Origin of the sequence: Vibrio sp. D420a (assembly GCF_030248625.1) — a bacterium.
GTDB classification, from domain to species: domain Bacteria; phylum Pseudomonadota; class Gammaproteobacteria; order Enterobacterales; family Vibrionaceae; genus Vibrio; species Vibrio fortis_A.
The window spans coordinates 1-57,026 of record NZ_JAHGAN010000011.1 but is presented as its reverse complement, the minus strand read 5'-3'; the positions used below and the strand labels follow the sequence as shown (position 1 = coordinate 57,026).

Genomic DNA, 57,026 nt, shown 5'->3' with positions numbered 1-57,026 from the left:
AAGTTTGTGCATCAGGCTAAAGGCTTTATGCAATGCGTTGGGGTGGCGTACCAGAGCCATGAACTTTTCACGCGCTTCAGGGATCGTATGCAGAAAGCGGTTAAGCCTGCGACGTGCTGTACGTAGCTGCCTTAACGTTGGCGGACTCACGCCTTCGATAGAGGAGTCATTAGCGATATGGATAAACATATCGAGTATGGTTTCTGGACGCGCCTGGAATAGAGCTGGCTTACGAGCCTCAATCAGAGAGCCGCGTCTTTGAAAGTCTTCATCGAGAATTTGTGCGTCTTGGGTTTCTCCGCCATTAATGATCGCTTGATCAAACAGTTTAAGCAGCATTTTATTGAGTTCAGCGACTCGACGCAGGGTTCGATAGAACTCCTTCATCATCATCTCTACGCCGCGATTACCTTCACCAGAGTAGCCAAGATGTTCGGCAACCTGAGCTTGGTGGGCAAAGGTGAGGCGGTTGTCGTAGCGGCGCAGTTCAATATGTAGCGCAAAACGTACGCGCCATAAGAAATCCTGACATTCGACTAATTCGCGGTACTCGGCGTCGGTAAGGAAGCCATATTTGCTCATCTCAAGCAGAGACGTTGCGCCAAAGTGACGGCGAGCAACCCAACTTAGCGTATGGATGTCGCGCAGGCCGCCCGGCGTCGATTTGATGTCTGGCTCTAAGTTGTAGGTTGTGTCGTGATAGCGCGCATGGCGCTCTTTCTGTTCTTGAATCTTGGCTTTGTAGAAGGTTTCGCTTGGCCAAAATGAGTCAGAATGGATCTTCATTTTAAGTTGCTGAAAGGTATCTTCACTGCCACACAATAAACGAGATTCTTGCAGGTTCGTTGCTACTGTAAGATCGGCACTGCCAATGTCTAAACATTCAGCGACGGTTCTAACTGCGTGACCGACTTCTAATCTCAGATCCCAAAGGAGCGTGATGAACTCGCTGACCTTATCGCCTAACGCTTTGGGTAGTGTTTTCTGGGAAACGACAAGAATATCAATGTCGGAAAGCGGGTGAAGTTCGCCGCGGCCATAGCCGCCCACAGCAACTAGGCTGATGTGGGGTAATTCACTAAATCCAAAGTGCTGCCACAGTCGACTCAAAATACGATCCATATATTCGGAGCGTGAGAGGACTAGGTCGGTAACGGGGTGATGATTGAGAAACTCGTTTTTCTGATGCTCGGTGAACTGTTCGAGTTTTTGTTTGAGTTCACTGATTTCTATCTGTTCTTCTTTGAACGTAAGAGGACATTGGTATGGCATAGTTTGCTATCCGTGCAAGCAAAAATAGGAATAACAGACAATTTACCAGAGGTTGCGCGGAAACCGAAATGGTTGTGCAAACGGTTTATCGAAGAGAAGTGAGAAGATCTGTAGATAAAAAAATATCCTCGACAAGGCGAGGATATTTTCATTCGTTCGAGCTGTTTAATTCAATGAATTAAGCATTTTTCATGATACGAGGAATAGTATCATCGCTACGCAGCGTTAGAACTTCACAACCAGTGTCTGTTACAACAAGTGTGTGCTCCCATTGTGCAGAGTTCTTGCTATCTGCTGTGTACACTGTCCAGCTATCTTCGTCATCAAGACGGCAGCCAAACTTACCTGCGTTGATCATCGGCTCGATAGTGAAACACATACCCGCTTTCAGTACTGTGCGGTCATTGTTTTTGTAGTGTACGACTTGTGGATCTTCATGGAACTCAGAACCGATGCCGTGGCCACAGTAATCTTTTACGATAGAGAACTTAGCACGAGGGTTGTTCTTGTTGTTGGTCTTGATGTACTTCTCAATCGCAGTACCGATTTGACCCAGTTGAACACCTGGCTTAACTTGACGCATGCCTTCGTATAGGGCTTCTTGTGCAACCATACATAGACGTTTGTTTGCTGGTGATACGTCACCAACTAGGAACATTTTAGAAGTGTCACCGTGGTAGCCTTGAGGACGTACGCTTAAGTCTGCGTCTTTGTCATCAGGGATGATAACCGTGATGTCTACGTTTAGGATGTCACCATCTTTAAGTACAGCTGGCTTGTGCTGACCAGTGCTGCCCACTTCGTCTTGCTCTGCTGGAATACCGTGACAAACGATGTGGTTGATAGAAGTACAAATTGACTTAGGGAAACCATGGTAATCAAGGGGAGCTGAATATGCGCCTTTCTCTAGAGCGTACTCGTGGCAAAGCTTGTTCAGCTCTTCCGTTGTCGTACCCACTTGAATATGAGGTTCGATCATCTCTAGGATTTCTGCAGCCAGTTTACCGGCGACGCGCATTTTTTCGATTTCTTCAGCAGTTTTAATTTTTACAGCCATTGCATATCTCTTAATTAGGTCGCACCTAAGTGTGCGTATGGGGCTATTCTAGCAGTGCAGCAGTTTAGCGCAACACTGCCATACCCATACTAAAGAGATGGTTACTCTTGGTGCTGGTGGAAAGACGACAAATGATTCCATCACAGCAACGTAAAAAAGCACTTTATCAGTAGCTGTTGTTGAGCCTTAAAACAGAATTTTTTCTAGCCAAAGATAGACAAAATATGGTATAAAGCGCGCCGGACATCAGGACTGTTTTCTCCCTCTTGGCGAAACAGCCTTTGTGTTCACTTACTATATCTTTAAATCACACACATTCCGACACATGTTCCGGGGTGCTTCAACAACATAAATAACCGCTGCTTTAAGCCGTTAGTTGTTAGGGGTCGGATTCATGGGGGATGTGGAGGCCTAACCCCATAGAGGATTTTAAAATGGCAACTGTATCAATGCGCGATATGCTAAAAGCTGGTGTTCACTTCGGTCACCAAACTCGTTACTGGAACCCAAAAATGAAGCCATTCATCTTTGGTGCTCGTAACAAGGTTCATATCATCAACCTAGAAAAAACTGTACCAATGTTCAACGACGCTCTAGCTGAACTAGCTAAAGTTGGCGAGAAAAAAGGTAAAGTTCTTTTTGTTGGTACTAAGCGCGCTGCATCTGAAGCTGTTAAAGAAGCTGCTGTAAACAGCAACCAGTTCTACGTTAACAACCGCTGGTTAGGCGGTATGCTAACGAACTACAAAACTGTTCGTCAGTCTATCAAGCGTCTAAAAGACCTAGAAGCTCAAGCTCAAGACGGTACTTTCGACAAGCTAACTAAGAAAGAAGCTCTAATGCGCACTCGTGAAATGGAGAAGCTAGAGAAGTCTCTTGGTGGTATCAAGAACATGGGCGGCCTACCAGACGCTCTATTCGTAATCGATGCTGATCACGAACACATCGCAGTTAAAGAAGCAAACAACCTAGGTATCCCAGTTTACGCTGTAGTTGATACTAACTCTAACCCAGACGGCGTTGACTTCGTTATCCCAGGTAACGACGATGCAATCCGTGCAGTACAGCTTTACCTAAACGCTGCTGCAGACGCGGTTAAAGAAGGTCGTAACAAAGACGTTGCTGCTGTAGCTGCTGAAAAAGATGGTTTTGTAGAAGCTGAATAATAGCGGCTCTGAATCACGCTTGGCTTACTAATCTAGATTTTGAAATCTTTATTAAATGTAAGCTAAGTTATAGTTAGATCGGGGGCCTCATTTTGGCCCCTGATTTTTACCTTATTTTCGAATCAACCGAGGAATAGAGAATGGCAACTGTAACTGCTGCTCTAGTTAAAGAACTTCGCGAGCGCACTGGCGCTGGCATGATGGAATGTAAGAAAGCGCTTGTAGAAGCAAACGCTGACATCGAACTAGCAATTGAAAACATGCGTAAATCTGGCGCAGCGAAAGCAGCTAAGAAAGCTGGTAACGTTGCTGCTGAAGGCGCAATCATCATCAAAGAAGAGAACGGCGTAGCTGCTCTTCTTGAAGTTAACTGTCAAACTGACTTCGTAGCAAAAGATGCTAGCTTCACTGCATTCGCAGAAGAAGTAGCAACTGACGCAGTAGCTACTCAAGCTTCTGTAGAAGAGCTACAAGCTAAGTTCGAAGAAACTCGCGTTGCTCTAGTTGCAAAAATCGGCGAAAACATCAACATCCGTCGCGTAGCATACGTACAAGGTGCTGCACTAGCTTCTTACCGTCACGGTGAGAAAATCGGTGTTGTTGTAGCTGGTGAAGGCGAAGCTGAAACTCTTAAGCACGTTGCAATGCACGTTGCTGCATCTCGTCCTGAGTTCGTTAACCCAGAAGACGTACCTGCAGACGTAGTAGCTAAAGAGAAAGCTGTTCAAGTTGAAATCGCTATGAACGAAGGCAAGCCTCAAGAGATCGCTGAGAAAATGGTTATCGGCCGTATGAAGAAATTCACGGGCGAAATCTCTCTAACAGGTCAAGCTTTCATCATGGAACCTAAGAAAACTGTTGGCGAAATCCTTAAAGAGAAAGGCGCTGCAGTATCTAACTTCGTACGTCTAGAAGTTGGTGAAGGTATCGAGAAAGCTGCTGAAATGAGCTTCGCTGACGAAGTTGCAGCGGTACAAAAAGGTTAATCCTTAGCGTATTGTTCGAAAAAAGACCGTGGCCCATGCTACGGTCTTTTTATGAATAGCGCATGGAAAATTAACCGTGATGAATGGATAAGAATCTCGACACATTTTTGTCTATTCATGACTGTTAATCATCAACTCTTTGGAAGGTAAACTCCATGACTACGAACCCTAAACCAGCGTATCAACGTATTCTGTTAAAACTTAGCGGTGAAGCGCTACAAGGCGAAGAAGGTTTTGGTATTGATCCAACGATCCTTGATCGTATGGCTCAAGAAGTAAAAGAATTGGTTGAACTAGGCGTTCAAGTAGGTGTTGTAATTGGTGGCGGTAACCTTTTCCGTGGCGCAGGTCTTGCTGAAGCAGGTATGAACCGCGTTGTGGGTGACCACATGGGTATGTTAGCAACAGTAATGAACGGCCTTGCTATGCGTGACGCTCTACACCGTGCTTACGTAAACGCACGTGTAATGTCTGCAATCCCTCTTAAAGGTGTATGTGACGACTACAACTGGGCTGATGCGATTTCTCAACTTCGTCAGGGTCGTGTTGTGATCTTCTCTGCGGGTACAGGTAACCCATTCTTCACTACAGATTCTGCTGCATGTCTACGTGGTATCGAGATTGAAGCTGATGTTGTGCTAAAAGCAACTAAAGTAGATGGTGTATTTACGGCAGACCCAGTAGCAAACCCAGACGCAGAGCTGTATGATACTTTGTCTTACAACACAGTTCTTGAGAAAGAGCTAAAAGTAATGGACTTGGCTGCATTTACGCTAGCACGTGATCACAAGATGCCAATCCGCGTATTTAACATGAACAAGCCAGGCGCACTACGCCGCGTGGTGATGGGTGAGACTGAAGGTACATTAATCAGCGAAACTGAATAATGACCCTCTCGCCAAGGTACTGCCTTGGCGAGTTTATTTTCATCACTCCTAAAAAGCTTTCTTGAAGAAAGAACATAATCAAGGTGAAATTGTGATTAACGAAATCAAAAAAGACGCTCAAGAGCGCATGGAAAAAAGTGTTGAAGCACTAAGAAATAGCCTTCAAAAAATCCGTACAGGTCGTGCGCATCCAAGCCTACTGTCTGGTATTTCTGTAGAGTACTACGGTGCACCAACACCTCTGACTCAAGTTGCTAACGTTATCGCTGAAGATGCTCGTACTCTAGCAATCACAGTGTTTGATAAAACACTAACGCCACTAGTTGAAAAAGCGATCATGACTTCTGACCTAGGTCTAAACCCTATGTCTGCGGGTACGGTTATCCGTGTTCCACTTCCACCGCTAACGGAAGAGCGTCGTAAAGACCTAGTTAAAATCGTTCGTGGCGAAGCTGAAGGTGGCCGTGTTGCTATCCGTAACATCCGTCGTGACGCAAACAGCGACCTAAAAGCACTTCTTAAAGATAAAGAAATCTCTGAAGACGAAGATCGCAAAGCACAAGACGAAATTCAAAAGCTAACTGACGCTGCGGTTAAGAACGTAGATGAAGTACTAGCAACTAAAGAAAAAGAGTTGATGGAAGTTTAATTTTCCACATTCTTCTCTGTTGGAAAAACGCTGTTCTCACCGTTCAGCGTTTTTTTATGCTACTCTGTCCGACTATTAGAATTTGATTCACTCTTTTATGCATAATTCTCAAGCGTTCACAGACTCTCTCCCAAAGCACATTGCTATCATCATGGATGGTAATGGCCGCTGGGCTAAGGCTCAGGGTAAACCTCGCGTATTTGGCCATAAAAATGGCGTTCAAGCGGTTCGTAAAACCATCTCATCTTCTGCAAGACTCGGCATTAAAGCCGTAACCTTGTTTGCGTTCAGCAGTGAAAACTGGCGTCGCCCAGAGGAAGAAGTGGGTGTCCTTATGGAGCTTTTTATTACCGTTCTCGCTAGCGAGGTTAAAAAGCTGCATAAGAACAATCTACAGTTACGTGTTATTGGTGACAAAAGTCGTTTCAATGAGCGACTACAAAAGAAAATTGAAGAAGCGGAAGCTTTAACCAGTAATAACACCGGTATGGTTGTTAACATTGCTGCCAACTATGGCGGCAAGTGGGATATTCAACAGGCAGTTAAGTCAATTGCAACCCAAGTGAAAGAGGGCGAACTCAATATTGATGAGATCGATGAGCCATTGATCACTTCGCACCTTACTATGTCTGATATTCCAGAAGTCGATCTGCTTATTCGCACTAGCGGTGAATGTCGAATCAGCAACTTCATGTTGTGGCAACTTGCTTATGCAGAAATGTATTTCACAGAACAGTACTGGCCTGACTTTAACGAAGATAGCTTGGTTGAAGCGGTAACATGGTTTGTAAATCGAGAGCGTCGATTTGGTTGTACTGGTGAACAAATCAAAGCAATGATGGACAGCTAATAAGGATTTTTTAGTTTGAAACAACGAATTATAACTGCGCTGATCTTAGCTCCTCTGGTTATTCTTGGCATTTTCGAGTTATCACTGGCAACCTTCATTTTATCACTATTCGTGATTACCCTTTTAGGTTACTGGGAATGGACTCAGTTCGTAGAGAGCAAGTCACGTTACTTGGCTCTTGTGCCAACGGTGGCGATCAGTGTTGCAAGCTTCGCGTTAATTCCATTTGATGCGTTTAGCTTAAACCACCTCTCAAGCGCGCACTTTGTGGTGTTAGCGATCGGTTCTGTATGGTGGGTTATCGCAAGTGGTTTGGCCGTTACTTATCCTAAGTCTACGTCAGCGTGGCAGGGTTCTAGTTTACTGAGACATTGTTTCGGTATTTTGACACTACTCCCGTTCTTTTGGAGCGTAGTGATTCTAAGAGCAAATGGTATCGATCAAGATCCATACCATGGTGCTAAGCTGGTTATGTTTGTTTGCTTGCTTGTATGGGCAGCGGATAGCGGTGCTTACTTTGCTGGAAAGAGCTTTGGTAAACGAAAAATGGCGCCAGCAGTGAGCCCAAATAAAACCATTGAAGGTTTGATTGGCGGTATCATTACTGCGTTGATTGTTGCATGGATTTTCGCGAGTCTATTTGATATTCAGTTTACTAGCCCGATCCAAATGATTGCGATCACTTTAATTACCGTAGTGATCTCTGTATTGGGTGACCTCGTTGAAAGTATGTTTAAGCGAGTTTCTGGTATTAAGGACAGCAGCAATTTAATTCCTGGTCACGGTGGAATACTGGACCGAATTGACAGCTTAACCGCTGCCTTCCCAGTCTTTGCTCTGCTTTACTTAGCATTCTAAATTTTAAGGGCAGAGCAATCTGCCCTTTGTTTTATTCCTACGGTCTTACTGAGATGCGAAATCTAACTATCCTTGGCGCAACAGGCTCAATTGGTGCGAGCACCCTAAGAGTCGTTGAACAGAATCCTACTCAATACAATATTGTGGCACTAGCTGCGGGTTCTAATGTAGAAAAAATGCGAGCGCTAGTGGCTAAGTGGCAGCCGGAATACGTTGCTATGGCGTGTCCTCAAGCGGCTGAAGAACTAGAGCGTCAGCTGCAACAAGACGCTGTTTCAACAATAGTGTTAAGTGGCAATGATGGCATGTGTCAGGTTGCGGCTTTAGACCATGTCGATACAGTGATGGCAGCTATCGTTGGTGCCGCTGGTTTGTTACCGACGATGTCTGCGGTAAAGGCTGGTAAGCGTATTTTGCTTGCAAACAAAGAAGCTTTGGTTATGTCGGGTCAGTTGTTTATCGATGCCGTTGAAAAGTACGGTGCTGAATTGCTCCCTGTCGACAGTGAACATAATGCGATTTTCCAATGCTTGCCTGAGCGAGTTCAAACGCAACTTGGGCGCTGCGACCTTGCCGAAAACGGCATCAACCATATCCTTTTAACGGGGTCTGGCGGTCCATTCCGCTACACAGAAGTATCTGAGCTGGAGTCGGTGACTCCGCAAAAAGCGATAGCGCACCCTAACTGGTCTATGGGGCCTAAGATCTCAGTCGACTCTGCGACTATGATGAATAAAGGCCTTGAGTACATTGAAGCGAAATGGCTTTTTAATGCATCTCAAGAGCAGCTGAAAGTGATTATTCATCCGCAGTCAGTGATTCACTCTATGGTGCAATACAAAGACGGTTCAGTATTGGCACAAATGGGCGAGCCTGATATGGCAACGCCAATCGCATTGACGATGTCTTACCCAGACCGTATCGATGCTGGTGTGAAGCCTCTCGATTTTACCAAAGTAGGTGAGTTGACTTTCTTAGAGCCAGATTTCGCACGTTACCCATGCTTAAAATTGGCCATCGAAGCTTGCTACCTTGGACAGCATGCTACAACAGCAATTAATGCTGCTAATGAAGTGGCGGTTGATGCATTCTTAAATGAAAAAGTGAAATTTACCGACATTGCTGTGATTAACGAACACGTTATGAACAAAGTCTGTGAACAGCACACGTCTGAAAGTCTAGATAGCTTGGAAAGCTTGCTAGAGCTAGATACTATGTCACGAAACCTTGCCGTTCAGTTTATTGAAGAGCAGTTGTTATGAGTGGAATTTTATGGAACTTCGTATCCTTCATTGTTGCGTTAGGGATACTGGTCGCAGTTCATGAGTTTGGCCATTTTTGGGTCGCTCGTCGCTGTGGCGTAAAAGTTGAAAAGTTTTCGATTGGTTTTGGTAAATCAATCTGGAGCAAAGTCGGAAAAGATGGCACAGAGTACAGCCTGTCGATTATTCCTCTTGGTGGCTACGTTAAAATGCTCGACGGTCGAGTCGATGACGTCACCGAAGAGCAGCAACAATACGCTTTTGATAAGAAGCCTTTGTGGAAACGAACGGCGATTGTGGGTGCTGGCCCAGCGTTTAACTTTTTGTTCGCCATTTTTGCCTATTGGTTAGTCTTTTTGATAGGTGTGCCTGCAGTTAAGCCCGTAATTGGTGAGGTGGCTCCGCAATCTATCGCTGCTCAAGCAGGAATTGAATCTGGAATGGAACTTAAATCTATTTCAGGAATCAAAACCGCTGATTGGGAATCTGTGAACATTGGTCTGATCTCACATATTGGTGATGACAGCATGACAGTGACCGTAGCTTCTCAAGACAATATTGGTCTAGAACAGAAGTTGACTCTCGATCTGACTCAATGGTCTTTTGACCCTGAAACAGAATCGGCAATGTCTACTTTAGGCTTCAAACCATTTTCTCCTGAAATCTCAACAACGCTTGCTCAGGTAATGGAAGATGGTGCTGCGTATTCAGCAGGCTTTGAAGTAGGTGACCAGATTGTCAGCATTGATGGCGTAGAGGTGAATGATTGGCCGATGGTGGTCGAAGCCATTCGCTCTAATCCTGAACAAGCATTGAATATCGCTGTCGACCGCAATGGCTATCAAACTGAGCTGACGTTAACACCGAAATCTCGTGAACTGTCTGATGGTAGTTCAATCGGTTATGCTGGTATTGCTCCAGAAGTCGCAGAATGGCCGGAAGACTATCGCTTTGAGCTGCAATTTGGTGTATTTGAAGCAGTAGGTAAGGCGATTGATAAAACGGGTCAAATCATTGACCTAACACTGACGATGCTTAAGAAGCTTATCGTGGGTGATGTAGGGTTAAATAACCTAAGTGGGCCAATCTCAATTGCTAAAGGTGCGGGCACCACAGCAGATTATGGCTTGGTTTATTTCTTAGGTTTCTTAGCTCTGATTAGTGTTAACTTAGGCATTATTAATTTAGTACCGCTGCCTATGTTAGATGGCGGTCATTTGCTCTTTTTCGCTATTGAGGCAATTACTCGTAAACCTGTACCAGAAAAGGTACAAGAGATGGGATACCGAGTGGGCAGTGCGATTATCTTCTCACTGATGGCCCTAGCAATATTTAACGACTTTACTCGTCTGTGAATGGTTCCTCACAGGCTTTGGTAGTAGCAAGGAATAATTAGAATAAGTATGGCGATTAAGCAAATTCTGTTCGCAAGTCTATTGGCCACAAGCGTGGCTGCGAATGGAGCAGAAAACTTCGTAGTTCAAGATATTAAGATTGAAGGTCTACAACGCGTAGCATTAGGTGCTGCTCTCTTGAAAATGCCAGTGCGTATTGGCGACCAAGTAGACGAAAGCGATGTATCTGAGATCATTCGTGCGCTTTATGCATCAGGCAACTTTGAGGACGTAAAAGTATTACGTGATGAAGGTGTGTTGATTGTTCAAGTTAAAGAGCGTCCAACAATCGCTAGTATCTCTTTTTCTGGCAACAAAGCGATTAAGGAAGAGCAACTTCAGCAGAACCTAGACGCATCAGGTGTGCGTGAAGGTGAAGCGTTAGATCGTACGACTCTGAGCAACATAGAAAAAGGGTTAGAAGATTTTTACTACAGCGTGGGTAAATACAACGCGACTGTAAAAGCGGTGGTAACACCTCTTCCTCGTAACCGTTCAGACCTAAAGTTTGTGTTCACTGAAGGTGTATCTGCGAAGATCCAACAGATCAACTTCATTGGTAATGAAGTATACAGTGATGAAGAGTTGCTGAGTCGCTTCAATCTAAATGTAGATGTTGCTTGGTGGAACTTCTTAGCTGACGAAAAGTATCAGAAGCAAGTGCTTGCCGGTGACATAGAAGCGTTGAAATCATACTACCTGGACCGTGGTTACTTAAAATTCCAAGTTGATTCTACGCAAGTCTCTATTTCACCTGACAAGAAGGGCGTGTACATTACGCTAGGCTTAGATGAAGGTAAGCCTTATAAGGTGAAAGACGTTAAGTTCCGTGGTGAGCTTATTGGTCGAGAAGCGGACTTCGAAGCGCTGGTACCGTTTGAAGAGGGTGATACCTATAACGGCTCCGCAGTGACCTCTCTAGAAGAGAACGTTAAGCGTATCCTAGGTGAGTCAGGTTATGCCTACCCACAAGTACGTACTATTCCTGAATTCGACGATGAGACCCAAGAGGTTTCTTTGGTTATTAACGTAGAAGCGGGTAGCCGTATCTACGTGCGTGATATCCGTTTCACGGGTAACAACTCAACTAAAGATGAAGTACTACGTCGTGAAATGCGTCAAATGGAAGGCAGCTGGCTTAACTCGAAGTCTATTGATACGGGTAAAAGCCGCTTGAATCGTTTGGGCTTCTTCGAAACCGTTGATGTTCAGACGGTACGTGTTCCGGGTACCGAAGACCAAGTTGATTTGGTTTACAACGTGAAAGAAGCAAACTCGGGTAGCATCAACTTTGGTGTCGGCTACGGTACTGAATCAGGCATCAGTTTCCAAGTTGGTCTTCAGCAAGATAACTTTGCGGGCTCTGGTAATCGTGTTGGTGTCAGTGCCATGATGAACGATTATCAAAAGAATGTGAGCTTGGACTATCGCGACCCATACTGGAACCTTGATGGTGTGAGTTTGGGTGGTAAGATCTTCTACAACGAGTTTGAAGCATCGGAAGCGGGTATTGTTGACTATACCAACCAAAGTTATGGTACCAGCCTGACTTGGGGTTTCCCTATGGATGAACTGAACCGTCTTGAGTTTGGTGTCGGTTACACCCACAACAAGATCGGTAATGTTCCTACCTATATTCAAGTTGAACAGTTTGCTCGAAGTATCAACCAATACGGTGATGAAAACATCCTTACCGATGATTTCGATATCAACATCTCTTGGACGCGTAACAACCTGAACCGTGGCTTCTTCCCTACCGAGGGTAACCACCAACGTGCTTTCGCTAAAATGACAGTACCAGGCTCTGACGTTAAGTACTTCAAGATGCAGTACGATGTAAAACATTACATCCCGCTGACTAAAAAGCATGAGTTTACGCTACTGATGCGTGGTCGTTTAGGCTATGGTAATGGTTATGGCCAGACAGATGGTAATGATAACCTGTTCCCATTCTACGAGAACTACTACGCTGGTGGCTTCACAACGTTGCGTGGCTTCGGCTCTAACTCTGCTGGTCCAAAGGCTGTTTACTCAAACAGCACGGGTAACAACCCGACTTACGATACAGCAACTGATGACTCAATTGGTGGTAACGCAATCGCACTTGCAAGCTTAGAGTTAATTGTACCTACGCCATTTGCTTCAGATGAGGCTCGCAGCCAGATCCGAACCAGTGTGTTCTTTGATATGGCAAGTGTATGGGATACAGAGTTTGTTGACCGTGAAGCGCCGAGTAACGGCTCTCAGTACTACTACGATTACTCTGACCCAACACATTATCGTTCTTCATACGGTGCAGCCCTACAGTGGATGTCGCCAATGGGACCACTGGTTTTCTCTCTAGCTAAACCAATTAAAATTTACGAAGGTGATGATGAAGAGTTCTTCACATTCACCATTGGTAGAACTTTCTAATACTTAAAGGACAATATTTTGAAAAATATGATGAAAGCAGCAGGTCTAGGCCTAATCGTTCTTAGCTCCTCTTTCTTTGCAACAGCTGCAGAAGCGGCACAGAAAATTGGCTACGTGAACACTGCACAAGTATTCCAAGCTCTACCTCAGCGTGAAGTTGTTCTTCAAAAAATGCAGGAAGAGTTCAAAGACAAAGCGGCTGAACTGCAAAGCATTCAAGCAGAAGCTCAAACCAAGATTGAAAAGCTAAAGCGTGATGGCGAGCTGCTTGGTCCAGAAGAAGTTGAAAAACTACGTATTGAAGTTGGTCAACTAGACAGCAAGTACAAGATTAAAGCGCAAGCGCTTGAGAAAGCGAGTCAACGTCGTGAAGCTCAAGAGAAGCAGAAGCTATTTAAAGTGATTCAAGAAGCAGTAGAAAAAGTAGCTGAGAAAGAGGGCTACGACATGATCGTAGACATCTCTACACTTCAATACGCGAAACCTGAATACAATATCTCTGAGAAAGTAATCAAATCACTGAAATAAGCTCTATGAAGAATCTGACTTTAGCCGAATTGGCAGAAATTACCGGAGGTGAGCTACATGGTGAAGGCAGCGTGGTTGTCTCTGCAGTAGCTCCAATGGATAAGGCACAAGAAGGGGATGTGACATTCCTTTCAAATGCAAAGTACAGCAAGCACTTAGCAGAATGCAAAGCCTCTGCTGTGATGGTAAAAGAGAGCGAACGCGAACTGTGCACAACTCACGTAATTGTGGTTGATGACCCATATGTTGCGTTTGCGAAAGTGGCACAAGCTCTTGATACTACTCCTGAACCGGCTTCGGCTATCGCAGATTCTGCAGTGATTGCTGAGTCAGCGGTTTTAGGTGCTAACGTATCTATCGGTGCGAATGCGGTGATTGAATCTGGTGTTGAACTGGGTGATAACGTCGTAATTGGTGCTGGCTGTTTCATCGGCAAAAATGCGAAAATTGGCTCAGGCACTAAGCTGTGGGCTAATGTGAGCATCTACCATGAAGTGGTGTTAGGTGAAGCGTGTTTGGTTCAATCAAGTACAGTGATTGGTTCTGATGGCTTTGGTTATGCGAATGAGAAAGGCGAGTGGATTAAGATTCCTCAAGTCGGCACTGTTCGCATTGGTAACCGTGTTGAAATTGGCGCATGTACGACGATTGACCGCGGTGCGCTAGATGATACTGTTATTGAAGATAACGTAATCCTTGATAACCAGATGCAAATTGCTCATAACGTTCACATCGGATATGGTTCAGCGTTAGCGGGTGGTACTATCATAGCTGGCAGCACAACGATAGGTAAGTACTGTATCATTGGTGGTGGTAGCGTTATCAATGGTCATATTGAGATCGCTGATGGCGTAACGATTACCGGTATGGGTATGGTTATGCGTAGCATCACTGAGAAAGGTATGTACTCTTCAGGTATTCCTTTACAGCCAAATAAAGAGTGGCGTAAAACGGCAACGCGCGTTCATCGTATTGATGACATGAACAAGCGTCTGAAAACTGTTGAAAAACTTATCGAGAAGGGCTCGGAATCATAATTCCAGCATTTCTAATTAAAAGGCTCGCGTCATGCGGGTCTTTTTCGTTTATAATCCCTTTAATTGACTAAAGAATACAAATAGGAATACGACTTTGACTACTGAACAGAAAACGATGAACATTACTGAAATTCAGGAACTACTACCTCATCGCTACCCATTCCTAATGATCGACCGTGTTACTCACTTTGAAGAAGAGAAGACACTGACAGCGATTAAGAATGTCTCTGTGAACGAGCCTCAGTTTACTGGCCACTTCCCACAACTTCCTGTATTCCCAGGTGTGTTGATTCTTGAAGCTATGGCTCAAGCAACAGGTCTGCTTGCATTTAAATCTTTTGGTGCACCATCAGAGAATGAGTTGTACTACTTTGCGAGTGTTGATAAAGCTAAGTTCCGCAAGCCAGTAGTCCCTGGTGACCAGCTTGTTATTGAAGTGGAATTCCTTAAAGAACGCCGTGGCATCGCATCATTCAATGGTGTAGCAAAAGTGGACGGTGAAGTAGTATGTTCAGCTGAACTAAAATGTGCTCGTAGAGAGTTTTAATATGATCCATGAAACAGCAAACATTCACCCAGCAGCGGTAATAGAAGGTGAGGTGACCATTGGTGCAAACGTATCTGTGGGGCCATTCACTTACATTTCTGGCAACGTAACTATTGGTGAAGGCACTGAAGTTATGTCGCATGTTGTGATTAAAGGTCACACGACAATCGGTAAAGACAACCGAATCTTCCCGCATGCTGTGATTGGTGAAGAGAACCAAGATAAAAAGTACGGTGGTGAAGATACAACGGTAGTTATCGGTGATCGCAACGTGATTCGTGAAGCGGTTCAAATCCACCGTGGTACGGTTCAAGATAAAGCGACCACAGTGATTGGTGATGACAACCTGCTTTGTGTCAACGCTCACGTAGCGCATGACGTTATTGTTGGTAACCACACTCACATTGGCAACAATGCTATCTTGGGTGGCCACGTAACGGTTGGTGATTACGCCGGTGTTATGGCGTTATCTGCTATCCACCCATTCTGCTCTATCGGTGCTTATGCTTACATTGGCGGCTGTTCTGCAGTTGTACAAGATGTACTTCCATATGTTCTTGCTCAAGGTAACCATGCGGCGCCATTTGGCTTGAACCTTGTTGGTCTGAAGCGTAATGGTTTCGAGAAGCCTGAGATTCGTGCGCTACAAAAAGCGTATAAAGAAATCTATCGTTCAGGTAAAACGCTAGATGAAGCAAAAGAGACATTGGTAGAGATGGCGAATGAATTCCCATCGATCAACCCAATGCTTGAGATGCTTGAAAGCTCAGAGCGCGGAATTATCCGATAGTAAAATGACAGGGTAAATGGCGTTTATGTGTGTATTCACAGTTTCATTTACCCATTAACAAAAAGATCGCTCTCACATAAGCGATCTTTTTTGTTTTAAGCCGTAAGGAATCAGGAAAGGTTTATGTCAGTAGAAACGATGCAATCAAACCACAATCAAGCGCCTTCTGAACGCCCATTAAGAGTGGGTGTTGTTGTTGGTGAACTCTCTGGTGATACCCTAGGTGAAGGCTTCATGAAAGCGATTCAAGAGCAGTATCCTAATGCGGAGTTTGTTGGTATTGGTGGTCCAAAAATGAAAGCCTTGGGCTGCGAGTCTCTGTTCGAAATGGAAGAGCTTGCTGTAATGGGTTTGGTGGAAGTGCTTGGAAGACTGCCACGATTGCTGAAAGTTAAGGCAGAGTTGGTGAAGTACTTTACAAGTAACCCACCAGACGTTTTTATTGGTATTGATGCGCCAGATTTCAATTTACGCCTTGAGTTAGACCTAAAAAATGCAGGCATTAAAACGGTTCACTATGTAAGTCCATCTGTGTGGGCATGGCGTCCTAAACGCATTTTTAAAATCGATAAAGCGACCGACTTGGTATTGGCATTCCTTCCATTCGAAAAGACGTTTTACGACAAATATAACGTTGCTTGTGAGTTCGTTGGGCATACGTTAGCTGATGCGATTCCTCTAGAACCAAATCAGGCACAAGCACGTGAATTGCTCGGTTTAGAGCAAGACAAGAAATGGTTAGCCGTGCTTCCTGGTAGCCGTGGCGGTGAAATGAAGCTGATTGCTCAACCATTTATCGAAACTTGCCAACGCATTCATGAAAAGTACCCGGATATCGGCTTTGTTGTCGCAGCCGTGAATGAGACCCGCAAACAGCAGTTTACCGAGATCTGGAAAGCAACAGCACCAGAGCTGGATTTTGTTATTGTGCAAGATACTGCGCGCAATGTAATTACCGCTGCCGATTCAGTCCTACTCGCTTCTGGCACCGTTGCGCTTGAATGTATGCTACTGAAACGCCCTATGGTGGTAGGTTATAAGGTAAATAAACTGACTGGCTACATTGTTAAGAAGCTAGCGATTACCGAGTTTGTTTCGTTGCCTAACATTCTTGCTGGCGAAGAGATCGTTAAAGAGCACATCCTTGAAGAGTGCCACCCTGATTTCTTATTCCCGTCGGTAGATGCCATGCTTTCTCGTGATAATACCGCTTTAATCGAGCGCTTTACTGAGATGCACCACTGGATTCGTAAAGATGCTGATAAACAAGCCGCGAACCAAGTGTTGAAGCTTATTGGCTGGTCAACGCAAGATTAAATAACAGATTACTAAATGCCCAAGAGAACACTATGGCAGTAAAAGATAAAAAAGAACTTCCTCCTTTCGAGTACCCTGCAGGCTACCAGTTGTTTGCTGGCGTTGATGAAGTTGGTCGTGGGCCTTTGGTCGGTGATGTGGTAACCGCAGCGGTAATTCTTGACCCAAATAATCCGATTGAAGGGCTTAACGACTCGAAGAAGCTATCAGAAAAGAAACGCCTAGCCCTATTACCTGAGATCAAAGAGAAAGCGCTAGCGTGGTCTGTAGGACGCTGCTCGCCTCAAGAGATCGATGAGTTAAATATCCTGCAAGCGACCATGGTTGCGATGCAGCGCGCAATCGCTGGTTTAAGTGTACAACCTGATATGGCATTGATTGATGGTAACCGAGTGCCTGATTTACCAATGGCAGGTCAAGCCGTTGTCAAAGGCGACCTTCGAGTTGCAGAAATCAGTGCAGCTTCCATCATTGCCAAGGTGGTGAGAGACCAAGAGATGGAAGAGTTGGACAAGCTACATCCAGAATTTGGTTTTGCGAAACATAAAGGCTATCCAACCAAAGCACACTTTGAAGCTATTGAAAAACATGGTGTGACTGAGCATTATCGTAAGAGCTTTAAGCCTGTAAAACGCATTTTAGGGCTTGATTAGCAGTCGCGTTGGCCAACAGAAACTCATAGAATTAACAAAACGTTGTTACCCCCTAGGCTTAGTCTAGAAATCAGGAAGAAGAATGTCAGATCCTAAATTCGTCCACCTTCGTGTTCATAGTGACTTTTCAATGGTCGATGGACTCTCCAAAGTCCCACCCTTGGTGAAAAAAGTGGCTGAAATGGGCATGCCCGCAATGGCGCTCACCGACTTTACCAACTTATGTGGTCTGGTGAAGTTTTATGGCACAGCTCATGGCTGTGGTGTAAAGCCTATCATTGGTGCAGACTTCCTGATGCAGTCTCCAGAGTTTGGTGAAGAACTTACGCGTTTAACCGTTCTAGCGACGGACAACAAGGGTTACAACAACCTAACTCTGTTGATATCGAAGGCCTATCTTCGTGGGCATGTTCAACACCACCCTGTTATTGATAAGGAGTGGCTGATTGAGAATGCGGAAGGCTTAATCATTCTATCTGGTGCGAAAGACGGCGAGATTGGTAAAGCACTATTGAAGGGCAATCAAGCTCTTGTTGATAGCTGTGTTGCCTTTTACAAAGAACACTTTTCCGATCGCTTTTATCTTGAATTGATTCGTACTGGTCGTCCTGATGAAGAATCTTATCTGCACTTCGCTCTGGATCTTGCAGAACGAGTAGAACTGCCAGTGGTTGCGACCAACGAAGTGGTCTTCATCTCAGAAGACTTGTTTGAAGCGCATGAGATTCGAGTCGCGATTCATGATGGTTACACTTTAGAAGACCCTCGACGCCCTAAAAACTACAGTGAGCAGCAATATCTTCGTAGTGAAGAAGAGATGTGCGAGCTCTTTGCTGACATTCCAGAAGCACTAGAAAACAGCGTTGAGATTGCCAAGCGTTGTAACGTTACGGTTCGTTTAGGTGAGTACTTCCTACCAAACTTCCCAACAGAAGGTCTGGCGATTGAAGACTTCTTGATTAAGAAGTCTGAAGAGGGCTTAGAGCGCCGTCTTGCGTTTCTTTTCCCTGATGAACAAGTACGTGCCGAGCGCAGACCAGAGTATGACGATCGTTTGAAAGTCGAACTTGAAGTAATTAATAACATGGGTTTCCCTGGTTACTTCTTGATCGTAATGGAGTTCATCCAGTGGTCTAAAGATAACGATGTACCTGTAGGTCCTGGTCGTGGTTCGGGTGCGGGCTCACTGGTAGCCTACGCGTTGGATATCACAGATCTTGATCCACTTGAATACGATCTCCTCTTCGAACGTTTCTTGAACCCAGAACGTGTCTCAATGCCCGATTTCGATATCGACTTCTGTATGGATAAGCGTGACCAGGTTATTGACCACGTAGCAGAAATGTATGGTCGTGATGCGGTATCTCAGATCATCACGTTCGGTACCATGGCGGCAAAAGCGGTAATTCGCGACGTGGGGCGTGTACTTGGTCACCCGTTTGGCTTCGTTGATCGAATCTCCAAACTCGTCCCGCCTGATCCGGGAATGACTCTCGACAAAGCCTTTAAAGCTGAGCCAGCATTGCCAGAGCTGTATGATGGTGATGAAGAGGTGCGTGAGCTGATCGACAAATGTCGTATCCTTGAAGGTTGTACTCGTAACGCCGGTAAGCACGCGGGTGGTGTTGTAATTTCACCAACCACCATCACGGACTTTGCACCTATCTATGCTGATGCCGAGGGTAACTTCCCGGTAACTCAGTTTGATAAGAACGACGTAGAAACTGCAGGTCTGGTTAAGTTTGACTTCTTGGGTCTGCGTACTCTGACGATCATTGACTGGGCGTTAGGGTTAGTAAACCCAAGACTTGAGCGCGAAGGCAAAGATCCAGTTCGTATCGAATCGATTCCGTTAGATGACCAAGCGTCGTTCAACCTGTTACAAAATTCAGAAACTACTGCGGTATTCCAGCTGGAATCTCGTGGTATGAAAGATCTAATCAAACGTCTTCAACCTGACTGTTTCGAAGATATTATCGCATTGGTAGCGCTGTTTCGTCCGGGGCCACTGCAATCGGGCATGGTAGATAACTTTATCGACCGTAAGCACGGCCGAGAAGCTATTTCATACCCAGATGAAACATGGCAACACGAATCGTTAAAAGAGACGCTTGAGCCAACCTACGGCATTATCTTGTATCAAGAGCAGGTAATGCAGATTGCCCAAATCCTCGCGGGTTATACGCTAGGTGGCGCAGATATGTTGCGTCGTGCGATGGGTAAGAAAAAGCCAGAAGAGATGGCGAAGCAGCGCGGTACCTTTAAAGAAGGTGCAGAAGCCAACGGAGTAGATGGCGAACTGGCCATGAAAATCTTCGACTTGGTAGAGAAGTTTGCAGGCTACGGTTTTAACAAATCTCACTCTGCTGCCTATGCTCTGGTTTCTTATCAAACTCTATGGCTGAAAACGCACTATCCTGCTGAATTTATGGCTGCGGTAATGACAGCGGATATGGATAACACTGAGAAGGTCATCGGCCTTGTGGATGAGTGTTTCCGTATGAAGTTGAAGCTGCTGCCGCCAGATATCAACTCCGGCTTATACCGCTTCAATGTAGATGAAGACGGGGCGATTGTTTACGGCATTGGCGCGATTAAAGGGGTAGGTGAAGGCCCGATTGAAGCGATCATCGAAGCCAGAAACAAGGGCGGGTATTTTAAAGACCTGTTTGATTTCTGTGCTCGTATCGACCTCAAGAAAGTCAATAAGCGTGTTATTGAAAAGCTCATTATGTCGGGTGCACTCGATCGTTTAGGTCCACACCGAGCGGCAATGATGGCTTCGCTTAACGATGCGGTGAAAGCGGCGAGCCAACATCACCACGCTGAATCGTTCGGTCAATCTGATATGTTTGGTGTGTTGACTGATGCGCCAGAAGAGGTCGAACAGAAATATACTCAGGTACCTAAATGGCCAGAGAAGGTATGGTTAGAAGGGGAAAGAGAAACTCTAGGCCTATACCTAACAGGTCACCCGGTTAATGCGTATATTAAAGAGCTTGCCAAATACACTAGTTGCCGCCTAAAAGATGCGACACCGACTCGTCGCGATCAGTCACTGACGATTGCCGGCTTAGTGATTGCGGCTCGAGTGATGACCACTAAACGTGGCACACGAATCGGCTTGATGACGATCGACGATCGATCTGGTCGAATGGAAGTGATGTTGTTCTCAGATGCGCTCGAACGCTACGCAGAATTGCTCGAAAAAGACAAAATTGTGGTCGTTTCCGGACAGGTCAGCTTTGATGACTTCAATGGTGGGCTTAAAATGTCCGCGCGCGAGGTCATGGACTTAGGAAGCGCCCGAGAAAAATATGCTCGCGGATTATCGATTTCTATCGATCAATCACAAATTAATGGTCAATTTTTTGAGCGTTTTAGCCAAATCTTAGAACCATATAGAGCCGGAACGGTCCCAGTCAATGTATACTACCAGCGTGCCGACGCTAGAGCGCGGTTAACATTGGGCACAGAATGGCGCGTAACGCCAAGTGATACATTGATAGATGAATTAAAACAGCTACTTGGAAATAGCCAAGTAGAACTCGAATTTAACTAAAATTCAGCTCTTGCTAATGGGAGCTGAGTCAACAAGGATTCATAGATGAGCCTGAACTTTCTAGAATTTGAAAAGCCTATCGCTGAACTTGAAGCAAAAATTGAAGCGCTACGTGACGTTTCTCGTCACGGTGGTGATGCTGCGGTAGATCTAGACAAAGAAATTGAACAACTAGAGAAAAAAAGCTTAGAGCTTAAACAGAAAATCTTTAGTGACTTAGGTGCATGGCAAGTGGCTCAACTTGCTCGTCACCCACAGCGTCCTTACACGCTAGATTACCTAGAGAACGTATTCACTGAATTTGAAGAGCTAGCGGGTGACCGTGCTTACGCTGACGACAAAGCGATCGTTGGTGGTATGGCTCGTCTAAACGGTCGTCCAGTTATGGTTATTGGTCACCAAAAAGGTCGTGAGACTAAAGAAAAAGTAATCCGTAACTTTGGTATGCCAAAACCAGAAGGTTACCGTAAGGCGCTTCGCCTAATGGAAACGGCTGAGCGTTTCAACATGCCAATCATTACTTTCATCGATACTGCAGGTGCATACCCAGGTGTTGGCGCAGAAGAGCGTGGTCAATCTGAAGCGATCGCGAAGAACCTAAAAGTAATGGCAGGTCTAACGGTTCCTGTTATCTGTAACGTTGTTGGTGAAGGTGGTTCAGGCGGTGCTTTAGCTATCGGTGTTGGCGACTACGTGAACATGCTTCAGTACTCAACATACTCAGTAATCTCTCCAGAAGGTTGTGCATCAATTCTATGGCGTGACTCAGACAAAGCACCACAAGCAGCAGAAGCAATGGGCCTAATTGCTCCTCGTCTAAAAGAGCTTGAGCTTATCGATGAGATCATCCCAGAGCCGTTAGGTGGCGCACATCGTGATCCTATCCAAATGGCTGAGAACATGAAAGAGACGCTAGTTAAGCAGCTTGAAGAGCTAGAGCAATTTGATAACGATACGCTACTAGAGCGTCGTTACCAGCGTCTAATGAGCTACGGTTACTGCTAATTGTGTATTGCCTGTAATAAAGCAGGCTCTAAACGTTTGAATGAAAGGGTTGGACTCAGTGCCAACCCTTTTTTATTATTATTGCATTACTCTCAACCGCCAAACTCTAATGTCTCAGCTATATCAAGCGTTCTCATCTGCACTCGAAATTCATTCATCTTCTATCAATCGAATTGTTATCGCATTCAGTGGCGGTGTTGATTCACGAGTGTTGTTAGAGTTGACTGCTCGTTATGGTAAAGAGCAAGGCATTGAGTGCATTGCCGTTCATGTTCATCATGGCTTGAGCACCAACGCCGATGTTTGGGTAGAACAATGCCAGCAATGGTGTTTAGAGTCAGCTGTTAAGCTTTATGTCGAGCGAGTCTCTCTAGATACTTCAAGCAGTGAAAGCCTAGAAAAGCTTGCTCGAGATGCTCGTTATGGGGTGCTAAAAGCACACTTGAGTAAGGGCGACATTTTGCTTACCGGGCAGCATCAAGATGATCAGCTAGAGACGTTTTTGCTTGCGTTAAAGCGAGGCAGTGGACCTAAAGGTCTGTCTTCAATGGCAAAAGTGATGCCGATGGGTGAAGCATTTTTGGTTCGCCCCTTGCTTGGTGTTTCTCGTCAAGAGATAGAAGCGTTTGCCAGTCAAAGTGGGCTTGAATGGGTCGAAGATGAAAGTAATCAAGATCAGCGCTTCGACCGCAATTTCATTCGTCATGAGGTGACGCCTAAGCTGGTGGCGCGCTGGCCCTCTTTCCCTGACTCGGTTACTCGCAGTGCGCAATTATGTGCTGAGCAAGAATTACTGCTCGATGAATTGCTGGTTCCCAAATTGAACCAAGCACTTGGCCATTATCATAGTTTGAAAATTGAAAGCTTGTCAGAGTGTTCAAGCTTGATGCGCGCACGGCTATTAAGAATGTGGCTCGCTGAAAATGGTCTAGTTATGCCAAGTCAGAAGCAATTAGAACTGTTGTGGAGTGAGGTCGCTTGTGCACAGCAAGATGCAAATCCAGTTTTGGTGTTAGGTCATGCCGAAGTGCGACGCTTTGACAACAAGCTGTTTATTATCGAATCTCGATCTTCATTAGAATCTTGGCAAGCTGAGTTACAAGTGGGGCTGTCTCTGAAATTACCCGATAGTCTAGGTTCCCTATCATTAAGCGTCATCGGAAACGAGTATTCGAAAGAGACAAAAGGCGCGCTCAATTTCTCATTGTCCAATGCTTCTGGCCCATTAAAAGTGATATTTAATCCTGAAGGTTTAGTGGCTCACCCTGTGGGGCGAGGGCATAGCCGAAAAATGAAAAAGCTGTTCCAAGAATATAAGGTACCGAGTTGGCTACGCAGAAGAACACCGATACTCATGGATGGAGAGCATGTAGTAGCGGTGATGGGACTTTTTGTTGATAAGCGCTACCAAGGCCAAGATTGTGAAGCTGTCTGGAGCAAGTAAAAGAACTTTGTGGCACAATTTAAAGGCACTTATATCAATAATAATCAATGGAATAAGCAATGAAGAAGATAGCAGTAGGATTTGTCCTTGGACTGGGACTATTAAGTGGCAATGCTCTAGCAGGTGATGTTGCAGCAGGTCAGGCAAAAGCAGCAGTGTGTGCAGCTTGTCACGGTGCTGACGGTATTGCAGTGATCCCAGGTTACCCAAACCTGAAAGGTCAAAACGAGCAGTACCTTGTTACATCAATTAATGCTTACAAAAACAAGCAACGTAATGGCGGCCTTGCTGCTGTGATGCAGGCTCAGGCTGCAATGTTAAGCGATGCAGATATCGCGAACCTTGCGGCTTACTATGCAAGCCTAAAATAGTTTTACATGTGAATGTGATTTCTAAGCCAGTGCTTGTTAGCGCTGGCTTTTTTCATTGAATGTTTATGATAGCTATTCGATAATGGGCTATTCGTAGAGTTTAAGGGATGAACATGAAAAAGATTGAAGCCATTATCAAGCCATTCAAACTTGATGATGTACGTGAAGCACTGGCTGAAGTGGGTATTACGGGCATGACGGTATCTGAAGTAAAAGGCTTTGGACGTCAAAAAGGCCACACTGAGCTTTACCGTGGTGCAGAGTACATGGTTGATTTTCTTCCAAAAGTAAAACTAGAAATCGTAGTGACTGACGAAGTGGCGGATCAATGTGTTGATACCATCATCGAGACAGCACAGACCGGTAAAATCGGCGACGGTAAGATATTCATTACCGACGTTGAGCGTGTGGTTCGTATCCGCACTGGCGAAGAAGACGAAGACGCCGTTTAAAAAAACATTTACCCTAAAAGGAGCGATTATCGCTCCTTTTTCATTTTTTAGGGCGTGGTGTATGTTGAAGAAAATATTGCTTGGCTTTGTTGTTGGCTCTGCGCTTGTGTTTGCGAGCTTTAAATTGATTTTCAAGATTCCTACTCAACCCAATCTTGTTACTGATTCTCCTACCATCAGCAATGACGTTTATAGCTGCTATCAAAACTCAGCACCACAAGCGCTAGATGTCACCAATGGGTTGAACGTGACGGTATGGAATATCTACAAACAGAATCGTGATAACTGGCGCACTGCCCTTAACGCATTGACCAATGAGAGCCAGTTGGTACTGCTTCAAGAGGCGAGTATGAGCGAAGAGATGCAATCTTGGATCACCAGTGGCTTATGGGGTAGCAATCGCGTTAACGCCTTTGAGGCATTTAATAAAAGCGCTGGGGTGCTAAATCTTGCCTCACATCTCCCTATTGAGGCTTGCGCTTACACTCATGAAGAGCCTTGGTTACAGTTACCGAAATCGGCACTATGGTCGCGTTATCAATTGAGTAATGGGGAGCAGCTTGCGGTAGTGAACATTCACGCGGTCAACTTTACTCTGGGCACCGAAGACTATGTACAACAGCTATCGGCACTGACATCAATATTGCGAGAGTACCGTGGTCCAATTATCTTTGCTGGAGACTTTAACAGTTGGAGTGAAGCCCGCTTTGAGGCTTTACAGAAAGCTTTGAGTGAGGTTGGTTTAGCTGAGGTTACTTTTACACCAGATCATCGAACTCAGTTCGTGACTGGGTTAGTGCTGGACCATATCTTCTATCGCGGACTGACCGTAAGAAACGCAAAAGCGCCCGAATCGGACGCTTCTGATCATAACCCTATGCAGGTTACGTTTGATGTTCAGTAATCAGACTGAATTAAGACACTAGAATATACAGCGCCCAGATCAGGTAGTAGCCGACCCAAGGCAGTGCCGAGATTACCAGTGCTTGACCACGTTCAAACTCAGTCCAAGTGAGTACCGCTGCGTAACCGAGTACGATGTACCAAGGCAGCAACAGTGGGAATGAGCTTGCAAACTGTGACCAATCATTGGTTAGTGGCAGCTTAATCAGACCATTAATGCTGTTCAGGTCAGCAGCGTAGTTCATTACCTGACCATGCTTAAGCAGCAGGCTTGCGTAGCTAGCAATATCGCCGATCACGGCTGGGAAGGTGATCACTGCAGAGGCAGCAAACCATTTCCAGTAGCCGTGTTGATGCTGGCTTGGTTTGGTTGCTAGGTTGAACCAGAAAGCCAACATTGCAATAGTCAGCGTACGACCAAAGACATCACTGATGATTTCACTGGCAAGCAGTGTATTGCTATCAAGTAACTCCAATTGATCCGGGTTAGTTTGTGCAAGTTGGCGAGTCAACTCTGCACTTAACCAGGTGAAATCTACGTTAGAAAAATAGGCACCCCAAAATAGAAATGGGCTGAGCATTAAGACAACGTAGGGTTGCCACCCCCAGGCTCCTCGCTGATACAGCGCTAGGAAACACGCGGTTGGAGAACGGAAAATATCCAACAGCATTACGAGTGGGTTACTTGACGGGTTCATACACTTACCTTAGTTACATCAACATACAGCTTGAGCTTTTGGCCTGGCTGCAAGTACTTCTTGTTTTGCAAAGTGTTCCATTTTACAACATCCGAAGTTTTTACTTTGAACTTTGATGCAATACCGCTGACTGTGTCACCAGATTTTACGCTGTAGTAGACAGTTCGTATGATCGCGCCATCAGAACTGTTCTTCCAAATGACTAGATTTTGACCAATGCGTAGTGTGTCTCGTGGCCCCATGCCGTTCCATTTAGCAAGAGATTGATGAGAGACTTTGTTGGCACGTGCAATCGTCCATAGGCTATCGCCACTTTTTACAGTGTGGGTCAGTTTGTATTGGCCACGGCTTTTCGACTGTGTACTGGCCAAGCGGTTAGAGGCGCTCAGGGCATAGACTTTGTCATCTTTGGTTGATGATGGGATCATTAGGTGCTGACCGACGCGGATGTTGTTGTTGGACATGCCATTGGCACTGCGAATGACTTTGCTGGTGGTGTTGTAACGCTGAGCAAGTACGCTGATGCTATCGCCGGATTTCACCTTATAGCGGACCAGTTTCATGCCTTTACCCTTGTTCGCAGCCACTTCTTTGTTGAACTGTTCAACCGAATTGATTGGAAGAAGGAGTTGTTGGTGTTTCTCCGGCGCAGTTGCCCATTGGTTGTAAGCAGGGTTGTAACTTTGTAGTTCTTTTACTGGGATGCCCGCGTAGTTGGCCGCAATCGCCAGATCAAGCTGCTCTTGAGGGTTTACTAGCTTAAGAACGGGTTTGTTGGCAATAGGTGGAATATCGATGCCGTACTTTTCTTGGTTGGCAATCACATCTGCTAGAGCCAGCAGTTTTGGCACATAGCCACTGGTCTCTTTCGGAAGGTCGAGAGAGAAGAAATCTGTCGGCTTACCCAACTTCTTGTTCTTGCGGATCGCGCTATTTACGCGACCACCGCCGCTATTGTAAGCAGCAATAGCGTGGCTCCAATCACCATCAAAGCGCTTATTTAGTGATTCTAAGTACTCAAGAGCTGCATCAGTTGACGCTGCAACATCTCGGCGGCCGTCGTACCAGAAGTTTTGCTCCAGACCATAGTATTTACCGGTACCTGGGATGAATTGCCACAAACCGGCAGCACTACCATGAGAGTAGGCAAACGCGTCAAATGAGCTCTCTACGACCGGGAGTAGAGCAAGCTCAAGCGGTAGGCCTTTCTCTTCAATCTTTTCTGTGATCAAGTAGAGGAAAGGTTCAGCTCGTTTCGATACGGTTTTTAGGTGGTTAGGGTGCTTCAAATACCAAGTGCGGTAATAGTCGACTTTTTTGTGGTTAGGTACATCCATTTCAAGTTGCATCGCAATGCGTTTCCAAACATCTTGTTGTGTTTGTGGAGTAACGACAGGTGCTTCAACTTTCGGTTGTTCTTTTTCTGCTTTGGATACGGAAACTTCTGATTGAGAAATCTCTTTTGCAGGGGAGGTGTTGGTTTGCTCGGAAGCTTGGTCTTGATTATCTGGCTGAGTTAATTGGCAACCAGAAAGTAGTAATACCAAAGCCCAGCTGTACTTAACTCGCATGTTACAGCCTTTTTTTTAAACGGCTGCTGATAATACTTGTCACTCCCTATGAGTGACAAGTCTCTAATTGTTAAAATTCGTTCTTCCACGCACGTAGCGCTGTAAATACTGAAAGTGCATCCGTTTGCTCAGTTCGATTAGACACTGATTTAATTACACTTGGTTCGCTGTAGCGAAGGAATGGGTTGATCCACTTCTCTAAACGCAAATTTGTCGGAATGGTCGACTTATTTTGTGCGCGTAAACGGTTCACGTCGTCGCGGTACTGCTGAAGTTGCATATTGTCAGGTTCAACCGCAAGGGCAAACGCGATGTTAGCTGCTGTGTACTCATGGGCGCAGTAGACCTCAGTCTCTTGAGGCAGTGCAGTGATCTTATTTAAGGCGTCAAACATCTGCTTTGGCGTACCTTCCATGATACGACCACAACCAGCAGAGAAGAGTACATCACCACAGAATAACTTACCGTCGCCCACATAACCGATGTGGCCTGCAGTATGGCCACTTAAGCCAAGTACTAAGAACACTTCGCCGAACAGTTCTAACTGATCACCATCGTCGACTGGATGAGTTAGGGTTGGGATAGGCTCGTTTTTAGGGCCAACAACATCAATGGTTGGGAATTGTCTTACTAGCTCTGGAACGCCACCGATGTGATCGTTGTGGTGGTGCGTAATTAAGATTGCATCTAAAGTTAGCTCATGGCGCTCTAAGTATTCAAGCACTGGAGCCGCATCACCAGGATCGACAACAGCACAACGACGATCGCTATTTTCAATCAGCCAGATGTAATTGTCATTGAATGCAGGTATGCTTTTGATATGTAACATTATTGGTTCTCCAGTCACTTTTAGTGCGACAGAATAGTGAGACAGATTATTGATGAAGCCAGCACGCAGCCGTAAGAAATTTGAGCGACCTTATACTTGGGAACAATTACACAATGGCCCTTGGCTCCGCGAGTCTATTCAAACTCGTCTGGATGAATGGTGCCCTAAGCTGTTTGGCTATCATATGCTCAAGCTCGGCGGTCTCAGTTGCGAGATATCCAGCTGCACGTGCAATATTCAACATCAAGTAAATCTAGATATCCAGAACCCTTTACATAATGTGATTGCAGATGACTATAATTTGCCCTTTTTAGAGAAGAGCTTTGATGTTGTCGTCCTCAGTCATCAATTAGATTATAGCAATGACCCTCACCGGGTGTTGCGGGAAGTCGATAGAGTGATGATGGATGATGGTTATCTGATTGTCACTGGGTTCAATCCATTCAGCTTTACAGGGCTCGCAAGCTTATTGCCGTGGCGCAAGAACAGTCTACCTTGGAGCGGCAGAATGTACACGCCAAACCGAGTTAAAGATTGGTTAGGCGTCCTTAATTATCAAGTCATTCATTGCGATACCTATGCGTTATTCCCAATGAGCCGCTATCGCGCGTTTTGGACATGGCTTGAGAACAGCCTCGGCAGCTGTGCTTCGGTAGCGGGTAGCCAGTACTTTATTGTGGCGCGTAAACGCACATACCCAATTAAGCCGATTAAACCTCACTGGCACCTTAAGAGACGCTTTTCTCCTGTTGGTGCAAGCTTCAGAGCCGGAGTTCGCAGCACGTCTCTTGAGCCTTCTTCATTATCCAACGGCAATAAAAAAGCCGACTGATGGTCGGCTTTATTACGTTTACGTTTTGTTAGATCTTCGTGCGGTCAGCTAATGTTATTGGAATGAACGACTAATCGAGTTAACGAGCTTGTTCAAGAAGCTTAGCTCGCTTGGTAACCCGTATCTTCTTCAGTCGGGTTTTCTGCAGCTGTGCGCGCTAGCTCATCACACATCTCATTCTCACGATGACCCGCATGGCCTTTAACCCAGCGCCAGTCTACTTGATGACGTGCAGTCTCTTTATCGAGGAGCTGCCAGAGGTCGGCATTTTTTACCGGCTTTTTATCAGCAGTTTTCCAGTCGCGCTTCTTCCAATTGTGGATCCATTGGGTGATACCTTGACGAACGTATTGGCTGTCGGTAGTCAGGATAACAGCACAAGGCTCTTTTAAGGTTTGCAGAGCGACAACCGCAGCCATCATCTCCATGCGGTTATTCGTCGTTAACGAATAGCCCTTTGCGAGAGTTTTTTCAGTCTGCTTATAACGGAGTACAATCCCATAGCCGCCAGGGCCCGGATTTCCGAGACACGAACCATCAGTGAAAATTTCAACTTGTTTCGTCATGATTTGATACTATTACCTCAAGCACATTATCGGCATAGTCTGACACAGTTATCCTTATGAATACCAGTAACAATTCTGAACACCACTCAAACGCTGAAAATAAGCGTATTGTTGTACTCGATACCGAAACCACGGGTATGAACACCGAGGGTGGACCGCATTACCTAGGGCACCGCATTGTCGAGATCGGTGCAGTAGAGATCATTAACCGTAAACTGACTGGGCGTCATTTCCACGTCTATATCAAGCCCGATCGTGCGATTCAAGAAGAGGCGATTGGCGTTCATGGTATTACCGATGAGTTCTTGGTTGATAAACCTGAATACCAAGATGTTCATAAAGAGTTTCTCGAATTCATCAAAGACGCGGAACTAGTCGCGCACAACGCGCCCTTCGATACCGGCTTTATGGACTACGAGTTTGAGAGACTCGACCCAAGTATAGGCAAGACCGACGATTACTGTAAGGTCACCGATACCCTTGCTATGGCGAAGAAGATCTTCCCAGGTAAGCGGAATAATCTCGATATTCTCTGTGAACGATACGGTATTGATAACTCTCACCGAACGCTCCACGGGGCTTTGCTCGATGCGGAGATCCTAGCCGACGTTTACTTGTTAATGACAGGTGGGCAAACCTCACTGCAATTCAATGCGGGTCAGCAAGAAGGTGTAGCTGAAGGGATCCGTCGTGTCGAAAGTGGACGAAAATCGCTAAAGGTTTTGCGTGCAACGGCCGATGAATTAGAAGCGCATAAAAATCGTTTAGATCTCGTCGAGGAGAGTGGAAGCTGCCTCTGGCGTCAGTAGGGAGAGAGTATGTTTAAGGCATTGGCTTGGAGTTGCTTGTTACTTATTAGTATCGGTGTACAGGCGGCAACAGAGTCCTCAATTCGACTCTTGGATAACCGCTTTAGAGTAGATCCAAGTATTGAACAGATTACATTTGTTATCTATCGAGCCGACAATTCTCAACCTGTAGTATTGGTGCGTCCGGATGGTAAAAAATACTATTCGTGGCGCAACGCAGACAATGTTCGTTGGTACCAAGAGTCATCAATGGACATTGTCTCGATTGATCACCCTATGCCGGGGCCTTGGCAGGCTGTAGGGAAAGTCTCCCCAAAGAACAACATTAAGTTGCTTTCTCATCTGGTGCTTGATGCCAAGCAGTTCCCAGACAAACTTTATCAAACCGAGGTTCTGAAGTTCACGGCTCGTCTGACTTCCGATGGCAAGCCTCTAGTACTTCGTGATTTTTTGGATAGAGTCAATCTCAAGGTGACCTTTACTAAATATATCGAAAACGAAGATGCTTTGGTTCGAGAAGCTCGCCCTGTGCCTGTTGTCATGGGGGAATTTGCCGATAACGGTGAAGATCTTGATGAGGAAGCGGGCGATGGCGTATTCACTGTTGCGTTACCGATTGATATTGAACCGGGTAAGTATCGTGCTCGAATTACATCTGGAAACGGGGTATTCCTTCGAGCTCAAGAGCAGCAAGTTCTTGTTTATCCGTCACCGATCTCAACCACATTTATCCAGTCTCGCAAAGAGGGCTCACCGCACACGATTATTGTATCCGGCGAGCAGGGCATGATTGCACCAAGCTCGTTGGCCACTCATGTCGAGCACACTGCGCCAGACGAGTATGTCTCTTATCAGCAAGGACAAGCAGCGACTGACGGTATGAAAGTCTCGATGGAGGTTCCTTACGTTGGTGAACTGGGAATTTACTCTTGGTCTGGACGTGTATTTGCAACGGACGCTTCAAGCCAACGTCCGCTGATGTTCCCAATTAAACAACAAACCTACAGTGTCGTTGAAGATATTGATTTGGCGGAGTCTCGTCGCCTACAGGAAGAGGCTTTAGCTGAGCAAAAACGTATTGCGGCTGAGCAGCTGTTGTTGAAGCAGCGTGAAGAAGAGCGACAACGCAGCATGATCATTATCGGTGTTGGTAATGTTGTGGCTATTCTACTTGGCCTGCTGATTTGGTTTGTTGTTCGTAAAATTAGAGCCAAGAAGCAAGCACAGCCAGAGATGCAGTTATCGGTACCTAAGTCTTAGTCGTTACAAGCTTAAAGCTGTCTTTGATGTTATTACTGCAAGATAGCGTAGTGATCTTTTGATTGCCGCTATTGGGTGTTACTGTTTGTTAGCGCTCAAACCAGTTGAGCTGGTGGGGGATTCAACGCAGATTATTACCTCCTCTGATAGCTCTTCAATTTGCCAAAATTAAGTATAAAAAAACGGGACTCAATGAGTCCCGTTTTGCTTCTAATATCAACTGTTATAACTAGGCAACATTAACCCTACGCGACGTTATCAATCGATGTCTCTGGGTATTGAGGCTTTGCTGCTAGTTCCTCAGGAGCGAAGTCGTCAACGTTAATGGTGTACAGACGATGTTCTTCAGCACTCTTCAGTAGAGCAGCCTCTTCGTTAGTTAAGATACCTTTATCTAAACCAATCTCAGCCACTAGGTCTAAGCGTAGGAATGGACGTCGCTGACTCGTTTCTTTACACACTTTATCAAATAATGGCTCAGCCTCTAGAATCACTTCTAGCGCACGCTCAATCTTACCGACCGCGTTGTGTTCAGTTGGTGCAAGGAACTGTCCGCGACCAAGGCGAGAGCGAGTTGCGCTTGGAGTTTGGATGATTTGAGCCACTTGGCTATCTAGCTTGTCACTTGGAGCACGGCGAATACGGCCAAATGGCAACAAGATAACGCGCAGTAGACGACCGACAACTGGGTTAGGGAAGTTCGCTAGGAACTCATCAATAGCAACTTCTGTTTGACGAAGGCTGTCTTGCATACCCCAGTGAACCAAAGCCAGATCTTCTTTATTGCTTCCTTCACTTTCAAAGCGTTTTAGAGTCGCTGAGCCAAGGTATAGCTGACTCAAAATGTCACCTAGACGAGCAGATAAACGCTCTCTACGTTTCAGTGAACCACCCAGTACCGCCATCGAGATGTCAGACAGTAGTGCTAAGTTGGCACTGTAGCGATTCAGTTGCTGGTAGTAACGCTTAGTATCTTTATCTGCTGGTGTGCTTGAACCGCGACCATCAGTTAAACCAAACCATAGGCTGCGGACTAGGTTACTCATGGTGAAGCTAACGTGTCCTGCGAGTGCGCTATCGAACTTATCTAGTGCATCACTGCTTTCAGAGTAGGCAGCATTCATCTCTTCCAGTACATAAGGATGACAACGGATAGCACCTTGACCATAGATGATCATAGAGCGAGTTAGGATGTTGGCACCTTCTACGGTGATCGCAATTGGCGAACCTTGATAGCCACGTGCTAAGAAGTTCGATGGGCCTAAGCAGATACCTTTACCACCTACGATGTCCATTGCATCAATGATGCTGCGTTGGCCACGGTGAGTACAGTGGTACTTAACGATAGCTGAGATAACCGAAGGCTTTTCACCTAGGTCGATACCTGCAACGGTTAGATTGCTTGCCGCATCCATGACGTAGGCGTTACCCGCCAAGCGTGCCAACGGCTCTTCGACACCTTCCATACGACCGATAGGCTGTTTGAATTGGCGACGGATACGTGCATAAGCACCGGTTGCGAGAGCTGCCGTTTTCAGGCCACCTGTTGAGTTTGACGGTAGTGTGATACCACGTCCCACCGAAAGACACTCAACCAGCATACGCCAGCCTTGGCCTGCCATTTTCTGTCCACCGATGATGAAATCCATTGGCACGAATAGATCTTGAGCTTGAGTAGGGCCATTCTGGAACGGAACGTTCAACGGGAAATGACGGTTACCAATCTCAACACCCGGAAGGTCGGTTGGGATAAGTGCACAAGTAATGCCAAGGTCTTGTGTGTCACCGAGCAAGCCGTCAGGGTCACGCAGTTTGAATGCTAAGCCAAGAACCGTCGCCACAGGTGCTAGAGTGATGTAGCGCTTGTTCCATGTTAGGCGCATACCCAGTACTTCTTCACCTTGCCACTCTCCCTTACATACGATGCCGTAATCAGGAATTGAGCCAGCGTCTGAACCTGCCTCTGGGCTTGTCAGAGCGAAACAAGGGATCTCTTTACCTTCCGCTAGGCGAGGTAAGTAGTGATTCTTTTGCTCTTCAGTACCATAGTGCTGTAGCAATTCCCCCGGACCTAAAGAGTTAGGCACGCCTACGGTTGATGATAGAACGCTAGAAACACCAGTCAGCTTTTGTAGTACCAGTGATTGTGCGTAAGCTGAGAACTCTAAGCCACCGTATTTCTTCTTGATGATCATCGCGAAGAATTTTTCGTCTTTCAGATATTGCCAAACTTCTGGTGGCAGATCTGCAAGCTCATGAGTGACTTGGTAATCACTCACCATCTCGCACACAGTATTTACTGGGCCGTCTAAGAAAGCTTGTTCTTCTGCGGATAGTTTAGGGTCTGCGATATTCTGTAGCTTCTTCCAATCAGGCTTGCCTTTAAACAGCTCTGCTTCCCACCAAACTGTACCCGCTTCCAGTGCCTCTTTTTCTGTTTGAGACATCGCTGGTAGCACTTTCTTAAAAACGGTCAGTGCTTTTTGGCTAATGAGTGTTTGTCTAATTGCTGGAATAGCAAAAATAGCGACAGCAAGTAGGTAGCTCAGCCAACCCGTCATGCCGACATCCGCGGCGAAGGTCAGAGCAAACATAGTGGCAGTTAATGCCACGAGTGCACGAGTGATGGTGACTCGATGGTACAGGCAGACACCTAGTACGATGGTCATGCACAGTAGAGAGAGCAGTATGTTCATGATCGATTTCCTTTTCAGAGATCACTTATTGTTTTGGTTTAGGTAAGAGGTCTAACCAGTTAAGTGTAAACAAAGTATTAAATATTTGTAAAACTCTAATTTGAGCAAAAAGTGATCTCTGTAGAGTTAAAGTTCTAATTGTGAGAGGTGTGTGGTGAATAAATGTGCGAATTGAAACCAGAACAACAATAAAGGTGGCAATCTTGTGGCTTAACTGTCGACACTCTTAAATGTTTGTGGGTAAACTCAAGTAAAAGGGGGAAACAACCTCCATTCTCATTTCGCGTATGCTTAAGTGACGCACAAACATATAAGAGATAAGCCTTATGTACCAAGACCTAATCAAAAGTGAATTAAACGAAGCTGCTGAGGTTCTGAACAAGTTTTTAAGTGATGATCACAACATCGCGCAAATTGAAGCAGCCGCTAAGATGATTGCTGATTCTTTCAAACAAGAGGGTAAAGTACTTTCTTGTGGTAACGGTGGTTCACACTGTGACGCTATGCACTTTGCGGAAGAGCTAACAGGTCGCTACCGTGAAAACCGTCCAGGTTATGCAGGCATCGCTATTTCTGACCCAAGCCACCTTTCTTGCGTAAGCAACGACTTTGGTTATGATTTCGTTTTCTCTCGCTACGTTGAAGCGGTTGGCCGTAAGGGTGACGTGTTATTCGGTCTATCAACATCTGGTAACTCAGGAAACATCCTGAAAGCAATTGAAGCAGCGCAAGCGAAAGGCATGAAGACAATTGCTTTAACGGGTAAAGATGGCGGTAAAATGGCAGGCTGCGCGGATATTGAAATCCGAGTTCCGCACTTTGGCTACGCTGACCGTATCCAGGAAATTCATATCAAGATTATTCACATCATCATTCAACTTGTTGAAAAAGAGATGGAATAAAAAGTAACAATAGATTGGAGCTCTTTAAGTTGAGCTCCATGTTTGGTTGAAGAGGGAGTAGGTTTAACCATGTGTGAATTGCTCGGCATGAGCGCTAATGTGCCAACGGATATTTGTTTTAGTTTTACTGGCTTGATGCAACGTGGCGGTAAAACTGGCCCACACCGAGACGGCTGGGGCATTACCTTCTATGAAGGAAAAGGCTTTCGTACTTTTAAGGATCCGAATCCAAGCTGCGAGTCAAAGATCGCAGAGCTGGTTCAAAACTATCCAATTAAAAGCTGTGCTGTTGTCAGTCATATCCGTCAAGCAAATCGTGGTGGTGTTAACCTAGAAAATACTCATCCTTTTACTCGCGAGTTATGGGGTAAGTACTGGACCTTTGCTCACAATGGTCAGTTAACCGACTATGATGACCTTGAAAGCGGCCGTTTTCGCCCGGTTGGTCAGACAGACAGTGAGCTATCATTTTGTTGGCTACTAAAGCAGTTAGAAGACCGTTTTCCTGAGCCTCCTCAAGATATGATGGGGATGTTCCGCTTTGTTGCTGAGTGCTGTGACAAGCTGCGTGAAAAGGGCGTATTCAATATGCTGCTGAGTGATGGCGAGTATGTGATGACGTACTGTACCAATCACCTTTACTGGATCACACGGCGCGCCCCGTTTGGTAAAGCGAGCCTGATTGATGAAGATGTAGAGATCAATTTTCAGGAAGAGACCACGCCGAATGATGTGGTGAGTGTCGTCGCTACACAGCCATTAACGGATAATGAAGAGTGGGCGCGAATGAAACCTGGCGAGTTTGCACTGTTTCATTTCGGTGAGTTGATTGAGTCTAACCATCAAGCTTTGGTTGATGTGGCTTACGCTCCTAAAAAGGTGGCAAGCCAAGCTCCGACCGAACCCTTAGAGTAATCATTACACCAAGCTCCAAATAACAAAGGCCGCAATGCGGCCTTTTTAGTATTCGAATTAGCATGTTTTATTAGCTATGAGCACGTTTCTAGTCTTGTGCGTAGCCATGCTTGCCAAGCGTGTTTCCATCGAGTTCAGCACAACCCTCTTTCATTACCAGTCTATCATCACAGAACCACTGACACACCAATGGGTAGATTTGGTGCTCTTGTGTCAGTACTCTGCTTGCCAATTCGTCTGCATCATCCTCTGCAAAAACAGGCACCTTAGCTTGTAAGATCACAGGTCCACCGTCTAGCTCTTCCGTGACAAAGTGGACACTGGTTCCGTGCTCTTTATCTTTGGCATCAATGGCTCTTTGGTGTGTGTGTAGCCCTGGATACTTCGGCAGCAGTGAAGGGTGAATGTTGATCATTTTCCCTAAATAATGACGAACAAAATCAGCACTCAGAATACGCATATAGCCAGCGAGAACAATTAAGTCAGGTTGATAGGCATCGATCTGTTGCATTAGTTCGCGATCGAAAGCTTCTCTTGATTCGAATGATTTTGGATCAAGAGAGTGTGCTGGGACTTCTGAAGTACGTGCACGCTCTAAGCCATATGCCTCTGCTTTATTTGAGAAAACTGCTTTGATAGAAGCATTAATGTGCTGGTTCTGACAAGCATCAAGGATGGCTTGGAGGTTGCTTCCGCTTCCGGAGATCAAAACGACGATGTTTTTCTGAGGGGCATTATTTTTCATAGAGGTATCAAACGCGATGAGTGAGAGTAAATAACAATTTACCTACATATTCTAAGGTTTTCTGGGGCGTAAATAGCAGAATGAGGACCTAAAGTCCTCATTCTTAATCGTGCGAGCTAGCAATCAAGCTTAGTTGATTTCAACTTGCTCTTCACCTTCAGCGGCTTGTGCAATTTCACCAATCACCCAAGCGTTCTCGCCTTCAGCTTTTAGCAGCTCAACAGCCGCTTCAGCTTGCTCTTTTGGAAGAGCAACGACTAGGCCAACACCACAGTTGAAAGTGCGGTACATTTCAAATGTCTCCACGTTACCTTTCTCTTGTAGCCAGTTGAAGATAGCTGGCCATTCCCAGCTGTTGCCGTCGATGACTGCTTTTGTACCTTCTGGAAGTACGCGTGGGATATTTTCCCAGAAACCACCACCTGTGATGTGCGAGATAGCATGAATATCATGCTCTGCAATCATCTTAAGTGCTGACTTGATGTAAATCTTAGTTGGTTCTAGTAGGTGTTCACCAATGGTGCGACCTTCTAGCTCTTCGTTCTTATCTGCACCAGATACTTCTAGTACTTTACGAATCAGAGAGTAACCATTTGAATGTGGGCCGCTTGAGCCTACAGCGATAAGCGCATCGCCCGCCGCAACTTTAGTGCCGTCGATGATGTCTGCTTTTTCAACAACACCAACACAGAAACCAGCTACGTCGTAGTCTTCGCCTTCGTACATGCCAGGCATTTCAGCAGTTTCACCACCGATAAGCGCACAGCCTGATTGCACACAACCTTCAGCGATACCAGAAACTACGTCTGCTGCGGTATCAACGTCTAGCTTGCCTGTTGCGTAGTAGTCTAGGAAGAATAGAGGTTCTGCACCTTGAACGATTAGGTCGTTCACACACATTGCCACTAGGTCGATACCTATGGTGTCGTGTTTTTTCATATCCAAAGCAAGGCGAAGTTTAGTACCTACACCATCTGTACCAGAAACCAGTACGGGCTCTTTGTATTTAGTTGGTAGTTCACATAGGGCGCCAAAGCCACCAATGCCACCCATTACTTCTGGGCGACGAGTGCGTTTTACAGCACCTTTAATACGATCTACTAGTGCGTTACCTGCATCGATATCAACACCAGCGTCTTTGTAGCTTAGAGAAGAATTATTACCGCTCACGGGATAGTCCTCGGTCTTAAGTTGGATGTGAAAACGGCGCTATTCTAACAGGGCTTGCCAAATAAGAGCAAACGTTTGCGTAAATTTTTTGCCAAATAAACATACTGAAAATGTGATAAAAACGATGTATAATCTGTGGGTTTATTTAAATATTGCCGGAGTTGGAAATGAAAGTTGTTGAAGTAAAACACCCGCTAGTTAAGCACAAGATTGGCCTGATGCGTGAAGGCGAAATCAGCACGAAGCGTTTTCGTGAACTAGCAACAGAGGTGGGTAGCCTTCTAACATATGAAGCGACAGCAGATTTCGAAACTGAGCGTGTAGAGATCAACGGCTGGAATGGTCCAGTAGAAGTTGACCAAATTAAAGGTAAGAAAGTAACAGTTGTGCCAATCCTACGTGCTGGTCTTGGTATGATGGATGGTGTACTCGAGCATATCCCAAGCGCACGTATCAGTGTAGTTGGTATCTACCGTGATGAAGAAACACTTGAGCCTGTGCCATACTTCAACAAGCTAGCGTCTAACATCGAGGAGCGTATTGCTCTTGTTGTTGACCCAATGCTAGCAACGGGTGGCTCAATGATCGCAACTATCGATCTTATGAAAGAGAAGGGTTGTAAGCACTTTAAGATTCTTGTTCTTGTTGCTGCGCCAGAAGGTATTGCAGCTCTTGAGAAAGCACACCCAGATGTAGAGCTTTACACTGCGGCAATCGATGAGAAGCTAAACGACAAGGGCTACATTGTTCCTGGTCTAGGTGATGCTGGCGATAAGATCTTCGGTACTAAGTAATTCGATTGGTTGTAGCGATATTTGCTATGACCAATAATGAAAAAAGGGAGCGTATCATCAGATACGCTCCCTTTTTGTTTGTTCTCGATTTATTCGATTACTTGATTTGCGCAGTGTCTACAGAGTGGTTCTCACCTAGCTCTTCCGGCAATACAAGGTTTAGTAGGATTGCTACGATACCACACAAACTCACGCCTTGAAGGCTGAAATCGCCAATACCAAAAGCCATGCCGCCGATACCAAATACCAGTGTTACACCAACGATCACTAGGTTACGTGATTTGTGTAGGTCAACTTGGTTTTTGATGAGCGTATTTAGGCCAACTGTTGCAATAGAACCAAACAGTAGAATCATAATACCGCCCATAACTGGAACTGGGATAGTTTGCAGCAAGGCACCTAGCTTACCAACTAATGCAAGCACGATAGCGGTGACCGCAGCCCAAGTCATGATTACTGGGTTGAAGGCTTTTGTTAGCATCACTGCACCCGTTACTTCACTGTAAGTTGTGTTCGGCGGAGCGCCCAGCATTGAAGCAGCAATCGTTGCCACGCCGTCACCGGTGATGGTGCGGTGTAGACCTGGTTTTTTAAGGTAATCTTTACCTGTTACGTTCGAAATAGCCAGCATGTCGCCAACGTGCTCAACAGCAGGTGCGATAGCAACGAACACCATGAAGAAGATCGCATTGATGTTGAACTCTGGTGCCACAAAGTTAGGCATAGCCAACCAAGAGGCTTGAGCTACCGGAGTAAAGTCGACCGCGCCGTAGACTAGGCTTGTGATGTAACCAGCTACGATACCACCAAAGATTGGCAGCAGTTTTAAAAAGCCTTTAGCGAATACGCTAATAATGATGGTAACAATCAATGAAATCGCTGAGATCCAAAGAGCCGCATCGGCATCCACCAGCTGTACTGCGCCGTCTCCAGTTTTACCTAGTGCCATGTTAACGGCTACCGGTGCTAAACCAAGACCGATAACCATGATCACTGGGCCAACTACCACTGGTGGTAATAGCTTATGGATAAAACCAACACCGCGAACTTTAATTAGGCCACCCATCAGCACATAGACCACACCTGCTGCCATTAGGCCACCCATTGTGGCACCTATGCCCCAAGTTTGTACGCCAAACATGATCGGTGCGATAAACGCGAAAGAAGAGGCTAAGAAAATTGGAACCGAACGGCGAGTGATGACTTGGAAGAGGAGGGTACCAATACCAGCACCGAACAGTGCAACATTGGGATCTAAACCGGTAAGTAGGGGGACTAATACCAGTGCACCAAAGGCGACAAAGAGCATTTGCGCACCTTGCAAAGCATTTTTCATGATAGGTCCTTGAGCTAATCGTGAAGTAAAAAATAAAATTCGCGGGATTTTATCACCTCGCAATCGATTGCTATATAGGTTATGTCAAATTTATCGCTCATTTGCCGAAAATATGTGCATTATCACTTAAGTCTTCACTAATTTTCCTTAATTGCTATATATCACCCCGATAATTCTCGGTTATTCAATCGAGTATCTGCCATCGTCCTTGCCCAGTTACCCATAGTTGCTTATCATCAGGGCACAAGATTTTAAGACTAGGATCGATATGCGTTATTTAGCATTGTTGATGGGACTTTTGGCTGCGCCGAGTTATGCACTGACTCAGGTGGATATTTTCAGTGCCGAAGTGGCTATCAATTCAGAACAGAAAGAGCCAGAGAGAGCGGCTAGAAATGAAGGCATGCAACAGGTGTTGGTCCGTGCAACTGGCCAAACAGACGTTGCTGCTAATGAGACGGTAAAAAAGGCGATGCGTCAAAGCGCTCAATACCTGTCACAAATGAGTTTTGGCGAAGCAAGCGAGCAAACTACGCTGCGTATGCGCTTTAATGGCGCCCAGATTCGCAACCTATTGACTCAAGCTCAATTACCTTACTGGCCTGAAACACGTTCCAATGTATTAGTGTGGCTAGTCGAAGAACAAAACTACGACAAGAATATCGTTTGGGAACACTCGAATTCTGAGCTAGCGGCAGGCATTCAACAAAATGCGAAACTGCGTGGCCTACCAATTACGCTACCTGTAGGTGATTTCGACGACATCACAGGTATTGCAACGTCTGATCTGTGGGGTGGCTTTGTTTCACCTATCAGTCAAGCAAGTCAACGTTATCCTGTGGATGCGGTGCTGGTTGTGCGTGCTCAGCCGTCAGGTCTACGTTGGACACTTTACGATCAGCAGCCTAATCAGATAACCAGTTCACCAAAATCACCGGTAACGGGGTCTGTTTCAGGCAGTGGTGCTTCTGCGTCTCAGTCATTGATTAACGAGATCAGTAACTACTACGCTAATAAAAGTGCGGTCACAGTCGCGAGCGAGTCTTCGGAGTCAATTCTTGCGCAATTCATTAGCTTGAATAATGCACAAGACTTCTTCCAGCTAGAGAATGCATTAAAAGCACTTAACTCTGTAGCAAGCTTAGATATCCTGAAGATTCAGAATCATGAAGTGACGTTTAGAATTCACCTGTTATCTACTCAAGATGAATTTGAGACAGAAGTGGAGCGCCTACGTTCAGTGGCGAAAGTTGAAGCAGCTTATATAGAGCCAGAGCAGATGCCTGAATTTGAAGCGCAAGACAACACCTTGTCGGTGGGTGGCGTGGAACCACAATCGGAAGCTGAGAATGCGCCACAAGTGGTCACTCCAAGTAACTTATCTGCGGAAGTCAAAGCGTCGGACGCAGAGTCAGAGACGAATGCTACTGACGAAGACGAAGCAGCCGTAGAAGTCGCAGGCAGTGAAGTTGTTGAGACTACCAGTGCTCCAAAACCGCTAAAGCCAAGCCTGGTTTATGAGTGGATTCGATAATCGAGCTTCAAAATGAAGAAAGCCCTGCAATGCAGGGCTTATTTATGGCTGTTGTAATCGATAACGGCACTAACGAAGAGAGCACCTACCAATTACTGTTCAAACTTGGCTTTCTCTTTCTTTTCGACTTCAGATAGGCGTTTAAGCTTAATGCCCAGTTCTCTCGCTCGGAAACGAGCAAATAGAATGTTCCCAGCGAAACCTAAGGTCGTGAGCAGAAGCTCAACTGCCGCGAGCATGCGCTCACCTCCATCGACATATAAAATCGTTAATGCATGTAGAAAATAGAGCATCAAGATGAAGTTAGCCCACGCATGGGTGTAAGGCTTAGCCGCCAAAATACCCGGTAGCGGCAATAACAGTGGTACCGCCCATGCAATCGCTAGCGTGACATTGTCTAAATGAGGGTGCGGGGAAAGGGTCATCTGCCATGCAACTACCCAGCCCAGAAGCAATAAGTTACCCACCAAAGCAAAGTAACGAAATAGCTTAGTCTTGGGAGACATCGCTTTTTCAGACATATACATAATCAAGATATTCCTTTCTGGTTTATTGCCGTTCTCGCCAAACGCTTTCCAAGATTTTGTGCCAGTTCAATCTCTTCTTTGCTCAACGTGCTGTTTTCACCGGCGCTGCTTGCTCCATAGGGTGTGCCACCCGTTTGAGTAGTGTGCAGAGCAGGTTCAGAGTAGGGAATTCCCATAACGAGCATGCCATGATGCAGTAACGGTAGCATCATCGTTTGCAGAGTGGTCTCTTGACCACCATGCAAAGAGGAAGAAGAGGTAAAGACGCAGGCTGGTTTATCGATGAGATCACCGTTAACCCATAGCGGGGTCGTGCTATCCCAGAAGTGCTTCATCGCCCCTGCCATATTACCAAACCACACAGGACTGCCTAGCGCTAAGCCATCACATCCTTTTAGGTCTTCAAGGCTAGCGCACGGGTCACCAGTTGTAACATCATTACGTGGAGAGGCATCGCTGGTGTGGATCTCTTGCACTGTTCGTAACACGGCTTCACAACCAGAGACTGATTCAACGCCACGCGCGATCTGTCGAGCTAATGCGAGTGTGTTGCCGTGACGACTGTAATATAAGACCAGTATTGAAACGCTCATAAAGCCTTATAGGATCTCTAGTACTTGCTCTGGTGGACGACCGATTTTTGCGCGGTTATTGGCAACAACAACAGGGCGTTCAAATAGTTTTGGGTTATCCGCCATCGCTGCGAACAGTTGCTCATCGGTTACAGAATTATCGCCTAGGTTCGCTTCTTTGTAATCCGCTTCTTTTGTTCTCATCATCTCGCGAACGGTTTCAAAACCTAGTTGGGAAAATAGAACCTTTAGTTGCTCAACAGACAAAGGCGTCTCTAGGTATTTGATGATTTCTGGTTGAACACCATTTTCTTCAAGAATCGCTAGAGTTTGACGGCTCTTTGAGCAACGAGGGTTATGATAAATTACGACAGACATGGTTCTTCCTCGGTATTATTTTTAGTTTATTTCTGTGAGGGCGACACATTGGTCACCCTCACAGGTTGAGTCTTGCTTAAGGTGATTACTATTGTAGTGCCAAGAAGCGTTCACGTTGAATCATTAATTGGTCAATACGTGCGTCGTAACGCGCTTGTTTAAGGCTGCCTAACTCGGCGATTTGACTGGCTTGAGTGTAGTACTGGATTGCTTTATTCCAGTTCGCTTGCAGAGCCAAAATCTCAGCTCGTGCAGCTAGGTCTTCATCACTGTTGCCTAAGTCGATGTTAGCCTTCGACAATAGGTGCCAACCGTTGGTGTCATTTGGGTTGTCGTGAGTATAACGCTGTAGCACTCGGATCGCTTCTTGCTGCTCCTGGTTCTCAAGTAGCGCATTAGCGTAATTGATTGTCAGCACTGAGTTATTTGGTTGACGTACTAATGCCGCCTTCAGCTCTTTGATCGCTTTTTGCGGTTTTTTCTGTTCGATGTGCAGATCCGAGATCGCATCGAGATAGAAAAGGTTGGTCGGGTCATTGGTGATTAGCTTGTTTAGAATCGGCTCGGCTTTATCAAGCTTCTTCGTATCTAGGTATACCAACGCCTGTCCGTACTCTAGAGATGGGACCATAGATTTCGGAGCCTTTTTCAACTTACGCTCAAACCAATCTAATGCCGCATCGCCATCAATACCTGCATAGCGAGCAACAATGCGCGCTCTGGCCAAATGGTAGTCAAGTGATGGTGCGAGTTTGAGAGGCGGGTAACTGCGAGCACGTGCGCGCGAGTCGGTAATACGGTCCTCTGGTAATGGGTGAGTCAGCAACATTGGTGGTGGTGTACTTGCATAACGGTACTCGTCAGCAAGACGGCCAAAGAAGCGTGGCATTGCATTCACATCAAATCCAGCTTTAGCCATGGTACTGATACCAAAGCGATCGGCTTCTTTCTCGTTGCTACGCGTGTAGTTGATCTGGCTCTGCATGTTTCCAGCTGTTGTGGCTGTTAGAGCCGCGATACCTGCTTCTGGTGCAGCGATTGCCAACAACACCGATGCTGCGAGTGCAGCAATGGTTGCCGGCGATCGACGCGCTTGGTCTTCCATACTTCGTGCTAAGTGGCGCTGAGTCACGTGTGCGATCTCGTGAGCCAGTACCGAAGCCAGTTCACTCTCAGATTGAGCGTGCAGGAAAAGACCAGAGTGCAATGCGACATAGCCACCAAAGAAGGCGAATGCGTTGATGTTTCTGTCGCGAATCATGAAAAAGTTGAACGGCGTTTTTACGTCGTTGGCATTGGCGACGAGTCGGTGACCTAAGCTATCAATGTATTGATTAAGCACGGGATCATTAACCACAGGCTGACTGCTACGAATGATGCGCATGTAAGCATCACCATAGATCAACTCTTGGTCTATGGTCAGGGTGCCGCCGGCCGCCGTTCCGATATCGGGAAGGTCCAAACTATTTGCTTGAGCCAGTAATGGGGTGCCGAGTGTTGTAGCGATGCATAAGCAAGCTATTGAGCGAGCGCGTTTAAACATATTAGTCAGTAATACTCCGTTTCTTCTGACAGTAAGACAAGGACAACACGAAATGGTTCTTTATCTGTTCTCACCTTTGTTTAAGTACGTGCGTTAAACTAAAGGTTGCGGAATGAAAGATGGCACGTTTTCAAAAACAGATTACAATACGACCCTTATAATAAGCATCGAGCTAGATAATGAAACCTAATATTCTAGATTTACGCCAAGAGCGCTGCCCAATGGCGTTATTATTAGCCAAGCGTCACAGTGTTAAGTTAGAAAATGGTCAGTCCTTGTTGATACATATTGCTGATCAGAGCTCAATGACCGATATTGTAAGCTTTTTATCCAAGCATGCCTTTAGTGTAGAAGTTGAAGCTTGCTCTGGTCATCACCAAATCCAAGTTACAAAAAAGGAATTGCAATCAAATGCTTGAAATGATGAATCGTTGGTATAAACGACGTTTTTCTGATCCACATGCAGTCAGTTTGGTGGCCATCATTTTATTTGGTTTTATTACCATCTATTTTTTCGGTCATTTGATCGCACCACTGCTGGTGGCGATTGTGCTTGCCTACCTACTTGAGTGGCCAGTAACACAACTACAGCGTCTCGGTTTGCCAAGAACACCTTCAGTGATGTTGGTTATTTTGATGTTCTTCAGTGTGATGCTGATAGCCCTATTTGGTTTGGTTCCAACTATTTGGAATCAGGTTGGCAACCTACTTAACGATATCCCGAACATGTACCTCGGGCTGCAAAAGTTCATCGCGACGATTCCTGAACGTTACCCAGAACTGGCTAACCTACAGATCGTAGAGTCAGTGATGTCGAACGCGAAAAACAAAGTGTTAGGCATGGGTGAGAGCGTTGTGAAAGGCTCTCTGGCGTCACTGGTGAGTATTGCAACGCTTGCGGTATACCTAATCTTGGTACCACTGCTTATTTTCTTCTTGCTGAAAGACAAAGAAGAGATGATCAGAATGGCGAGCGGACTACTGCCTCAGAACCGTCGTTTGGCAACTAAAGTATGGGTTGAGATGAATCAACAAATCTCAAACTACATTCGCGGCAAGGTACTTGAGATCTTAATTGTCGGCGGTGTGAGCTATGTGACCTTCGCTATCTTAGACTTGCGTTATTCAGCACTGTTAGCTGTCGCGGTTGGTCTATCGGTGTTAATTCCATACATCGGTGCAGCGGCGGTGACCGTGCCGGTTGCTATCGTTGGTTTGTTCCAGTGGGGACTGGCGCCACCGTTCTACTGGCTGCTATTGGCGTACGGTATCATCCAAGCGCTTGATGGTAATGTTTTAGTTCCAGTGTTGTTCTCAGAGGCAGTAAACTTGCATCCGGTGGCTATCATTGTCGCGGTATTGGTGTTTGGTGGTCTATGGGGCTTCTGGGGCGTCTTCTTCGCGATTCCTCTCGCAACGTTGGTGAAGGCTGTGTGGAACGCTCTACCAAGCCATGCTTTAGAAGATGAGATAGAACAAGCGTAGCTTGCTTGATTCAAAATACGAACAAAAAGAAAGGCCGAATATTAAAGATATGCGGCCTTTCAATTTTATTGGACTGAAACAGTTTCAGAAGCTGGTTTAGTCTTGCTTGAAGTAATCTAGAACCACTTCATGGTGCGTTTTGGTCTTGAACTTGTTGAATACGTGTTCAATAACACCTTCTTCGTTGATTAAGAAGCTGATGCGGTGCAGGCCATCGTAAACCTTACCCATGAATTTCTTCTCGCCCCAAACACCAAATTGTTCAGCTACGGCGTGGTCTTCGTCAGAAAGCAGTGAGAAGTTAAGTGATTTCTTGGTAATGAAGTTCGGTAGACGTTTAACTGGGTCGATGCTTACACCAAGAACCACAACGTTTAGTGCATCTAGCTCAGCCTTGATGTCGCGCAGACCTTCTGCTTGCACAATACAACCCGGCGTCATCGCTTTTGGGTAGAAGTAGAAAAGGACTTTCTTGCCTTTGAAGTCACCAAGAGAAACGATGTTGCCATCTTGATCTGGAAGAGAGAATGCAGGTGCTGGAGTGCCAGCTGTCAGCGTATTCATGACATTTCCTTTTTAAAGACTGTTTTTGATAAAGTTGAGCGAGCCTTGGACTGATAGGCTCTGACACAGCGCGTTAAATTCTTCTTGTAGCTGCATCAGGTTACATTCTGATTGGACAGAAGCGGTAATTGAAATATGGAATTGATCGTTGTCGAGTTGTACTTTCGACTTGTTGATGGTCTGCGCGCTGAGCGAGTCCAAACCAATCTCTCTATCGGCGAAGAACTGAGTGAATTTTTCGGTAAGACCAAGTCTATCGTCAGATTCGATAAACACTTCGAGCGTATAGGAGTTCTCGATATGATCATGCGGGGACGTTCGCTTCATGATAGTAATCAGGTCATGCTCCTGACCAAGCAAGGGTAGTGTCGTCTCCACACGCGTAATATTGTTGGCTTTGCCTGATAACAGCATGATGAGAGTAAACTCTTCACCAAACATCGCGATGCGGCTGTCGATAATATTACAGCCTGATTGGGTGACTAACTGAACCACTTGGTTACAAATACCCGGGCGATCTGTGCCCACTGCAGTGATTACTAGATGTTGAGTCATAAAATCACGTCTCTTTATATTCCATTGATGAGAGCATGTTAGCACAGATACAGGAACTAATGAGTGAAGGTCGGGGTGTTTTTATGAGTCACTTAGACTTAAGTGGGTACTCAATGAGCGGAGTATGACACTTCAGTTTGAGAACATAGTGAGAAAAGCCTACCACTAACCGAGCGCTGACAAGTTAGGTGTTAAATCGGTTACATTGGGTGTAAGCAAATCATTTCTAGCATTGAACCTGCTTATAAGTCGTTTGACCTCTAACATACGACAATATTTCATACAGTTGTGGCCGCGAAGCGACTTTAATCGCTTGTGTTTATTAATCGGCTTACAGTAACATGCAAAAAGAACAAATTAAGGGAGATAGACATGTTTTCAGGAAGTATCGTTGCGCTGGTTACACCATTTAATTCTGACGGTGAAGTGGATTTCGAAAGCCTTAAAAAACTGGTCGAGCACCACATTGCTGCAGGTAGTGATGGTCTAGTAGCAGTAGGCACTACGGGTGAATCTTCTACATTGACTATCGAAGAGCATGTCAAAGTCGTTACTAAGATGGTTGAGTTTGCTGATGGCCGTATTCCTGTGATTGCAGGTACGGGTGCAAATGCAACTCATGAGTCAGTACTGTTCAGCCGTCTGCTCAATGGTTCTGGTATTGCAGGTTGTCTAAGTGTGACACCTTACTACAACAAACCAACACAAGAAGGTTTGTACCAGCACTACAAAGCGATTGCAGAAGTGAGCGACGTTCCTCAAATCTTGTACAACGTACCGGGCCGTACGGCAGTAGACCTATTGCCAGAGACTGTGGCCCGTCTTTCAAAGATTGAAAACATCGTTGCACTTAAAGATGCGACGGGTGATCTAGACAGAATTGCAATTCATCGTGAACTTTGTGGCGAAGATTTTATCTTACTAAGTGGTGACGACCTCACAGGCCTAGAATTCGTAAAACGTGGCGGTGATGGTGTTATCTCAGTAACGAATAACGTTGCAGCAGCTGACATGGCTACTATGTTTAAGCTGGCGAAAGAGGGCAAATTTGAAGAGGCAGAGATTATTAACGAGCGTTTAATGCCACTTCACAAACATTTGTTCATTGAATCTAATCCAATTCCAGTAAAATGGGCGGTTCATAAAATGGGTTTGATCGCTGAGGGCAGTCTTCGACTTCCGCTGACAGAACTGTCAGAACCAGCTCAACCTATCGTTGCGCAAGCAATGACAGAAGCGTGTATTTACTAAATGTTTGAAACAGTGCCGAAGCTTGTCTTCGGCATTTAGGAGTATAAATGAAGTATTCTCACCAGCTAGTGATCGGCTCACTGGCTGTTTTCGTTCTTACAGCATGCTCTGGCAGCCCGACTCAACGTCGTCAAGCCAAGGATGACTTCGAATACTTAGAAACCCCAGCGTTGACTCAATGGCAACTGCCTGAAGACGCTACCCCTCAATTCTACCCAAACTACGATATCCCTAAGGGAGAGTTTGCTGGTGGTATTGGCCGCGATGTTGATATTCGCCCACCACAACAGGTGTTGGAGCTTATCCCAGGTGCGCGTGCTGAGCGTCAAAACGGTGAAGTCACTCTTTGGTTACTGCGTGCTGAAGAAGCTGACCGTGTGTGGCAAACCGCCGTGGACATGCTAACAGAGCGTAACATCGGTATTCGTGAGCAGTCTGATAAAGAGATTGAGACCGATTGGGTTACTTGGGTCTCTGAAGACGAAGAAGTTGAGATCGGCAGTCGTTACACTATCTCTCGCTTTGAGGCGAATAACCGTCACGGCTTTAAGATTAACTTGATTGATTGGCGTGAGGGTTCTGAAGAGAAGCCTGTTTCAGCGACCAATAAAGAGCGTTACAACGCCTTCATGACCAACTTGGTGATGGCGAAGTATGACGAGAACTTGCGTGCCGAAGCAGCATTGAAAGCACAAGAGCTGGTTAAGAAGATCCCAATTTCTATGGGCTCAGACCGTAGTGGATTCCCGGTGATAATCGCACGTACGCCTTATAATGTACTGTGGCAGCGTCTGCCTAAGCTTCTGCCTCAGATGGGCTTTGAGCTAGAGGAACGTAACCAGTCACAAGGTACCGTGAAAGCGAAATATGCGTCTCCAGATGACGAGTTTTGGGATGAGATTGGTCTTAAGCCGATCGACCTAAGCCCGGGTACATACACCTTCCTATTTGGTGATTTGGGTAACCGTACGTCTATCAACGTGACTGATGCTTCAGGCAAACCAGTGGAAGAAGAGCTATTGAAGTCTCTGGTTCCTATCTTGGCGCATGTAGCAGATCAAACTAAAGATACCAAAGAGAAGTAACTTAGCTGATACGTTACTGTCTCAATGACATCAATTAAAAAAGAGGACGCTATGTCCTCTTTTTTGTGTCTGTTAGCTTGAGAATGACGGCTCGGTATCGTCTATTCGTTACTTGTCGTCGAGGTTTTCTCGATTGAGTTTGTCTAAACGGTTGAGCTTGTCGAGATCACTCTCTTTTTTCAATTTATCAGCCTTGCCGACGTTCATGTTTGCCGTGTACTTGAGTGCTGCAATGTTACCAACGACAACACTAACCACGATAAAAATGATGACCCAAGGGTTGGTTAGCCATTCAAGCATATAAGCTCCTAGTTACTGATATTCGTTATGAAACGATCATAGATGGATTCAAGGTGCTCCATAACGACCTCATACCCTAATATTGGCTCAGACTGAAGTTGATTGCCAAGTAGGGGACACGATAACTGTGATAGACAAAGCTGCGCAGTGCGTTTATGACTAATGTGCCACGGCTCCACAGCCACGCCTCCTAAGTCCTTGCGATATGGGAAGAAAAAACCAAACTCATCAGCGTTAGCTTCTATCCATTGATAAAAGCTGTGTTGGTGGCCTTCGAAGTATTCCCAAGGCTCTAACTGCAGTTGGGTGTCAGCGGGAAGATAATTGCGAGCAAAGACGTCAAAATCAGTCCCCCAGTGGTGACGACTGGCACCGGGTAGGGCAGACCAGCGCAAGATAGCCCACAGTTTTTCAGTATCCGTTAACTGAGCGGCATCTAACGGTTGACTATCGCTGTCTAAAATAGCGGTTTCTCCTGCGTATTTTCGATTCCAGATCAACGACTGACGCTGATAGCTTCGAAAACCACTGGCGATCTCCATTTTGTAACCTGCTTGCTCGGCGGCAGCAATTAAGCGGCGAAGATCTTGGGCGACCTCATGATGTACAAGAAAGGTTTTACTTCCAATTAATGTCTCTGCTAAATGAGACTCTACTTGTCCGGTTAACTCTTTAGGTGTCATGAGGTTGCCCAACTTTATTGTTGTCTTTCTGGTTTTTAAAGACTATGAGTTTGCTAGTAGATTCACCAGTGTACATTGGTACATATCAGTCAGCTTCTCTAGATCAGCGACTTTCACACACTCGTTCACTTTGTGAATTGTTGCATTCACCGGGCCTAGTTCCACAACCTGTCCACCCATGCGTGCAATGAAGCGGCCGTCAGAAGTACCACCAGTGGTTAACAGCGCTGGTTTTACGTCGTTTACGTTGTCAACGGCATCAACGATGGCATCCAGAAGAGCACCAGTATCAGTCAGGAACGGGTCGCCATTGAATGTCCACTTCAGGTCGTATTCAAAGTCGTACTTGTCTAGAGTGCTCGTGATGCGCTCTACAATGATGTCGTTGCTCAGTTCAGTACTAAAACGAAGGTTAAACTGAACATTGAATTCACCAGGAATAACGTTTGATGCACCTGTGCCTGCACTCACGTTTGGAATTTGGAAGCTAGTTGGTGGGAAGTAATCATTACCTTTATCCCACTCGGTTGTTGCAAGTTCATGAATCGCAAGCAGAGAGCTGTGTACAGGGTTATTCGCTAGGTGCGGGTAGGCAACATGGCCTTGTGTACCTTTGACTGTAAGATCGCCTGTGATTGAGCCACGGCGGCCATTTTTCACTACATCACCGACGAATTCTGTACTTGAAGGTTCACCCACGATACACATGTCGATATTCTCGCCACGAGCCATCAGTGTTTCAACAACGCGTACAGTACCGTTAATGAATGGTCCTTCTTCATCCGAAGTGATCAAAAAGCCGATAGAACCTTTGTGATCAGGGTTTTCCGCGATGAACTGTTCAACGGCAACAATCATCGAAGCCAGTGAACCTTTCATGTCCGCTGCGCCACGGCCGTGAAGGTAACCATCAACAATCGTTGGTTCGAATGGTGGCGTATCCCAAAGCTCTGCAGGACCAGAAGGAACGACATCTGTATGACCTGCGAAAGCGAACAGCGGTGCTTCTGTGCCACGGCGAGCCCAAAAGTTGGTGGTGTCTTCGAATACCATCACCTCGATTTCAAAGCCGAGAGCTTTGAGGCGATTGATCATTACTTCTTGGCAGCCAGCGTCTTCTGGTGTTACTGATTGACGGCTAATGAGATCTTTTGCCAGAGCCAAAGTTGGGCTGTCTGTCATCCTTGAGTTCCTTGTTCTACTTGTCTTTTGTTTTTTTAAAAAACGTGGCGTTTGGTCACCACGTTTCTAAAGTTGTGTTCAGTGCTAGTGCAAATGAGGATTAAGCAAAAATAGCGGAATATTGATCAGCTTTGAAGCCAATATGCAGCTTATCTTCAACTTTTAGAATTGGTCGCTTAATCATTGCAGGTTGTTCAACCAAAAGAGCGATGGCATTTTCTTCATTTAGACCATCTTTTTGTTCTTGAGTGAGCTGGCGATAAGTCGTGCCACGCTTGTTAAGCACTTGTTCCCAACCTAGCTCCTCACAGAAGCCGCGGACTAGCGCTTCATCGACACCTTGTTTGCGGTAATCGTGAAATTCGAAGCTGATCTCTTCAGCTTGTAGCCACTTCTTAGCTTTTTTGATTGTGTCGCAGTTCGGGATACCAAACATTGTGATAGTCATTATTCTTCCTTTTGGTGATCTTCTTTCATTGTTATGTGTGGAATCCTATCAGGAACTCGGAATTCAGACAAAACAGAGTGAGGAATATTTCAAAGAACGAAAAAAAACAGTAAGAAAATGTCACGAATGGAGACTTATTGATCAACCTCAACATGTCGGATGAGAAAAAAGAAATAATTAACTGGCACATATATAGGAGGTGTCAATGGAGTTGAGTCCTGTTTTTGCAAGGCGGCTATATTTAGCGTTACTCGTCGAAAGCCTTGAAAGGCCGAATGTGCCTAAACTCATCGAAAAAACGGGTTGGCCTCGTCGTACTATTCAAGATGTACTCAAGGCGTTACCGGGGATCGGTATCGAACTTATGTTTATTCAAGATGGGCGACGTCATAATGATGGTTACTATCAGTTATCTGATTGGGGACCATTCGACAGTCAATGGGTTCTGGAACGTAAGAGTGATATAGCGTCCAGTCTTGGATTTAGTGCATAAGCCAGCGAAAGCTGGCTTTTTCTTTTCTATCAACTCGTTTTCAATCTAATGTTATCGAAAGCGTGAAAACACTATGGGCAGTCATAAGCAGCGCCAAGCATGGTCACCGATGTCGCGAAGTCTTGCGGTAGCGTAAAAATGACGGTGTCTGCATCTAGCGCGATAGCATTAGATTTAAGCTCGTTCATCGCTCCTTGAACCAAGGTATCATTCGGGAAGAATAGATAGCTATACCAATGCCCCTCGCTCCCGGTTATCTCCCCTTTGTATTGGCAACCACTGATGTCAATAATGCCATGGTAGTCCATCTTTACTAGGTGAGCGTTCTCATGCGGCACTTTAGTCGGGGTTGTGCACCCTACTAATAGGCCGAGGGTCAATAACCCCAATGTTAGTCGTTTCATTTCATCATCTCACGATTGAGTAATGTAGGCAGCGAAGCCAAGCCAACTCACAATTAATAGTACCCACGGTAGCATACTTTGTTTTTGTACCGGTTCTGCGGCGGGCTCGGTGGCGACCTCTTTGGCTTGAGCAAGGTTTTGCTGCTTCTCTTTTTGTTGCTTCTTTTTAGCCTTATCGGCCTGACGGTTTCGCTCTTTTTGCTGTTTCTTGTACTGCGCGATGCCTTTCTCGATGCCTTGAGCAATGAGTTTAGTCTGCTCTTTGGTTTGCCCTGGCTTTTGAGTTGCTTTGGCAATTTTGAACGCTTCTTGTTGGGATTCAACAGAAGGTGTCTGTGTCTTCTTTTTCATGCTGAGATAATCGTTAATACCAATATGTAGATAAGATAACGTAAACCTAGAGAAGTATGAATGATTTGCGTTAAAGTGTCTGTTTTCTAATAAGCTGAAGTGAGAGCTGTGCGGTATTCTTTAGAACAATATGATAAACACGGCTTTCTTAAAGCTCCGATTTTACTGTGGCTGGGTTGGTTGTTTTTGGCCAAGGCCTTGGTCGTGTTTGTTGTGGCTGGTGCTAGTCGAGAGTCAGGAGCTAAAATACTAGAGATAGTTTACCCCGACCATCAAATGTTTTATGTGGGAATTGCTCTCAGTGTGCCGAGCGTTCTATTGATGTGGCTGTTTGGCCTGAGATCGCCGGAACGTCCGTACATTAATACGATTGTCTCTTGGGGGCGATGGGTCACCCTTTTCGCTGTTTTAAGTCAGTTTGCACATACCGTTTATCTTGTCTATCTCGATCACGGTGTGTTTCATTGGTTACATGGTGTCACACTGACGCTGTTATTGTGGTTTTTAATCTATCTCATCAAGAGCAATACTGTACGAGATTGTTTTATCACCGTTGAAGCTGAAGACTGACAATAATCAAAAATAATTAATACAATCATATTTATACTAGAAGCTAAAAATGAAAGGATCGAACTATGCTTAACTCTTCAAATGAGCAGCCTCAAGCGCAAGGTGCTATTTTACCTGAAGCTGGGCCTTTCGCTCTGTATGTGCAGCTAAAAGTCGTAAACAATGCACCACAAGTATTAGAACAACTAAAGCAGCTACCTTCTTTAGTTGCAGAACTGAACGAGACACAACCAGAGTCTAACCTGACTCTTTCATTGGCTTTCTCTAAAACATTCTGGGACAAATTTGAACAAGCGGCTCCGGCTGACTTAATCGCGTTCCCGGCACTTGGTGAGGGTGACATAACGGCACCAAGCACAGACTCTGATGTGCTGCTTCACTGCCACTCTAACCGCCACGATTTGCACTTCTATGTGATTCGTAAGTTGCTAGAGCAAGTGTCTGAAGATGTAGAAGTCGTTGATGAGACTTACGGCTACCGCTATCTAGATTCCCGTGATATGACGGATTTTGTCGATGGCACTGAGAACCCGAAAGATGCTCAGCGTGCTGAAGTGGCACTTATCCCTGAAGGTGAATTTGCGGGTGGCAGTTACGTTATGGTTCAGCGTTTTATCCATAACCTACCTGCTTGGAATCGCCTAAATGTTAAAGCGCAAGAGAAAGTAGTCGGCCGTACTAAGCCTGATTCTATTGAGCTAGAAGATGTGCCTGCAGCATCGCACGTTGGCCGTGTTGATATCAAAGAAGAAGGCAAAGGTCTGAAAATTGTTCGTCATAGCCTGCCTTACGGTAGCGCGACAGGCGATCACGGCTTGCTATTCATCGCTTACTGTAATGTTCGCCATAACTTTGATGCAATGCTTGAAAGCATGTATGGCGTAACAGATGGTAAGACTGACCAATTGCTTTGCTTTACCCGTGCAGTGACTGGCGCTTACTACTTCGCACCGTCACAGCAGATGTTGGCTGAACTGTCGATTAAGTAGCGATAGCCGTAGCGACAATTAAATAAACACAAAAAGGGGCGTTATGCCTCTTTTTTTGATTAAAGAGTTGGCAAAGTTGGTCGATATAGAAGCAACGATTGACTTTATTACCTCCCAACGGATAAGCGAACATCTATGGCTATTACGGTAAATACCAATGTTTCAGCACTGGTGGCACAGAGAAATCTCTCTAATGCCAGCAACATGCTGAATCAATCTTTGGAGCGACTGGCTTCAGGTAACCGTATTAATAGCGCTAAGGATGATGCTGCCGGTCTACAAATCTCAAATCGACTTGAAGCGCAAATGAGCGGTATTGACGTTGCGGTTAGAAACGCTAACGACGGTATCTCTATTATGCAGACCGCAGAGGGTGCGATGAATGAGACCACCAATATCATGCAACGCATGCGTGACCTTTCTTTGCAGTCAGCGAATGGTTCGAACAGTAAATCTGAGCGAATTGCTATCCAGGAAGAGATTACTGCTCTTAATGACGAGCTGAACCGAATTGCCGAAACGACTTCATTTGGTGGCAAGAAGCTATTGAATGGCAGTTTTGGGAATACCGCTTTCCAAATAGGTGGTAGTTCTGGTGAGGCGGTACAAGTAGGCCTAAAAAGTATGCGAACGGATGGTATCGACATGGGCGGCTTTAGCTATGTTGCTAATGGTATGGCTGATAAGAGTTGGGCGGTGAGTTCAGGTAATACTGAGTTCAATATGTCGTTTACCGATCGTTTTGGGCAATCTCAATCCATCTCGATCAATGCTAAGGCGGGTGATGATATTGAGCAGCTTGCGACTTATATTAACGGCCAAACAGACCAAGTATCTGCATCGGTTAATGAAGATGGGCAGCTACAAATCTACATGGCGGGCGATCAAACGTCAGGAACAATCTCCTTTTCAGGTTCTCTAGCGGATGAGTTATCCATGTCATCAGGTCGCTACGAATCGGTCAATGATATTGATGTAACTAGCGCTGGTGGAGCGCAACGAGCGGTATCTATTCTTGATACAGCAATGAAGTACGTAGATAGCCATCGCTCAGAGCTGGGTGCGATGCAAAATCGATTTGATCACGCGATTAATAACCTGCAAAACGTACATGAGAATTTGGCGACCTCAAACAGTCGCATTAAAGATACCGATTACGCCAAAGAGACCACCCAGATGCTCAAGCAGCAAATCTTGCAGCAGGTGAGCACAACTATTCTTGCTCAAGCCAAACAGGCGCCTAATTTGGCGTTAACTCTGCTGGGGTAAATTGCCACGTCTCTCGGCAACACTTCTGACAACTTTAGTGTTTTTTCTCCTTTTTTCTTATATTTACCCCACCAATCACGTTTTTTCATTCAACCGAATTTATTTCTGAATTTTCTCATTTTTTCTCTAAAGGTTTCAGATTTAGCGCCGTTATTAAAAGTAACTTTGAGAGAACTACTTGGTTTTCCGAGACGTCGGAAACCGCAACACCGGAAAATCAATTGGAGAAATCACCATGGCAGTGAATGTAAATACCAACGTTTCAGCGATGACTGCGCAACGTTACCTAAACAACGCAAACAGCGCTCAACAGAC

Annotated in this window: 58 protein-coding genes and 1 pseudogene (1 of these 59 running past the window's edge); 37 read left to right on the top strand and 22 right to left on the bottom strand. The window is 45.6% G+C overall.

Annotated features, from left to right (window positions below):
• Together glnD and map are read right to left on the bottom strand one after the other, a co-directional pair.
• Window positions 1–1,272, bottom strand: partial view of a bifunctional uridylyltransferase/uridylyl-removing protein GlnD gene (glnD, locus tag KI743_RS09420; RefSeq protein ID WP_285466125.1) — the 5' portion only. It extends 1,350 nt beyond the left edge of the window; 1,272 of the gene's 2,622 nt are visible here — the first part of the coding sequence; its start codon is at window positions 1,270–1,272; the stop codon falls past the left edge of the window.
• 178 nt (window positions 1,273–1,450) lie between these two features.
• On the bottom strand, window positions 1,451–2,329 hold the full coding sequence (gene map / locus KI743_RS09415; RefSeq protein WP_152469160.1) for a type I methionyl aminopeptidase: 879 nt from the start codon (window positions 2,327–2,329) through the stop codon (window positions 1,451–1,453).
• Between the two features lie 434 nt (window positions 2,330–2,763).
• Here map and rpsB point away from each other — a divergent pair, with 434 nt between their 5' ends.
• The 21 genes from rpsB (at window position 2,764) to KI743_RS09310 (ending at window position 25,406) form a co-directional block, all read left to right on the top strand.
• Entirely contained in the window at window positions 2,764–3,495 is a 732-nt protein-coding gene (gene rpsB, locus KI743_RS09410; protein WP_032551700.1) for a 30S ribosomal protein S2, read from the top strand.
• 140 nt (window positions 3,496–3,635) lie between these two features.
• The gene (tsf, locus tag KI743_RS09405; RefSeq protein WP_285466124.1) at window positions 3,636–4,481 is read left to right on the top strand and encodes a translation elongation factor Ts; all 846 of its coding nucleotides are present in this window, start codon (window positions 3,636–3,638) and stop codon (window positions 4,479–4,481) included.
• Between the two features lie 155 nt (window positions 4,482–4,636).
• On the top strand, window positions 4,637–5,368 hold the full coding sequence (pyrH, locus tag KI743_RS09400) for a UMP kinase (RefSeq protein ID WP_032551701.1): 732 nt from the start codon (window positions 4,637–4,639) through the stop codon (window positions 5,366–5,368).
• Window positions 5,369–5,459: 91 nt separating this feature from the next.
• Complete coding sequence (frr, locus tag KI743_RS09395; protein ID WP_032551765.1) at window positions 5,460–6,017, top strand: ribosome recycling factor; 558 nt, start codon at window positions 5,460–5,462, stop codon at window positions 6,015–6,017.
• Window positions 6,018–6,114: 97 nt separating this feature from the next.
• Complete coding sequence (locus KI743_RS09390) at window positions 6,115–6,867, top strand: isoprenyl transferase (protein WP_032551702.1); 753 nt, start codon at window positions 6,115–6,117, stop codon at window positions 6,865–6,867.
• A 15-nt stretch (window positions 6,868–6,882) separates the two neighbouring features.
• On the top strand, window positions 6,883–7,725 hold the full coding sequence (locus KI743_RS09385; RefSeq protein ID WP_285466123.1) for a phosphatidate cytidylyltransferase: 843 nt from the start codon (window positions 6,883–6,885) through the stop codon (window positions 7,723–7,725).
• Between the two features lie 53 nt (window positions 7,726–7,778).
• Window positions 7,779–8,987: a 1-deoxy-D-xylulose-5-phosphate reductoisomerase gene (ispC, locus tag KI743_RS09380; RefSeq protein WP_285466121.1), complete on the top strand. Its 1,209-nt coding sequence runs from the start codon at window positions 7,779–7,781 to the stop codon at window positions 8,985–8,987.
• Window positions 8,984–10,342 carry a sigma E protease regulator RseP gene (rseP, locus tag KI743_RS09375; RefSeq protein ID WP_152469156.1) on the top strand — a complete coding sequence of 453 codons (1,359 nt, stop codon included), beginning with the start codon at window positions 8,984–8,986 and terminating at the stop codon, window positions 10,340–10,342. The genes ispC and rseP overlap by 4 nt, the downstream gene beginning before the upstream one ends.
• A 48-nt stretch (window positions 10,343–10,390) precedes the next feature.
• Window positions 10,391–12,796, top strand: a complete 2,406-nt coding sequence (gene bamA, locus KI743_RS09370) for an outer membrane protein assembly factor BamA (RefSeq protein ID WP_150869124.1) — start codon at window positions 10,391–10,393, stop codon at window positions 12,794–12,796.
• Between the two features lie 27 nt (window positions 12,797–12,823).
• Window positions 12,824–13,324, top strand: coding sequence for an OmpH family outer membrane protein (locus KI743_RS09365; protein WP_032551707.1), 501 nt, complete (start codon window positions 12,824–12,826; stop codon window positions 13,322–13,324).
• A 5-nt stretch (window positions 13,325–13,329) separates the two neighbouring features.
• Window positions 13,330–14,361 carry a UDP-3-O-(3-hydroxymyristoyl)glucosamine N-acyltransferase gene (gene lpxD, locus KI743_RS09360; protein WP_285466120.1) on the top strand — a complete coding sequence of 344 codons (1,032 nt, stop codon included), beginning with the start codon at window positions 13,330–13,332 and terminating at the stop codon, window positions 14,359–14,361.
• A gap of 94 nt (window positions 14,362–14,455) precedes the next feature.
• On the top strand, window positions 14,456–14,908 hold the full coding sequence (gene fabZ / locus KI743_RS09355; RefSeq protein WP_032551709.1) for a 3-hydroxyacyl-ACP dehydratase FabZ: 453 nt from the start codon (window positions 14,456–14,458) through the stop codon (window positions 14,906–14,908).
• 1 nt (window position 14,909) lies between these two features.
• Entirely contained in the window at window positions 14,910–15,698 is a 789-nt protein-coding gene (lpxA, locus tag KI743_RS09350) for an acyl-ACP--UDP-N-acetylglucosamine O-acyltransferase (RefSeq protein ID WP_032551710.1), read from the top strand.
• Window positions 15,699–15,821: 123 nt separating this feature from the next.
• The gene (gene lpxB, locus KI743_RS09345) at window positions 15,822–17,015 is read left to right on the top strand and encodes a lipid-A-disaccharide synthase (protein ID WP_285466118.1); all 1,194 of its coding nucleotides are present in this window, start codon (window positions 15,822–15,824) and stop codon (window positions 17,013–17,015) included.
• On the top strand, window positions 16,997–17,668 hold the full coding sequence (gene rnhB / locus KI743_RS09340) for a ribonuclease HII (RefSeq protein WP_306416821.1): 672 nt from the start codon (window positions 16,997–16,999) through the stop codon (window positions 17,666–17,668). The genes lpxB and rnhB overlap by 19 nt, the downstream gene beginning before the upstream one ends.
• An 82-nt stretch (window positions 17,669–17,750) precedes the next feature.
• Window positions 17,751–21,230 (top strand): DNA polymerase III subunit alpha, encoded by a 3,480-nt coding sequence (gene dnaE, locus KI743_RS09335; protein WP_285466116.1) that lies wholly within the window; start codon window positions 17,751–17,753, stop codon window positions 21,228–21,230.
• Between the two features lie 45 nt (window positions 21,231–21,275).
• Window positions 21,276–22,235, top strand: a complete 960-nt coding sequence (gene accA, locus KI743_RS09330; protein WP_150869120.1) for an acetyl-CoA carboxylase carboxyl transferase subunit alpha — start codon at window positions 21,276–21,278, stop codon at window positions 22,233–22,235.
• Between the two features lie 109 nt (window positions 22,236–22,344).
• Window positions 22,345–23,679 carry a tRNA lysidine(34) synthetase TilS gene (tilS, locus tag KI743_RS09325; RefSeq protein WP_285466115.1) on the top strand — a complete coding sequence of 445 codons (1,335 nt, stop codon included), beginning with the start codon at window positions 22,345–22,347 and terminating at the stop codon, window positions 23,677–23,679.
• 59 nt (window positions 23,680–23,738) lie between these two features.
• Entirely contained in the window at window positions 23,739–24,050 is a 312-nt protein-coding gene (locus tag KI743_RS09320; protein ID WP_032551714.1) for a cytochrome c, read from the top strand.
• 113 nt (window positions 24,051–24,163) lie between these two features.
• Entirely contained in the window at window positions 24,164–24,502 is a 339-nt protein-coding gene (gene glnB, locus KI743_RS09315; protein WP_004738609.1) for a nitrogen regulatory protein P-II, read from the top strand.
• 61 nt (window positions 24,503–24,563) lie between these two features.
• Window positions 24,564–25,406 (top strand): endonuclease/exonuclease/phosphatase family protein, encoded by an 843-nt coding sequence (locus KI743_RS09310; protein ID WP_285466113.1) that lies wholly within the window; start codon window positions 24,564–24,566, stop codon window positions 25,404–25,406.
• Between the two features lie 10 nt (window positions 25,407–25,416).
• On the opposite strand, the gene KI743_RS09305 is transcribed toward KI743_RS09310, so the two are convergent.
• The 3 genes from KI743_RS09305 to gloB form a co-directional block, all read right to left on the bottom strand.
• Window positions 25,417–26,103: a YIP1 family protein gene (locus tag KI743_RS09305; protein ID WP_032551716.1), complete on the bottom strand. Its 687-nt coding sequence runs from the start codon at window positions 26,101–26,103 to the stop codon at window positions 25,417–25,419.
• Window positions 26,100–27,674: a LysM peptidoglycan-binding domain-containing protein gene (locus KI743_RS09300; RefSeq protein ID WP_150869116.1), complete on the bottom strand. Its 1,575-nt coding sequence runs from the start codon at window positions 27,672–27,674 to the stop codon at window positions 26,100–26,102. Before KI743_RS09300 ends, KI743_RS09305 begins: the two co-directional genes overlap by 4 nt.
• Before the next feature lie 70 nt (window positions 27,675–27,744).
• Complete coding sequence (gene gloB / locus KI743_RS09295; protein ID WP_150869115.1) at window positions 27,745–28,503, bottom strand: hydroxyacylglutathione hydrolase; 759 nt, start codon at window positions 28,501–28,503, stop codon at window positions 27,745–27,747.
• Between the two features lie 52 nt (window positions 28,504–28,555).
• Between gloB and KI743_RS09290 the strand changes: the two genes are divergently transcribed.
• Window positions 28,556–29,335 (top strand): class I SAM-dependent methyltransferase, encoded by a 780-nt coding sequence (locus KI743_RS09290; protein WP_285466112.1) that lies wholly within the window; start codon window positions 28,556–28,558, stop codon window positions 29,333–29,335.
• 101 nt (window positions 29,336–29,436) lie between these two features.
• On the opposite strand, the gene rnhA is transcribed toward KI743_RS09290, so the two are convergent.
• On the bottom strand, window positions 29,437–29,901 hold the full coding sequence (rnhA, locus tag KI743_RS09285) for a ribonuclease HI (RefSeq protein WP_285466111.1): 465 nt from the start codon (window positions 29,899–29,901) through the stop codon (window positions 29,437–29,439).
• Window positions 29,902–29,957: 56 nt separating this feature from the next.
• Here rnhA and dnaQ point away from each other — a divergent pair, with 56 nt between their 5' ends.
• Window positions 29,958–30,710 (top strand): DNA polymerase III subunit epsilon, encoded by a 753-nt coding sequence (gene dnaQ / locus KI743_RS09280; RefSeq protein WP_285466109.1) that lies wholly within the window; start codon window positions 29,958–29,960, stop codon window positions 30,708–30,710.
• Window positions 30,711–30,719: 9 nt separating this feature from the next.
• Window positions 30,720–31,970 (top strand): TIGR03503 family protein, encoded by a 1,251-nt coding sequence (locus KI743_RS09275; RefSeq protein WP_285466108.1) that lies wholly within the window; start codon window positions 30,720–30,722, stop codon window positions 31,968–31,970.
• Between the two features lie 245 nt (window positions 31,971–32,215).
• Here the strand turns inward: KI743_RS09275 and fadE are convergent, their stop codons facing one another.
• Window positions 32,216–34,666 (bottom strand): acyl-CoA dehydrogenase FadE, encoded by a 2,451-nt coding sequence (gene fadE / locus KI743_RS09270; RefSeq protein WP_285466107.1) that lies wholly within the window; start codon window positions 34,664–34,666, stop codon window positions 32,216–32,218.
• 326 nt (window positions 34,667–34,992) lie between these two features.
• Here fadE and lpcA point away from each other — a divergent pair, with 326 nt between their 5' ends.
• Window positions 34,993–35,568: a D-sedoheptulose 7-phosphate isomerase gene (lpcA, locus tag KI743_RS09265; protein ID WP_032551724.1), complete on the top strand. Its 576-nt coding sequence runs from the start codon at window positions 34,993–34,995 to the stop codon at window positions 35,566–35,568.
• Window positions 35,569–35,637: 69 nt separating this feature from the next.
• Window positions 35,638–36,483 (top strand): class II glutamine amidotransferase, encoded by an 846-nt coding sequence (locus KI743_RS09260; protein ID WP_285466106.1) that lies wholly within the window; start codon window positions 35,638–35,640, stop codon window positions 36,481–36,483.
• Between the two features lie 88 nt (window positions 36,484–36,571).
• On the opposite strand, the gene purN is transcribed toward KI743_RS09260, so the two are convergent.
• Together purN and purM are read right to left on the bottom strand one after the other, a co-directional pair.
• On the bottom strand, window positions 36,572–37,228 hold the full coding sequence (gene purN / locus KI743_RS09255) for a phosphoribosylglycinamide formyltransferase (protein WP_032551726.1): 657 nt from the start codon (window positions 37,226–37,228) through the stop codon (window positions 36,572–36,574).
• Between the two features lie 129 nt (window positions 37,229–37,357).
• Entirely contained in the window at window positions 37,358–38,398 is a 1,041-nt protein-coding gene (gene purM / locus KI743_RS09250) for a phosphoribosylformylglycinamidine cyclo-ligase (protein WP_032551727.1), read from the bottom strand.
• A gap of 167 nt (window positions 38,399–38,565) precedes the next feature.
• Between purM and upp the strand changes: the two genes are divergently transcribed.
• A complete protein-coding gene (upp, locus tag KI743_RS09245; protein WP_255230131.1) occupies window positions 38,566–39,192 on the top strand; it encodes a uracil phosphoribosyltransferase in 627 nt (208 codons plus the stop codon).
• A gap of 97 nt (window positions 39,193–39,289) precedes the next feature.
• Here the strand turns inward: upp and KI743_RS09240 are convergent, their stop codons facing one another.
• Complete coding sequence (locus KI743_RS09240) at window positions 39,290–40,528, bottom strand: uracil-xanthine permease family protein (protein WP_150869106.1); 1,239 nt, start codon at window positions 40,526–40,528, stop codon at window positions 39,290–39,292.
• Between the two features lie 268 nt (window positions 40,529–40,796).
• On the opposite strand from KI743_RS09240, the gene KI743_RS09235 reads away from it, so the two are divergent.
• Entirely contained in the window at window positions 40,797–42,062 is a 1,266-nt protein-coding gene (locus tag KI743_RS09235; RefSeq protein ID WP_285466104.1) for a DUF2066 domain-containing protein, read from the top strand.
• Window positions 42,063–42,154: 92 nt separating this feature from the next.
• On the opposite strand, the gene KI743_RS09230 is transcribed toward KI743_RS09235, so the two are convergent.
• The 4 genes from KI743_RS09230 to KI743_RS09215 form a co-directional block, all read right to left on the bottom strand.
• Window positions 42,155–42,592: a DUF2069 domain-containing protein gene (locus KI743_RS09230; RefSeq protein WP_285466226.1), complete on the bottom strand. Its 438-nt coding sequence runs from the start codon at window positions 42,590–42,592 to the stop codon at window positions 42,155–42,157.
• Complete coding sequence (wrbA, locus tag KI743_RS09225; RefSeq protein WP_285466103.1) at window positions 42,592–43,182, bottom strand: NAD(P)H:quinone oxidoreductase; 591 nt, start codon at window positions 43,180–43,182, stop codon at window positions 42,592–42,594. Before wrbA ends, KI743_RS09230 begins: the two co-directional genes overlap by 1 nt.
• A 6-nt stretch (window positions 43,183–43,188) precedes the next feature.
• The gene (gene arsC, locus KI743_RS09220; RefSeq protein WP_285466102.1) at window positions 43,189–43,539 is read right to left on the bottom strand and encodes an arsenate reductase (glutaredoxin); all 351 of its coding nucleotides are present in this window, start codon (window positions 43,537–43,539) and stop codon (window positions 43,189–43,191) included.
• Window positions 43,540–43,627: 88 nt separating this feature from the next.
• Entirely contained in the window at window positions 43,628–45,082 is a 1,455-nt protein-coding gene (locus KI743_RS09215; protein WP_032551734.1) for a M48 family metallopeptidase, read from the bottom strand.
• Between the two features lie 179 nt (window positions 45,083–45,261).
• Between KI743_RS09215 and KI743_RS09210 the strand changes: the two genes are divergently transcribed.
• Window positions 45,262–45,501 carry a sulfurtransferase TusA family protein gene (locus KI743_RS09210; protein WP_032551735.1) on the top strand — a complete coding sequence of 80 codons (240 nt, stop codon included), beginning with the start codon at window positions 45,262–45,264 and terminating at the stop codon, window positions 45,499–45,501.
• Window positions 45,494–46,567 (top strand): AI-2E family transporter, encoded by a 1,074-nt coding sequence (locus KI743_RS09205; protein WP_032551737.1) that lies wholly within the window; start codon window positions 45,494–45,496, stop codon window positions 46,565–46,567. Before KI743_RS09210 ends, KI743_RS09205 begins: the two co-directional genes overlap by 8 nt.
• Window positions 46,568–46,663: 96 nt before the next feature.
• Here the strand turns inward: KI743_RS09205 and bcp are convergent, their stop codons facing one another.
• Together bcp and KI743_RS09195 are read right to left on the bottom strand one after the other, a co-directional pair.
• On the bottom strand, window positions 46,664–47,131 hold the full coding sequence (gene bcp / locus KI743_RS09200) for a thioredoxin-dependent thiol peroxidase (RefSeq protein ID WP_150869101.1): 468 nt from the start codon (window positions 47,129–47,131) through the stop codon (window positions 46,664–46,666).
• Between the two features lie 12 nt (window positions 47,132–47,143).
• Entirely contained in the window at window positions 47,144–47,686 is a 543-nt protein-coding gene (locus KI743_RS09195) for a glycine cleavage system protein R (RefSeq protein ID WP_032551739.1), read from the bottom strand.
• A gap of 372 nt (window positions 47,687–48,058) precedes the next feature.
• Here KI743_RS09195 and dapA point away from each other — a divergent pair, with 372 nt between their 5' ends.
• Both dapA and bamC read left to right on the top strand, forming a co-directional pair.
• Window positions 48,059–48,937 carry a 4-hydroxy-tetrahydrodipicolinate synthase gene (dapA, locus tag KI743_RS09190; protein ID WP_152469140.1) on the top strand — a complete coding sequence of 293 codons (879 nt, stop codon included), beginning with the start codon at window positions 48,059–48,061 and terminating at the stop codon, window positions 48,935–48,937.
• 47 nt (window positions 48,938–48,984) lie between these two features.
• Window positions 48,985–50,022 carry an outer membrane protein assembly factor BamC gene (gene bamC, locus KI743_RS09185; RefSeq protein WP_150869100.1) on the top strand — a complete coding sequence of 346 codons (1,038 nt, stop codon included), beginning with the start codon at window positions 48,985–48,987 and terminating at the stop codon, window positions 50,020–50,022.
• A gap of 108 nt (window positions 50,023–50,130) precedes the next feature.
• Here the strand turns inward: bamC and KI743_RS09180 are convergent, their stop codons facing one another.
• The 4 genes from KI743_RS09180 to KI743_RS09165 form a co-directional block, all read right to left on the bottom strand.
• Window positions 50,131–50,322, bottom strand: coding sequence for a DUF2897 family protein (locus KI743_RS09180; protein WP_150869099.1), 192 nt, complete (start codon window positions 50,320–50,322; stop codon window positions 50,131–50,133).
• Between the two features lie 8 nt (window positions 50,323–50,330).
• Window positions 50,331–51,005 carry a M15 family metallopeptidase gene (locus KI743_RS09175; protein ID WP_285466099.1) on the bottom strand — a complete coding sequence of 225 codons (675 nt, stop codon included), beginning with the start codon at window positions 51,003–51,005 and terminating at the stop codon, window positions 50,331–50,333.
• A gap of 42 nt (window positions 51,006–51,047) precedes the next feature.
• Window positions 51,048–52,187 (bottom strand): succinyl-diaminopimelate desuccinylase, encoded by a 1,140-nt coding sequence (gene dapE / locus KI743_RS09170; protein WP_285466098.1) that lies wholly within the window; start codon window positions 52,185–52,187, stop codon window positions 51,048–51,050.
• Window positions 52,188–52,287: 100 nt separating this feature from the next.
• Window positions 52,288–52,635 (bottom strand): ArsC family reductase, encoded by a 348-nt coding sequence (locus KI743_RS09165; RefSeq protein WP_032551745.1) that lies wholly within the window; start codon window positions 52,633–52,635, stop codon window positions 52,288–52,290.
• A gap of 205 nt (window positions 52,636–52,840) precedes the next feature.
• Between KI743_RS09165 and KI743_RS09160 the strand changes: the two genes are divergently transcribed.
• A complete protein-coding gene (locus KI743_RS09160) occupies window positions 52,841–53,128 on the top strand; it encodes a helix-turn-helix domain-containing protein (RefSeq protein WP_032551746.1) in 288 nt (95 codons plus the stop codon).
• Window positions 53,129–53,199: 71 nt separating this feature from the next.
• Here the strand turns inward: KI743_RS09160 and KI743_RS09155 are convergent, their stop codons facing one another.
• Window positions 53,200–53,532 carry a DUF4156 domain-containing protein gene (locus KI743_RS09155; RefSeq protein ID WP_285466095.1) on the bottom strand — a complete coding sequence of 111 codons (333 nt, stop codon included), beginning with the start codon at window positions 53,530–53,532 and terminating at the stop codon, window positions 53,200–53,202.
• A gap of 9 nt (window positions 53,533–53,541) precedes the next feature.
• Complete coding sequence (locus tag KI743_RS09150) at window positions 53,542–53,883, bottom strand: DUF2956 domain-containing protein (protein ID WP_285466093.1); 342 nt, start codon at window positions 53,881–53,883, stop codon at window positions 53,542–53,544.
• A 108-nt stretch (window positions 53,884–53,991) separates the two neighbouring features.
• On the opposite strand from KI743_RS09150, the gene KI743_RS09145 reads away from it, so the two are divergent.
• From KI743_RS09145 to KI743_RS09130, 4 genes and pseudogenes are all read left to right on the top strand, one after another.
• Window positions 53,992–54,453, top strand: a complete 462-nt coding sequence (locus KI743_RS09145) for a DUF2919 domain-containing protein (RefSeq protein ID WP_150869093.1) — start codon at window positions 53,992–53,994, stop codon at window positions 54,451–54,453.
• Window positions 54,454–54,518: 65 nt separating this feature from the next.
• Window positions 54,519–55,442, top strand: coding sequence for a Dyp-type peroxidase (locus KI743_RS09140; RefSeq protein ID WP_285466091.1), 924 nt, complete (start codon window positions 54,519–54,521; stop codon window positions 55,440–55,442).
• A 135-nt stretch (window positions 55,443–55,577) separates the two neighbouring features.
• Window positions 55,578–56,711: a flagellin gene (locus KI743_RS09135; protein WP_285466089.1), complete on the top strand. Its 1,134-nt coding sequence runs from the start codon at window positions 55,578–55,580 to the stop codon at window positions 56,709–56,711.
• Window positions 56,712–56,889: 178 nt separating this feature from the next.
• Window positions 56,890–57,026 (top strand): annotated as a pseudogene (locus tag KI743_RS09130) (flagellin); the annotation flags it as partial.

Excerpts from the sequence above, each read along its gene's own strand:
- map (WP_152469160.1), bottom strand. The coding sequence starts at position 2,329 with ATGGCTGTAAAAATTAAAACTGCTGAAGAAATCGAAAAAATGCGCGTC.
- rpsB (WP_032551700.1), top strand. The coding sequence starts at position 2,764 with ATGGCAACTGTATCAATGCGCGATATGCTAAAAGCTGGTGTTCACTTC.
- tsf (WP_285466124.1), top strand. The coding sequence starts at position 3,636 with ATGGCAACTGTAACTGCTGCTCTAGTTAAAGAACTTCGCGAGCGCACT.
- pyrH (WP_032551701.1), top strand. The coding sequence starts at position 4,637 with ATGACTACGAACCCTAAACCAGCGTATCAACGTATTCTGTTAAAACTT.
- KI743_RS09390 (WP_032551702.1), top strand. The coding sequence starts at position 6,115 with ATGCATAATTCTCAAGCGTTCACAGACTCTCTCCCAAAGCACATTGCT.
- ispC (WP_285466121.1), top strand. The coding sequence starts at position 7,779 with ATGCGAAATCTAACTATCCTTGGCGCAACAGGCTCAATTGGTGCGAGC.
- rseP (WP_152469156.1), top strand. The coding sequence starts at position 8,984 with ATGAGTGGAATTTTATGGAACTTCGTATCCTTCATTGTTGCGTTAGGG.
- bamA (WP_150869124.1), top strand. The coding sequence starts at position 10,391 with ATGGCGATTAAGCAAATTCTGTTCGCAAGTCTATTGGCCACAAGCGTG.
- KI743_RS09365 (WP_032551707.1), top strand. The coding sequence starts at position 12,824 with ATGATGAAAGCAGCAGGTCTAGGCCTAATCGTTCTTAGCTCCTCTTTC.
- lpxD (WP_285466120.1), top strand. The coding sequence starts at position 13,330 with ATGAAGAATCTGACTTTAGCCGAATTGGCAGAAATTACCGGAGGTGAG.
- lpxA (WP_032551710.1), top strand. The coding sequence starts at position 14,910 with ATGATCCATGAAACAGCAAACATTCACCCAGCAGCGGTAATAGAAGGT.
- lpxB (WP_285466118.1), top strand. The coding sequence starts at position 15,822 with ATGTCAGTAGAAACGATGCAATCAAACCACAATCAAGCGCCTTCTGAA.
- dnaE (WP_285466116.1), top strand. The coding sequence starts at position 17,751 with ATGTCAGATCCTAAATTCGTCCACCTTCGTGTTCATAGTGACTTTTCA.
- accA (WP_150869120.1), top strand. The coding sequence starts at position 21,276 with ATGAGCCTGAACTTTCTAGAATTTGAAAAGCCTATCGCTGAACTTGAA.
- tilS (WP_285466115.1), top strand. The coding sequence starts at position 22,345 with ATGTCTCAGCTATATCAAGCGTTCTCATCTGCACTCGAAATTCATTCA.
- KI743_RS09320 (WP_032551714.1), top strand. The coding sequence starts at position 23,739 with ATGAAGAAGATAGCAGTAGGATTTGTCCTTGGACTGGGACTATTAAGT.
- glnB (WP_004738609.1), top strand. The coding sequence starts at position 24,164 with ATGAAAAAGATTGAAGCCATTATCAAGCCATTCAAACTTGATGATGTA.
- KI743_RS09310 (WP_285466113.1), top strand. The coding sequence starts at position 24,564 with ATGTTGAAGAAAATATTGCTTGGCTTTGTTGTTGGCTCTGCGCTTGTG.
- KI743_RS09305 (WP_032551716.1), bottom strand. The coding sequence starts at position 26,103 with ATGAACCCGTCAAGTAACCCACTCGTAATGCTGTTGGATATTTTCCGT.
- KI743_RS09300 (WP_150869116.1), bottom strand. The coding sequence starts at position 27,674 with ATGCGAGTTAAGTACAGCTGGGCTTTGGTATTACTACTTTCTGGTTGC.
- gloB (WP_150869115.1), bottom strand. The coding sequence starts at position 28,503 with ATGTTACATATCAAAAGCATACCTGCATTCAATGACAATTACATCTGG.
- KI743_RS09290 (WP_285466112.1), top strand. The coding sequence starts at position 28,556 with ATGAAGCCAGCACGCAGCCGTAAGAAATTTGAGCGACCTTATACTTGG.
- rnhA (WP_285466111.1), bottom strand. The coding sequence starts at position 29,901 with ATGACGAAACAAGTTGAAATTTTCACTGATGGTTCGTGTCTCGGAAAT.
- dnaQ (WP_285466109.1), top strand. The coding sequence starts at position 29,958 with ATGAATACCAGTAACAATTCTGAACACCACTCAAACGCTGAAAATAAG.
- KI743_RS09275 (WP_285466108.1), top strand. The coding sequence starts at position 30,720 with ATGTTTAAGGCATTGGCTTGGAGTTGCTTGTTACTTATTAGTATCGGT.
- fadE (WP_285466107.1), bottom strand. The coding sequence starts at position 34,666 with ATGAACATACTGCTCTCTCTACTGTGCATGACCATCGTACTAGGTGTC.
- lpcA (WP_032551724.1), top strand. The coding sequence starts at position 34,993 with ATGTACCAAGACCTAATCAAAAGTGAATTAAACGAAGCTGCTGAGGTT.
- KI743_RS09260 (WP_285466106.1), top strand. The coding sequence starts at position 35,638 with ATGTGTGAATTGCTCGGCATGAGCGCTAATGTGCCAACGGATATTTGT.
- purN (WP_032551726.1), bottom strand. The coding sequence starts at position 37,228 with ATGAAAAATAATGCCCCTCAGAAAAACATCGTCGTTTTGATCTCCGGA.
- upp (WP_255230131.1), top strand. The coding sequence starts at position 38,566 with ATGAAAGTTGTTGAAGTAAAACACCCGCTAGTTAAGCACAAGATTGGC.
- KI743_RS09240 (WP_150869106.1), bottom strand. The coding sequence starts at position 40,528 with ATGAAAAATGCTTTGCAAGGTGCGCAAATGCTCTTTGTCGCCTTTGGT.
- KI743_RS09235 (WP_285466104.1), top strand. The coding sequence starts at position 40,797 with ATGCGTTATTTAGCATTGTTGATGGGACTTTTGGCTGCGCCGAGTTAT.
- wrbA (WP_285466103.1), bottom strand. The coding sequence starts at position 43,182 with ATGAGCGTTTCAATACTGGTCTTATATTACAGTCGTCACGGCAACACA.
- arsC (WP_285466102.1), bottom strand. The coding sequence starts at position 43,539 with ATGTCTGTCGTAATTTATCATAACCCTCGTTGCTCAAAGAGCCGTCAA.
- KI743_RS09215 (WP_032551734.1), bottom strand. The coding sequence starts at position 45,082 with ATGTTTAAACGCGCTCGCTCAATAGCTTGCTTATGCATCGCTACAACA.
- KI743_RS09210 (WP_032551735.1), top strand. The coding sequence starts at position 45,262 with ATGAAACCTAATATTCTAGATTTACGCCAAGAGCGCTGCCCAATGGCG.
- KI743_RS09205 (WP_032551737.1), top strand. The coding sequence starts at position 45,494 with ATGCTTGAAATGATGAATCGTTGGTATAAACGACGTTTTTCTGATCCA.
- bcp (WP_150869101.1), bottom strand. The coding sequence starts at position 47,131 with ATGAATACGCTGACAGCTGGCACTCCAGCACCTGCATTCTCTCTTCCA.
- KI743_RS09195 (WP_032551739.1), bottom strand. The coding sequence starts at position 47,686 with ATGACTCAACATCTAGTAATCACTGCAGTGGGCACAGATCGCCCGGGT.
- dapA (WP_152469140.1), top strand. The coding sequence starts at position 48,059 with ATGTTTTCAGGAAGTATCGTTGCGCTGGTTACACCATTTAATTCTGAC.
- bamC (WP_150869100.1), top strand. The coding sequence starts at position 48,985 with ATGAAGTATTCTCACCAGCTAGTGATCGGCTCACTGGCTGTTTTCGTT.
- KI743_RS09180 (WP_150869099.1), bottom strand. The coding sequence starts at position 50,322 with ATGCTTGAATGGCTAACCAACCCTTGGGTCATCATTTTTATCGTGGTT.
- KI743_RS09175 (WP_285466099.1), bottom strand. The coding sequence starts at position 51,005 with ATGACACCTAAAGAGTTAACCGGACAAGTAGAGTCTCATTTAGCAGAG.
- dapE (WP_285466098.1), bottom strand. The coding sequence starts at position 52,187 with ATGACAGACAGCCCAACTTTGGCTCTGGCAAAAGATCTCATTAGCCGT.
- KI743_RS09165 (WP_032551745.1), bottom strand. The coding sequence starts at position 52,635 with ATGACTATCACAATGTTTGGTATCCCGAACTGCGACACAATCAAAAAA.
- KI743_RS09160 (WP_032551746.1), top strand. The coding sequence starts at position 52,841 with ATGGAGTTGAGTCCTGTTTTTGCAAGGCGGCTATATTTAGCGTTACTC.
- KI743_RS09155 (WP_285466095.1), bottom strand. The coding sequence starts at position 53,532 with ATGAAACGACTAACATTGGGGTTATTGACCCTCGGCCTATTAGTAGGG.
- KI743_RS09150 (WP_285466093.1), bottom strand. The coding sequence starts at position 53,883 with ATGAAAAAGAAGACACAGACACCTTCTGTTGAATCCCAACAAGAAGCG.
- KI743_RS09140 (WP_285466091.1), top strand. The coding sequence starts at position 54,519 with ATGCTTAACTCTTCAAATGAGCAGCCTCAAGCGCAAGGTGCTATTTTA.
- KI743_RS09135 (WP_285466089.1), top strand. The coding sequence starts at position 55,578 with ATGGCTATTACGGTAAATACCAATGTTTCAGCACTGGTGGCACAGAGA.